The organism is Latilactobacillus fuchuensis (assembly GCF_900258455.1).
GTDB classification, from domain to species: domain Bacteria; phylum Bacillota; class Bacilli; order Lactobacillales; family Lactobacillaceae; genus Latilactobacillus; species Latilactobacillus fuchuensis.
Genome location: NZ_LT984417.1, coordinates 1,945,960 through 1,990,239, shown reverse-complemented (window position 1 = coordinate 1,990,239; position 44,280 = coordinate 1,945,960). Strand labels below are relative to the sequence as shown.

At 42.1% G+C, this 44,280-nt stretch carries 45 protein-coding genes, 1 tRNA gene and 1 riboswitch; of the genes, 25 read left to right on the top strand and 21 right to left on the bottom strand.

The genetic code is table 11. The annotated features are described in order from the left end of the window. The first annotated feature begins 390 nt into the window (after positions 1–390). Both LFUMFP_RS09510 and LFUMFP_RS09505 read left to right on the top strand, forming a co-directional pair. The gene (locus LFUMFP_RS09510; protein ID WP_106483554.1) at positions 391–1,116 is read left to right on the top strand and encodes a hypothetical protein; all 726 of its coding nucleotides are present in this window, start codon (positions 391–393) and stop codon (positions 1,114–1,116) included. A gap of 82 nt (positions 1,117–1,198) precedes the next feature. Next, the gene (locus LFUMFP_RS09505) at positions 1,199–1,414 is read left to right on the top strand and encodes a P8 family protein (RefSeq protein WP_025083715.1); all 216 of its coding nucleotides are present in this window, start codon (positions 1,199–1,201) and stop codon (positions 1,412–1,414) included. Positions 1,415–1,468: 54 nt separating this feature from the next. On the opposite strand, the gene LFUMFP_RS09500 is transcribed toward LFUMFP_RS09505, so the two are convergent. Next, positions 1,469–2,656 carry an SAM-dependent methyltransferase gene (locus LFUMFP_RS09500; protein ID WP_106483553.1) on the bottom strand — a complete coding sequence of 396 codons (1,188 nt, stop codon included), beginning with the start codon at positions 2,654–2,656 and terminating at the stop codon, positions 1,469–1,471. Between the two features lie 170 nt (positions 2,657–2,826). On the opposite strand from LFUMFP_RS09500, the gene LFUMFP_RS09495 reads away from it, so the two are divergent. Further along, the gene (locus tag LFUMFP_RS09495; RefSeq protein ID WP_025083717.1) at positions 2,827–3,867 is read left to right on the top strand and encodes an AI-2E family transporter; all 1,041 of its coding nucleotides are present in this window, start codon (positions 2,827–2,829) and stop codon (positions 3,865–3,867) included. A 40-nt stretch (positions 3,868–3,907) separates the two neighbouring features. Here LFUMFP_RS09495 and LFUMFP_RS09490 read toward each other — a convergent pair whose 3' ends face one another. After that, complete coding sequence (locus tag LFUMFP_RS09490; protein ID WP_025083718.1) at positions 3,908–4,156, bottom strand: helix-turn-helix domain-containing protein; 249 nt, start codon at positions 4,154–4,156, stop codon at positions 3,908–3,910. Positions 4,157–4,329: 173 nt separating this feature from the next. Between LFUMFP_RS09490 and LFUMFP_RS09485 the strand changes: the two genes are divergently transcribed. Beyond that, complete coding sequence (locus LFUMFP_RS09485) at positions 4,330–4,527, top strand: helix-turn-helix domain-containing protein (RefSeq protein WP_025083719.1); 198 nt, start codon at positions 4,330–4,332, stop codon at positions 4,525–4,527. An 83-nt stretch (positions 4,528–4,610) separates the two neighbouring features. After that, positions 4,611–5,030 carry an arsenate reductase (thioredoxin) gene (gene arsC / locus LFUMFP_RS09480; RefSeq protein WP_106483552.1) on the top strand — a complete coding sequence of 140 codons (420 nt, stop codon included), beginning with the start codon at positions 4,611–4,613 and terminating at the stop codon, positions 5,028–5,030. Positions 5,031–5,083: 53 nt separating this feature from the next. On the opposite strand, the gene LFUMFP_RS09475 is transcribed toward arsC, so the two are convergent. After that, positions 5,084–6,136, bottom strand: a complete 1,053-nt coding sequence (locus LFUMFP_RS09475) for a D-alanine--D-alanine ligase family protein (protein WP_106483551.1) — start codon at positions 6,134–6,136, stop codon at positions 5,084–5,086. 193 nt (positions 6,137–6,329) lie between these two features. On the opposite strand from LFUMFP_RS09475, the gene LFUMFP_RS09470 reads away from it, so the two are divergent. Further along, positions 6,330–6,770, top strand: a complete 441-nt coding sequence (locus tag LFUMFP_RS09470) for an Hsp20/alpha crystallin family protein (protein WP_106483550.1) — start codon at positions 6,330–6,332, stop codon at positions 6,768–6,770. 56 nt (positions 6,771–6,826) lie between these two features. On the opposite strand, the gene LFUMFP_RS09465 is transcribed toward LFUMFP_RS09470, so the two are convergent. Then, positions 6,827–7,093, bottom strand: a complete 267-nt coding sequence (locus tag LFUMFP_RS09465; protein ID WP_106483549.1) for a YiaA/YiaB family inner membrane protein — start codon at positions 7,091–7,093, stop codon at positions 6,827–6,829. Between the two features lie 180 nt (positions 7,094–7,273). Here LFUMFP_RS09465 and LFUMFP_RS09460 point away from each other — a divergent pair, with 180 nt between their 5' ends. From LFUMFP_RS09460 to LFUMFP_RS09445, 4 genes are all read left to right on the top strand, one after another. After that, entirely contained in the window at positions 7,274–8,170 is an 897-nt protein-coding gene (locus LFUMFP_RS09460; protein WP_106483548.1) for an ABC transporter ATP-binding protein, read from the top strand. Further along, complete coding sequence (locus LFUMFP_RS09455) at positions 8,163–9,404, top strand: ABC transporter permease (RefSeq protein WP_106483547.1); 1,242 nt, start codon at positions 8,163–8,165, stop codon at positions 9,402–9,404. Before LFUMFP_RS09460 ends, LFUMFP_RS09455 begins: the two co-directional genes overlap by 8 nt. 73 nt (positions 9,405–9,477) lie before the next feature. Beyond that, positions 9,478–11,373 carry a M13 family metallopeptidase gene (locus LFUMFP_RS09450; protein ID WP_106483546.1) on the top strand — a complete coding sequence of 632 codons (1,896 nt, stop codon included), beginning with the start codon at positions 9,478–9,480 and terminating at the stop codon, positions 11,371–11,373. A 68-nt stretch (positions 11,374–11,441) separates the two neighbouring features. Continuing rightward, the gene (locus LFUMFP_RS09445; RefSeq protein WP_106483545.1) at positions 11,442–12,077 is read left to right on the top strand and encodes a sugar O-acetyltransferase; all 636 of its coding nucleotides are present in this window, start codon (positions 11,442–11,444) and stop codon (positions 12,075–12,077) included. On the opposite strand, the gene LFUMFP_RS09440 is transcribed toward LFUMFP_RS09445, so the two are convergent. The 4 genes from LFUMFP_RS09440 to thiM are packed head-to-tail and all read right to left on the bottom strand — an operon-like array spanning position 12,043 to position 15,484. Beyond that, a complete protein-coding gene (locus LFUMFP_RS09440; protein WP_199190586.1) occupies positions 12,043–13,215 on the bottom strand; it encodes a cytosine permease in 1,173 nt (390 codons plus the stop codon). The two genes, LFUMFP_RS09445 and LFUMFP_RS09440, sit on opposite strands and share 35 nt — an antisense overlap. After that, on the bottom strand, positions 13,212–13,877 hold the full coding sequence (gene thiE, locus LFUMFP_RS09435) for a thiamine phosphate synthase (protein WP_056950069.1): 666 nt from the start codon (positions 13,875–13,877) through the stop codon (positions 13,212–13,214). The genes LFUMFP_RS09440 and thiE overlap by 4 nt, the downstream gene beginning before the upstream one ends. Beyond that, positions 13,870–14,682 (bottom strand): bifunctional hydroxymethylpyrimidine kinase/phosphomethylpyrimidine kinase, encoded by an 813-nt coding sequence (gene thiD / locus LFUMFP_RS09430; protein ID WP_025083725.1) that lies wholly within the window; start codon positions 14,680–14,682, stop codon positions 13,870–13,872. The genes thiE and thiD overlap by 8 nt, the downstream gene beginning before the upstream one ends. A gap of 1 nt (position 14,683) precedes the next feature. Then, the gene (gene thiM, locus LFUMFP_RS09425) at positions 14,684–15,484 is read right to left on the bottom strand and encodes a hydroxyethylthiazole kinase (protein WP_106483544.1); all 801 of its coding nucleotides are present in this window, start codon (positions 15,482–15,484) and stop codon (positions 14,684–14,686) included. A gap of 71 nt (positions 15,485–15,555) precedes the next feature. Then, positions 15,556–15,662, bottom strand: a riboswitch (TPP riboswitch). 234 nt (positions 15,663–15,896) lie between these two features. Between thiM and nagE the strand changes: the two genes are divergently transcribed. Next, the gene (gene nagE, locus LFUMFP_RS09420) at positions 15,897–17,909 is read left to right on the top strand and encodes an N-acetylglucosamine-specific PTS transporter subunit IIBC (RefSeq protein WP_025083726.1); all 2,013 of its coding nucleotides are present in this window, start codon (positions 15,897–15,899) and stop codon (positions 17,907–17,909) included. A gap of 343 nt (positions 17,910–18,252) precedes the next feature. Here nagE and LFUMFP_RS09415 read toward each other — a convergent pair whose 3' ends face one another. From LFUMFP_RS09415 to LFUMFP_RS09405, 3 genes are all read right to left on the bottom strand, one after another. Next, positions 18,253–19,158 (bottom strand): lactate/malate family dehydrogenase, encoded by a 906-nt coding sequence (locus tag LFUMFP_RS09415; RefSeq protein ID WP_106483543.1) that lies wholly within the window; start codon positions 19,156–19,158, stop codon positions 18,253–18,255. A gap of 169 nt (positions 19,159–19,327) precedes the next feature. After that, a complete protein-coding gene (locus tag LFUMFP_RS09410) occupies positions 19,328–20,275 on the bottom strand; it encodes a DUF1002 domain-containing protein (RefSeq protein ID WP_056950076.1) in 948 nt (315 codons plus the stop codon). Between the two features lie 100 nt (positions 20,276–20,375). Next, complete coding sequence (locus LFUMFP_RS09405; RefSeq protein WP_056950078.1) at positions 20,376–21,503, bottom strand: VanZ family protein; 1,128 nt, start codon at positions 21,501–21,503, stop codon at positions 20,376–20,378. Positions 21,504–21,765: 262 nt separating this feature from the next. Between LFUMFP_RS09405 and LFUMFP_RS09400 the strand changes: the two genes are divergently transcribed. After that, positions 21,766–23,046: an adenylosuccinate synthase gene (locus LFUMFP_RS09400; protein WP_025083728.1), complete on the top strand. Its 1,281-nt coding sequence runs from the start codon at positions 21,766–21,768 to the stop codon at positions 23,044–23,046. Positions 23,047–23,215: 169 nt separating this feature from the next. Continuing rightward, positions 23,216–24,526, top strand: coding sequence for an NCS2 family permease (locus LFUMFP_RS09395; RefSeq protein WP_025083729.1), 1,311 nt, complete (start codon positions 23,216–23,218; stop codon positions 24,524–24,526). A 117-nt stretch (positions 24,527–24,643) separates the two neighbouring features. Here the strand turns inward: LFUMFP_RS09395 and LFUMFP_RS09855 are convergent, their stop codons facing one another. Both LFUMFP_RS09855 and LFUMFP_RS09385 read right to left on the bottom strand, forming a co-directional pair. Beyond that, positions 24,644–24,808, bottom strand: a complete 165-nt coding sequence (locus tag LFUMFP_RS09855; protein ID WP_158697747.1) for a hypothetical protein — start codon at positions 24,806–24,808, stop codon at positions 24,644–24,646. A gap of 636 nt (positions 24,809–25,444) precedes the next feature. Further along, complete coding sequence (locus LFUMFP_RS09385) at positions 25,445–25,876, bottom strand: helix-turn-helix domain-containing protein (RefSeq protein WP_106483541.1); 432 nt, start codon at positions 25,874–25,876, stop codon at positions 25,445–25,447. A gap of 954 nt (positions 25,877–26,830) precedes the next feature. Here LFUMFP_RS09385 and LFUMFP_RS09380 point away from each other — a divergent pair. Both LFUMFP_RS09380 and LFUMFP_RS09375 read left to right on the top strand, forming a co-directional pair. Beyond that, entirely contained in the window at positions 26,831–27,280 is a 450-nt protein-coding gene (locus tag LFUMFP_RS09380; RefSeq protein ID WP_106483540.1) for a DUF2975 domain-containing protein, read from the top strand. Positions 27,281–27,376: 96 nt separating this feature from the next. Then, complete coding sequence (locus LFUMFP_RS09375) at positions 27,377–28,039, top strand: class A sortase (protein ID WP_106483539.1); 663 nt, start codon at positions 27,377–27,379, stop codon at positions 28,037–28,039. 29 nt (positions 28,040–28,068) lie between these two features. Here LFUMFP_RS09375 and LFUMFP_RS09370 read toward each other — a convergent pair whose 3' ends face one another. From LFUMFP_RS09370 to LFUMFP_RS09345, 6 genes are all read right to left on the bottom strand, one after another. Next, complete coding sequence (locus LFUMFP_RS09370; protein ID WP_106483538.1) at positions 28,069–28,479, bottom strand: hypothetical protein; 411 nt, start codon at positions 28,477–28,479, stop codon at positions 28,069–28,071. Between the two features lie 50 nt (positions 28,480–28,529). Next, positions 28,530–29,117: a Bax inhibitor-1 family protein gene (locus LFUMFP_RS09365; RefSeq protein ID WP_106483537.1), complete on the bottom strand. Its 588-nt coding sequence runs from the start codon at positions 29,115–29,117 to the stop codon at positions 28,530–28,532. Between the two features lie 466 nt (positions 29,118–29,583). Continuing rightward, positions 29,584–29,949 carry a Rid family detoxifying hydrolase gene (locus LFUMFP_RS09360; protein ID WP_025082848.1) on the bottom strand — a complete coding sequence of 122 codons (366 nt, stop codon included), beginning with the start codon at positions 29,947–29,949 and terminating at the stop codon, positions 29,584–29,586. Positions 29,950–30,062: 113 nt separating this feature from the next. Next, a complete protein-coding gene (locus LFUMFP_RS09355) occupies positions 30,063–31,361 on the bottom strand; it encodes a glycosyltransferase family 2 protein (protein WP_106483536.1) in 1,299 nt (432 codons plus the stop codon). Positions 31,362–31,364: 3 nt separating this feature from the next. Further along, positions 31,365–31,874 (bottom strand): hypothetical protein, encoded by a 510-nt coding sequence (locus LFUMFP_RS09350; RefSeq protein ID WP_233210647.1) that lies wholly within the window; start codon positions 31,872–31,874, stop codon positions 31,365–31,367. 192 nt (positions 31,875–32,066) lie between these two features. Further along, positions 32,067–32,636 carry a helix-turn-helix domain-containing protein gene (locus tag LFUMFP_RS09345; RefSeq protein ID WP_106483535.1) on the bottom strand — a complete coding sequence of 190 codons (570 nt, stop codon included), beginning with the start codon at positions 32,634–32,636 and terminating at the stop codon, positions 32,067–32,069. A gap of 179 nt (positions 32,637–32,815) precedes the next feature. On the opposite strand from LFUMFP_RS09345, the gene LFUMFP_RS09340 reads away from it, so the two are divergent. Then, positions 32,816–33,247: a GNAT family N-acetyltransferase gene (locus LFUMFP_RS09340; protein WP_199190609.1), complete on the top strand. Its 432-nt coding sequence runs from the start codon at positions 32,816–32,818 to the stop codon at positions 33,245–33,247. A gap of 52 nt (positions 33,248–33,299) precedes the next feature. On the opposite strand, the gene LFUMFP_RS09335 is transcribed toward LFUMFP_RS09340, so the two are convergent. Together LFUMFP_RS09335 and LFUMFP_RS09330 are read right to left on the bottom strand one after the other, a co-directional pair. Then, positions 33,300–34,322, bottom strand: a complete 1,023-nt coding sequence (locus tag LFUMFP_RS09335) for a virulence RhuM family protein (RefSeq protein ID WP_106483533.1) — start codon at positions 34,320–34,322, stop codon at positions 33,300–33,302. 182 nt (positions 34,323–34,504) lie between these two features. Continuing rightward, positions 34,505–34,577 (bottom strand) — tRNA-Lys (locus tag LFUMFP_RS09330). A gap of 245 nt (positions 34,578–34,822) precedes the next feature. Between LFUMFP_RS09330 and yycF the strand changes: the two genes are divergently transcribed. The 9 genes from yycF to LFUMFP_RS09285 all read left to right on the top strand — a co-directional run bounded on the left by yycF (position 34,823) and on the right by LFUMFP_RS09285 (position 44,222). Beyond that, a complete protein-coding gene (gene yycF, locus LFUMFP_RS09325) occupies positions 34,823–35,536 on the top strand; it encodes a response regulator YycF (RefSeq protein WP_056950573.1) in 714 nt (237 codons plus the stop codon). A 9-nt stretch (positions 35,537–35,545) separates the two neighbouring features. Then, positions 35,546–37,444 carry a cell wall metabolism sensor histidine kinase WalK gene (gene walK, locus LFUMFP_RS09320; RefSeq protein ID WP_025082839.1) on the top strand — a complete coding sequence of 633 codons (1,899 nt, stop codon included), beginning with the start codon at positions 35,546–35,548 and terminating at the stop codon, positions 37,442–37,444. Then, positions 37,434–38,777, top strand: a complete 1,344-nt coding sequence (locus tag LFUMFP_RS09315) for a YycH family regulatory protein (RefSeq protein ID WP_106483532.1) — start codon at positions 37,434–37,436, stop codon at positions 38,775–38,777. The genes walK and LFUMFP_RS09315 overlap by 11 nt, the downstream gene beginning before the upstream one ends. 4 nt (positions 38,778–38,781) lie before the next feature. Next, positions 38,782–39,600, top strand: a complete 819-nt coding sequence (locus tag LFUMFP_RS09310; protein ID WP_106483531.1) for a two-component system regulatory protein YycI — start codon at positions 38,782–38,784, stop codon at positions 39,598–39,600. A gap of 22 nt (positions 39,601–39,622) precedes the next feature. Continuing rightward, positions 39,623–40,429, top strand: a complete 807-nt coding sequence (locus LFUMFP_RS09305) for an MBL fold metallo-hydrolase (RefSeq protein ID WP_106483530.1) — start codon at positions 39,623–39,625, stop codon at positions 40,427–40,429. A 512-nt stretch (positions 40,430–40,941) separates the two neighbouring features. Continuing rightward, positions 40,942–42,204 carry a S1C family serine protease gene (locus tag LFUMFP_RS09300; protein ID WP_025082835.1) on the top strand — a complete coding sequence of 421 codons (1,263 nt, stop codon included), beginning with the start codon at positions 40,942–40,944 and terminating at the stop codon, positions 42,202–42,204. 632 nt (positions 42,205–42,836) lie between these two features. Beyond that, positions 42,837–43,316 (top strand): 23S rRNA (pseudouridine(1915)-N(3))-methyltransferase RlmH, encoded by a 480-nt coding sequence (rlmH, locus tag LFUMFP_RS09295; protein WP_025082834.1) that lies wholly within the window; start codon positions 42,837–42,839, stop codon positions 43,314–43,316. 198 nt (positions 43,317–43,514) lie between these two features. Then, the gene (locus LFUMFP_RS09290) at positions 43,515–43,781 is read left to right on the top strand and encodes a Mor transcription activator family protein (RefSeq protein WP_025082833.1); all 267 of its coding nucleotides are present in this window, start codon (positions 43,515–43,517) and stop codon (positions 43,779–43,781) included. 21 nt (positions 43,782–43,802) lie between these two features. After that, on the top strand, positions 43,803–44,222 hold the full coding sequence (locus LFUMFP_RS09285; protein WP_106483529.1) for a zinc-ribbon domain-containing protein: 420 nt from the start codon (positions 43,803–43,805) through the stop codon (positions 44,220–44,222). The last annotated feature ends 58 nt before the right edge of the window (positions 44,223–44,280 follow it).

Below are 44,280 nucleotides of genomic sequence, written 5' to 3'. Positions count from 1 at the left end.
TCCCATGTCGAACACAGAAGTTAAGCTTCTTAGCGCCGATAGTAGTTGGTGGGAAACTACCTGCGAGGATAGGACGTTGCCACGCAAAGCAAAAAGGTTGAACCGAAAGGTTTGACCTTTTTTTGTATTCATTTATTTAATAAGCACATCTGTATGATACCCAAAGGTACGGAAAGGCTGACATATAGAATAATCGGTGTTTTTGTGAGTATGACTTGTCATAGAATGTTATAAAATAGCCGTTTTTTAGGGGGATAGGTTCGATCAAGGGTTCAAATTTGATTTGTATCATACCCAAAAGTACGGACGGCCGAGCCGATTTGATCCTAGTAGTCGACAATCGAAACTGACTAGTTTAGAATATAAAACAGATTCCAAGGAGGTAGCGGGATGATTGAATGCACACAGTGCCATATTAAATATGGTTCTAAATTACGCCAGTGTCCTGGTTGTGGACATCAACGTGATTTAATCACAGACACGCCTAAAAATAAAATAACACGTTCAGCTTATTATCAATATATAAAAAGCAGTTGGCAACACCCCTTTAAAACGAATTGGCAGTGGGCTAGCGGGCGATTCGGGTGGATTACGATTGGAACCCTATTACTAATCAATATGGCGACTATCAGCCTATTAGTGGCAGATTGGGCACAACAGACTGAAGCAATTGCCGGTATTTCAACGTCGTACATTGTTTTACGGCAGCCAACCGCTTTATTACCACTCAACTTACGTTTTTGGCTTTACCAATTAGTCGTCGTTGCGGGCTTGTTAGGGATTGGCTATTTATTAAAACGATTTGGTGGCCGACAGAAGACGACCATTAACCGCTATGTCGCGGAAGTTGCAACCTATAGCGGCATTAGTTTGCCGGTAGCGTTGATCGCGTTAATCATCGCGTGGTTTGCCGGGTTAAACGCACTGATTTTAATCGGGGTCTTGTGGTTCATCAATTACCTGATTTTAAACATGGCAATCATCGCGAGCTTATTGCGCACCCGTACGCGGATTGATGCGTTTTATCTCGTGATTATTGATCAGTTGTGTGTGCATCTAGCCATCGTTTTGGTAATCGGTCAGTTTGTTTTAAAGCTCATTAATCAATTCCTTTAAAAATAATAAGGCGTTATTTAGGCCACTTTTGTGAAAGAGGACTAAAATAGAACTTGTAATATAAAAAAGGGAGGCCTTTAAAATGGCAGTAGACGTAGAAAAGACATTAGTTTTAGATATGAAAATGTCTGAGGTATTTGATTGGAGTGACGACAAGACAATCGTAAGAGATGCTTTGTGGGATCACTATATGGAATCAAATGGCCGCAATACTGACCAGACGGCAGCAATTATGAAACCATACTTAGATATGAGCGACGCTGACGTTCGTGCGAAAGCAGAAGCTGAATTAAAATAATAGAGATTAATCAAAAAGAGCCCGCTGATAATCAGCGAGCTCTTTTTATAAGCATTAAACGTTATAGATATAATCACGGGTCATTGGTAAATCACGGGCACTAGCGCCTTTTGAAACGAGGAATTGAATGACATCAATGTTCCCAGATTCAAAAGAAGCGGCACAAGCCTGTAAGTAGAGATCCCACATACGGACGAACTCAAGACTGGTCTGTGCTTGGATTTCAGTGCGGTGTGCATTAAAATTCGCATCCCAGATTTCAAGTGTCTTTTGGTAATGGCGTCGTAAAGGTTCCATATCAGCGATTTGGAGACCGGCGTTGATCATGTGTTGCGTATTCTCAACTAAACCGGGGACGTAACCACCGGGGAAGATGTACTTATTGATCCAGGCGTTTTTAGCGCCACCTTGTTGGCGGGTAATGCCGTGGATTAAAGCGACACCGTCGTCAGTTAGGTAATCAGCGACGTCTTGGAAATATTCGCCGAGATTTTCTTGGCCGACGTGTTCGAACATCCCAACACTGGTAATGTAATCGAATGGGGCGTGTTTTAATTCACGATAATCGATCAATTGGACTTCAGCGACATCGCTAAGGCCTTCATCAACAATGCGTTTAGCGATAAAATCGTATTGTTCTTGGCTCAACGTAATACCAACGACTCTTAGATGGTATTCCTTAGCCGCCGTTAACATCAGCGTGCCCCAACCGCAACCGATATCTAAAAATGTCCGACCGGGTTGTGGATTGAGTTTACGCAAAATATGGTGAACCTTATTCAGTTGCGCAGTTTCCAAACTATCATTCTTATTTTCAAAATAGGCACATGAATAAGTCATGCTTTGATCGAGCCATAGTTGGTAGAAATCATTGCCTAAATCATAATGACTTTGGATATCTTTCTTGCTGGCTTTTTCTGAATGGGATTGTTTAGGTAAGAAGTGAATATAGTTGCGATTACGCATAAAGCTGTCAGCGCTATTGTAAGCCGCTGTCATCAATTCTTGTAAAGGTGCAGCATTCTTCCCAGTAACCTCCAGTTCACCAGCCATATAGGCCTCACCGAGTGCGAGTGAAGCGTTGCTTGATAATTGTTTGATGGGAATTGCTTTTTTAAAAGTAATTGCTATTTCAGGCTCCCCAGAACCATATGTTTCAGTTGTACCGTCCCAATAGTTAACGATAATTGGGAAAGTAAAGGAGTGTTGTAGTAGTTTCTTATAAAAAGTTTTTTCTAACATGCCGAAAATCCTTTCTAGTTTAAAAATTTAAAATACCAAACAAGTATACGACTATTTAATAAATAATGTAAGTAAAAGTCGTTAGGTACCGTAGCTTTAAATACTCAAAACCACAAAAGTGTTGTAGAATAGATGGATTGAGTATGTAATTGGGCATAGGAGGAAAGTGTGTGACTTTATATCAAAAATTTATCGCGAATCAACAGTTGCGAAAAACCACCGTCTTATTAATTCTGATCGGGTTAATCTACGTGGCGCGACCAATGATGAATATTATTTTATTAACCTTTATCTTTACGTTTTTAGTGACGCAATTAGTGCGTAAAATTCAAACTTATATCAAAATACCATCGGCAGCGGTGGTCGTACCGCTCTACATCTTAATTATTTTTTTAGTTTACTTGGCCGTCACGATTTATGTGCCCCAAATTGCGAAACAAACGATTAAACTGGGTGAGAGTGTCTATAAGTTCTACCAAAGTCCGTCGTTTGATGCGAATAAGTTCATGCAAATCATCAGTGATTACATGAAACAATTCAATTTAACCGAACAGTTGAAAAATGGTGTGACGACGATTGTCAATTACATCACCGGCATTGGGACGATGGGTGTGACGATTGTCCTATCATTCATCTTAAGTTTCTTCTACACGATTGAATTGAACCAACTGAGTCAATTCGGTCAACTCTTTTTGAAGAGTACTTACGGTTGGTTCTTCCAAGATATTTATTATTTCGCTAAAAAATTCGTCAACACGTTTGGCGTTGTAATTGAAGCGCAACTCTTCATTGCGGTGGTCAATACGGTTCTGACAACAATCACGTTAACCATTATGAAAATGCCGAATGTGCCAAGTTTGGCGATTATGATCTTCTTATTGTCGATGATTCCGGTCGCCGGTGTGATTATTTCGTGTGTACCGCTGTGTATCATCGCCTTTTCAGTCGGTGGGATTCAATTTGTCGCGTATATCTTAATGATGATTGTCGCGATTCACACGTTGGAAACTTACGTCTTGAATCCACGGTTTATGTCGAGTAAGACTCAATTACCAATCTTCTTCACGTTTGTGATCTTGTTTGCGGCTGAACGGTTCTTAGGGACGTGGGGCTTAATCGTCGGAATTCCAATATTTACGTTCTTCTTAGATATTCTAGGGGTTAAAACGATTGGCAAGCAAAACCAACCGACTGACATTAAAGTTGAATAGTAACAATTAAAAATCGGTTAAACGCTGCTTATGCTTGCGTTTAACCGATTTTTTTGGGTGCTGATTGGCGATGGCTATCCGCGACGGTGGTTGCCAGTTGATTCAAGTCGATGTGTAGTTCGGTCGCCACGATAAAGAGTGTTTTTAATGCTGGAGCGGCGCCTTTTTCCCAGCGATAAATCATCGAGCTGCTGACTTTAATCTGATAGTTTGCGGTTAAATGGTCGGCGAGTTGTTGCATCGTTAAGTTTAGCGCAAGCCGTTTGTCGTGTAATAATTGGCCAAACATTAAATTCACCTTCTTCTAGAATTAAAAATAATTAGATAACATTAATTATATGACAAAATACGTCAAAAAGTTATCATTTTCCTATAAAAAGTCGAATTGACAAGTTTATGGAGATGACGTAACATTCCTAATGTGGAACAAAATGCATTAGTATTCTTCTGGGGGTGCCAACTTTGGCAGAGAAGTTATTTGTTTTATCAGGTTATTTGAAGAGTCATGATTTAAAACAACAAGTCGTCGCCGATGTGCTAGGGAAGACGTTAACGACAGCTAATCGGAAGATTCGTGGTAAGATTCCGTTTACGGTGAAAGAAATTCAGTCGTTACATGATGAACTTGATATTCCAATCTCAGTTTTTTTTGATAAATAAGCAAAAAGGTCAATTCGCAATTCGGATTGGCCTTTTGTGTTGTATAATGATTATCCAATCTAAATTGAAATGAGGTCGTTAAGATGCCCCAAATTTATTTTTTATGTACTGGTAATTCCTGTCGGAGCCAGATGGCGGAAGGGTTTGGTAAAACCTTACTAGGGCCTGATTGGCAAGTGGCGAGTGCCGGAATTGAAACGCACGGTTTAAACCCGATTGCTGTTCAAGTAATGGCCGAAAAAGACATCGATATTTCAACTCAGCAATCGCAGTTAATCGACAATGATTATTTACAAAGTTGTGATTTAGTCGTGACGTTATGCGGCGATGCGCGGGATAAGTGTCCGATGACGCCCCCTCATATTCAACGGATTCATTGGCCGTTGCCGGATCCAGCCGCTTTTGACGGGGATGATGAGGCTAAATTAAACCAATTTAGAAGTGTGCGCGATCAAATTGAAACAGCAATCAGTCATTTAAGCAAACAAAAAGACGGCCAATAAGGTCGCCTTTTTGTTTGCTAACGTGCTTTTGAGTGATAGCAACTCAAAAGCACTTATTTATTTTTCAATAATTCTAATTTACCGTTAACGATCATTTCGCAGAGGTCGGGGTAACTAATCCCAACAACTTCGGCTTCTTGCGGAATTAATGATAAGGGGGTCATACCAGGTAACGTGTTACCTTCGATGACGAACAACCCATTTTCAGGACTCCAGAAGAAATCAATCCGTGCGTAATTTGTGAGGCCAAGTGCTTGCATCGCATCTAGCGCCATTTGTTTCATCGCATCGTGGACATCATCCGGTAAATCGTTCGGTGGTGTGATGAATTGTGTTGTGTTACCTGTCACGAATTTATGTTCAAAGTCGTACCAACCGTCGTTAACGACGATTTCGATGGCGGGTAATGGTTGGCCATTAATGACGCCCAATGAGAATTCGCGACCTTTAATGAATTCTTCAATTAAAGCAGTCGTGTCAAAACGGAGTGCATCTTCAACGGCTGGTTTTAATTCGCCTTCATTGTGGACGATGTGGGTGCCGACACTTGACCCACCGTTACTAGGTTTAACGACAACGGGGTATTCAAATGGGACCGCTGGAATCGCTTGGTTCCGGTAAGCGGCTACGAAACGGGCCGTTGGAATTTGATTATAAAGTAAAATTTCTTTTGAAACTTTTTTGTCCATTGTGACACCAGCGGCTAATGTATCGCTACCGGTATAAGGAATACCAAAGAGATTGAGGACCGCTTGAACCTTACCATCTTCACCATCGCCACCATGCAATGCGAGAAAAACGATATCAGCAGTTTTACAAATTTCTAAGACATTGGGGCCGAACAATTGCGTCGTGCCATCCGTGCGTAACTTGTTGATGTCGTCGTCCGTTAAGACGGCATCGCTGATGTCATAGTCCTTTTCGATGGGATCTGATGAATACAAATCGTCGATTGAATCAACGGCTTGCAAATCGTCACCTAAGAAAAGATCGACAAAAGCAACATCGTGGCCTTTCGTTTGTAATGCGTGCGTAATTTTATGGCCTGACGTTAGTGAAACGTTGCGTTCAGTACTGCGACCGCCCGCTAAAACAACAATTTTCATATGAGTCTACCTCCGAATATTTTTGGAACCTTAAGTATAGCATACATGCGATTAGTGGGGTATCAAAATGAGTTGGATGGGCACAAAAAAACGCAAAATTAGCACTCTTACGCCAAGAGTGCTAATTTCTTGAATTTTCAGAAATACGCCTTATAATAGACTTGTAATCAAATAAAGAAAGGAAGTTTTAGAGATGGCAAACGAATTAATGGATCGTCGTCAAGATTGGCTAGATAGTTTAGTTGGGGATGACTTTTTCAAGAACTTTGGTAAACAATTCTTTGCAATGTCGCCTGAAACTGACAACATGATGCAGACCGACGTCAAAGAAACAGATCAAGCTTACCAATTGACTGTTGATTTACCGGGGTTAGAGAAGAAAGATATTCATATCGATTATCAAAATGAGACGTTGAAGATTAGTGCGAAACGGGATAGTTTTGATGATCATAGTGATGCGGATGGCAATGTCGTCCAAAGTGAACGGCATTACGGCCGTTTCAGTCGGCAGTTCTATTTACCAGCAGTTGATCGCACCAAGATTAGTGCGAAATACGACAATGGTGTTTTAAACTTAGAATTGCCAAAGCAAGCTGAACAAGCAACCGCGGCTAATCGAATTGAAATTCAATAGTTAATTAAATAAAAGACGAGTTTATGCCAGTAATTTGGCATAAACCCGTCTTTTTTTTAATGCTGATCGTCAGTATCTTGAGCGCGAAACATTTGGTTGTACCGTTCTTCATCTTCTTGATTATCACGGACGACTTTGGATAACGTAAATGATGACGAAATGAGTCCAACAGCGCCCATTAAATAATAACCTTTGACCATTAGCGGTTCTTTTAGGGTGTAAAGCCCGATTAAAATTAGACAAGCGAAAAATAAAAATGATCCCCAAGCTAATAAAACAAAAGCGGGTGTATTACGATAGGCCTTCTTCTTAATGTTATTCATAAAATCCTCCAAATTAAAGTTAATACCACTCAGTAAATTAGCAAAGCAACTCATTACTGTCAATCGACATTAAATGATGTATAAGGTCTTTGACAACAACGATTAACGGTTGATAAGGGTGTGATTTTCCCGGGAAATATTGTATAGTTAATGTGATTAAGATATTAGGGGGTAGGGACAGTGCTGACACTTTCACATTTATCAAAAAGTTTTGGGGCGATGAAGGCGGTCGATGACGTTTCATTTACGGTTCAACCGGGTGAAATTCTAGGGTTAATCGGTCAAAATGGGGCCGGTAAAACGACGACTTTCAGGATGATTTTGAATTTTATGACACCCGATCAAGGGACAATTTTGTGGAAAGGCCACGCGTTCACTAGTCGCGATTACGATCAATTGGGTTATTTACCTGAAGAACGTGGCTTGTACCCAAAGATGACGGTTGAAGAACAAATTTTATATTTTGCGCAATTGCGGGGCCGCAAGGCAGCCGACGTTAAACCGCGGATTGATGACTGGTTGGCGCGGTTTGCCGTTAAGGGCAAACGGACCGATAAAATTAAAGATCTATCAAAAGGCAATCAACAAAAAGTGCAGTTGATTGCGACTTTAATTCATGAACCAGCCCTAATCATTTTAGACGAACCGTTTAGTGGTCTCGATCCGGTCAACGCCGGTTTATTGGAAGACGGCATTGAATGGTTGAAAGCTAAAGGCGCTGCGATTATTTTTTCGAGTCATGATATGACTAACGTCGCTAAAATTAGTGATCGGATTGTGATGCTCCGTCAAGGCCAGATTGCGCTCGCCGGAACGGTCGATGAGATTCGGCAACAATTTGGCCGGACGAAGTTGTTTTTGGAATCGCCACTGACGCAGACGACGCTCGAAGCATTACCCGGCGTTTCACGTGTAACACCGCATGGCCAACAACTTGAAATCACACTAACCGATGAAGCGGTCGGTCCACAAATCTTTGAGCTAGCGACTAAGGCCGGTTATATTCCAGAATTTAGTCAACAGGCCCCTAGTTTAGATGAAATCTTCAGAATAAAGGTGGCGGAAACCAATGACTAAATTTAAGGTGATCTTCAAACAGGTTTTTATGAAGAATATTAAAAGTCCGGCCTATTTAACGATGATTTTAATGCCTGTTTTGTTGTTAGGCGTGGTGTTTGGGATTGGGAAAATCATTGATCAGTCACAAACTGCGGCTAAAATTGCGGTAGTCGGCCAAGCGCCTGAAAGTGCGGCGATTCGGCAACTTAAAGGGACCGACTATACAGTTAAACCAGCGATTACGACGGTTAAACAAGCTAAACAGGCGTTAGAAAAAGAACAAATCGATGGCTACTTAACGGTCAATCAACAGGCCCAAATAACTTATTATCAACAACAAGCGAGCCATGATTTTGATCCCAGTACGTTGCAGAATCAAATCAATCAATTACAGTTAGTCACATTGGCAGAAGCGGCCAATGTACCCACTGCCCAAATCAAGCAGTTGATGACGCCGACTACGGTGAAAACGGTCACTGTTTCGGTTGAGGACGGTCAACAAAAAATAGCTCAGAGTCAGAATCAAGATGTCACTCAAATGATTTCATTAGGGATTACAGTCTTAATGTTTGTCTTCATCGTCAATTATGCGGGGATAATTGCCCAGGAAATAGCGACCGAAAAAGGCTCGCGCATTATGGAAATCATTCTATCGAGTGTCTCCGCAACGACCCAATTTTTTGCGAAGGTTGGCGCGATTTTGGCGCTGGTTTTAACCCAAATCGGTGTCTATCTGGTAATTGGTCTGGTCGGTTATCAATTTTTAAAACAGCAAGTCGCGTTGAGGAGTATCTTAAAACAAGTGACGGCCGTCATTTGGACGCCACCGATTTGGTATGCGATTGCCTTTTTAGTGGTCGGGGTCCTACTCTATACCATTATTGCAGCCATGCTCGGTTCGGTGGTTTCACGGATGGATCAAGTTCAACAAGCAATTTCGCCGTTGATTATTATGGGCACCCTCAGCTACATGGGCGGCTTTGTGTTGATGTCACACGCGGATATTCCAATCCTAAAAATCCTAAGTTATGTGCCGTTATTCTCACAAATCATGTTACCGGTTCGTTTCGCGAATGGCGATATCAGCGCAATGGCCGCTGGTCTGGGTTTAGGGTTAGCGATTGTCGCCTTAGTCGGGCTGACCTACCTAGCGCTGATTATTTACCGGATGAATGTATTGGTTTATTCGGATAGCGGGGTGCTGAAGTCGTTTATGCGCTCGTTTACGTTATTGAAAGCGGAACAGAAATAAGGACCGTTCTGGTGGCTTAGAAGACAAACTTAATGGTAGACTAGGGATAGATTCTGTTTGAGGAGGTTCTTTTATGACGAAGATACGGATGCAAGATGATTTCTATGGTGCCGTGAATGCTGAGTGGCTGACGCAAGCTAAGATTCCGGCCGATAAACCAGCGACGGGTGGTTTTGTCGCGTTAGTCGATGAAATCGACGATCAGTTAATGCAAGATTTTGAAACATTGAAACCAGTTGATCAACCTTTATTACAAGCCTTTATGGATTATTACGCCTTAGCGGCCGATTTTAAAACCCGTGATCAACTAGGCGTCAACCCGATTTTACCGTTAGTCGCTCGCGTGCAATCGTTGAGCAATTTAGCCGATTATAATCAAGGTTTGGCGGACTGGGTCTTATCGGGGTTACCAACACCGTTTAATTTATCGGTTGATCCAGATATGAAACAAACCCAACAAAATGCGTTATACATTGAAGCCGCGGATTTAATTTTACCGGATAAAACGTATTATGAAGCAGGCAATGAGAGTGCTGACCAACTATTAGCCGTCTTTACGGATATGATGGTCCAACTCCTGCAGAAAATTGGTTTAGCGCCAATTGATGCGACTAAGACCGTTAAACAGGCTTTAGTCTTCGATCGCTCACTAGCGCCTTACGTCAAAAGTGCCGAAGAAGCAGCCGATTATACGAAACTTTACAATCCGCGTGATTTAGCACCGTTTTTGACGCAACAAACAACACTTGAGTTTAAAACACTATTCCAAAAAGTATTGCCTAAACAACCGACGCAAATTATCGTGACGGAACCCGCCTATTTTGACCAATTAACTCAATTGGTGACAACGGCGAACTTTGCCGATTTTAAAGCCTGGTTATTAGTGATGACGGTTCGCGGTTGGAGTGGCTATTTGAATGAAGAAATGCGTCAGATTAGTTCGATTTATAGCCGCGCTTTGTCTGGGAGTAAAGAAGCCCGTCCGCAAGCCAAGAGTGCGTATTATTTGGCACTAGGGATGTTTAACCAAGTGGTCGGCGACTATTATGGTCGGCGTTATTTTGGTGAATCGGCCAAAAAAGATGTCGAACAAATGGTTAAAAAGATGATTGGTGTGTATCAGAAACGTCTCGAAAATAACGATTGGTTAAGCGCAGAAACGCGCGAAAAAGCGATTGTTAAACTCAATCATTTAGGGATTCATGTGGGCTATCCTGAGAAAATCGCTCCAATTTTTGCAAAATTAAGAACGGTACCGGCTGTTGATGGTGGGACGCTATTTGAAAATACGGCCGACTTTATTCGGACCGTTGAAACTGAGAATTTTGCCCAATTGACGGAACCCGTCGATCGCGCTAAATGGGAAATGGGTGCGGCCACGGTCAACGCCTATTATTCACCTTCTAAAAATGTGATTGTTTTCCCCGCAGCAATTCTACAAGCGCCATTTTATAGTTTGGCACAAAGTAGTAGTGCGAATTACGGTGGGATTGGGGCCGTGATTGCCCATGAAATTTCACACGCGTTTGATAATAACGGTGCGCAATTTGATGAATATGGTAATTTAAATAATTGGTGGCAAACCAGTGATTTAGACCATTTTAAGGCGTTGGCGCAGACTATGATTGACCAATTTGACGGTCGCCAATTGGCTGGCAACGCGGTCAACGGCAAGTTAACGGTTTCGGAAAACATCGCCGATGCCGGTGGCTTGAGTTGTGCGCTAGAGGCGGCGAAATCCGCAGACGATGTCGATTTAGCAGCCTTCTTTACTAATTGGGCGACGATTTGGCGGATGAAAGCGACGGTTCAATATCAACAATTGTTGTTGAATGTTGACGTCCATGCGCCAAACGCTTTGCGTGCCAATGTCCAAGTCCAAAACTTGGCTGATTTTTATACGACCTTTGAAATTCAACCGACTGATGGGATGTATTTAGCACCAGAACAACGTGTTGCGATTTGGTAAGATAAAAAGGGTGCCACGTCAAATTAAATTGATGTGGCACCCTTTTTTAGGAGACTGGAGGAAATAAGATGACTGAAAAAGAACGTATGATTAATGGCCAACTGTATCGGGCCAATGATGACCAACTACGCGCCGATATGAAGCGCGCTCGGGTGTTGACCCGGTTGTTTAACCAAACGACTGAAGAACAGCAGACCTATCGCCGGGAATTGACGCAGGAATTATTCGCTAAAAGCGGCGCAGATTTATACATTGAACCGCCTTTTCGGACGGATTACGGCTGTCAAACAACGATTGGCGAACATGTTTATATGAACTATGATTGCATCATTATCGATGTGGCACCTGTCACAATCGGCAATCATGTTTTCTTCGGCCCGCGGGTTAGTTTGTATACGGCCGGTCATCCGATTACGGCGCAAGAACGACGCGATGATTTAGAATACGGACACGAAATTACGATTGGGGATGACGTCTGGATTGGTGGCAACACAGTGGTTAATCCGGGGGTCACGATCGGCAGTAACGTGGTCATTGGTTCCGGTTCAATCGTCACGAAAGACATTCCGGATAATGTGATTGCGGTTGGTAATCCGTGTCGGGTGCTCCGTCCGATTACATCAGACGATCACGCTTACTGGGCCCAAGAAAAAGCGGCGTATTTCGCTGCTACGGCTGAGCCGACTGATGAATCGTCCGAGTAACATAACTGCTTACAAAAAGCGCACCGATGATACAGAGCATCAATAGTGTCGTGGTGCCCAACGGAAAATCAAAGCGTTGTAACCCGTAGTAGCCAACGGTCCCCATTAGCCAACAGCTGAAATTAAGCCATTTTGGCAATCGACGATAAAGTAGATTGAAGAAAACGACTGTGTACAGTGGCGTGAAAGTGGCGCTGATTAAACTGAGGAATAGCTCATATTTAAATAACTGGGTACTACTTGCTAAGCCTAGTCCAAGTAATGTGACGCCAATCCCGAGTGTGTTGGGGGTGAGTCGCCAATTTGGGAATATATTTTTAAGATTGATACCGGCGGAATAAGCGTCCAAAAAGGTGGTTGTAATGGTGGAAAAAAGAATGATGAACAGCACGATTACACCGTAATGGGTGGCCGCTAGAAATTGATTGAAATCGGTATATCCGGTTAAAATTACAGTTAAAAAACCTAAGAAAAACATGCCTAGACTGCCGAAAAAGTAGCCGCTAGTACTCCATAAAGAGAGTGTTAGGGGCTTTTTTGAATGTTGCGTATAATCGGCAATCAACGGTAACCACGATAGTGCCATCGCAATACTGAGTTCAACGGCGGCGCCAAAGCTAATGTGTTGCGTAACAAGTTGTTGTGGGTTGTGGGGGAGGACACCTAGTTGCCAAAAAAGTCCGGCGCAAGCGACCACTAATAGAAGAACGATTAGGTTATTTAATCGGAAAAACACCTGGGTTTTGAGGGCTAACCAACCAATGATCAGGCCGGCAATAATTAAGAGGTCAAGCAAATAACTCGTTTTTAGTAGCTTTAATTGTTGCAATGATTGGACGGCGTTAGCAATCATTACACCGGTCCAGCCAATCAATTGAACGACATTTAGAATGGAAAATAATAAAACGCCAGTAGCGCCATAGACGGGCCGGGTTAGTTCAATCGCATTTTGTTGACGTTGGCCCCCGATGAAGCTTGCTGGCAGTAACAATAAAAAGGCACCAATTAAATGGCCGATAATAATCGCTAAACTACCTTTGAACAAGCCTAACGGTGCGATTAAGGTGCCGGTGATGATTTCGGCAATCGAAATCGCGGCACCAAACCATAGTAAAAATTGATTACGATTGATTTTCATAATGAAGCCTCGCCAGTGTGCCACGGTTGTTTTAACGCTTGAACGGTTTGAGCAATATCTGAACTCTGGGTAATCACCGAAATGACGGCGGCTCCAGCAACGCCGGTTTGGGCGACATTGGCAATATTTTGTAGTGAAATGCCACCGATTGCAACGACGGGTCGTTCGCTGAGGGAGACAAAATCGCCTAATTGTTGTAAGCCAAGTGGTGATTGCGCGTCAGATTTAGAATGGGTGGGGAAAATGGGGCCAATGCCTAAATAATCTAAAATCGGTTGTTGATGACAGACTATGATTTCGGCGGCGCTATGACAAGATAAACCGGTGATTAAACCGTGGCGTTTGGCGGTTTCGATTTTAGCCCACGGTTGATCGGATTGACCTACATGCAAGCCGTCAGCTTGGAGTGTTAAGGCCAGTTCTAATCGATCATCAATGAAAAAAGGGACTTGGTAAGTCCGACAAAGTTGCTGAGCTTGGCGGGCATAATGTTCAATCTCAGCTGCTGATTGCAGACTATTCGGACCTTTTTCGCGGAATTGAAAACAAGTAATGCCAGCGTTAAGTGCCGCTTCTAATGTCGGTAAGAATTGGGCGACGCCGGTATCCTGGGTGCCAGTCACTAAATAGGTTTGGAGTATTTCCGGGGAAATATTAGTCATGTTCAACCTCCCGATACGCCCAGTGATTGGTCGGACCATGGCCGTGACCGACGGCAATCGGATTGGCAATTGCCGCTTGAATATAGGCTTTACTAATCCGAATCGCTTGTTTTAAGGGCGTGCCTTTGGCAAGTTCCGCCGTGATGCAAGCTGAAATCGTATCACCGGTCCCGTGCGTTCGGACCGTTTCAATCCGGGGTGTCGACAGCCATTCATCACTGCCATCCGCGTATAAAATATAATCGTTGGCTTGTTGTTCCGCCGTTTGGTGGCCACCTTTGATGATGATGTTTTGCGCGCCCATTTTTTGTAAGATTTGAGCGGCTAACTTGAACTCAGCTGGCGTTTTAACGGATTGACCAATCAAGACTTCGGCTTCGGGTAAGTTGGGCGTCAGGACGGTTGCGAGGGGCAATAATTCGTTGCGTAAAGTCGTGATTGCATCCTCGGTTAAAAGTGCGGCCCCACCCTTAGCAATCATGACGGGGTCTAACGTCAGCGGGCCAAAGTCAAAGCGCCGTAAATTTTCGGCTACAGCCGCCACGTGTGCGGCATCGGCTAACATACCGGTTTTACAGGCTTTAATGTGGAAGTCGGCTGCCAACGATTCAAATTGTTTAGTAATCAATTCAAGGGGTAACGGGAAACTGTCTTGCACCCCGAGTGTATTTTGAGCGGTAATCGCGACGACCACGTTGGTGGCAAAAACGTGGCGTTCCTGCATCGTTTTAATGTCAGCTTGCATGCCAGCACCGCCACCACTATCGGAACCAGCAATCGTTAAGGCTTGTGGGAAGTCGTTCATCTTAATTGGACTCCTTTAATTGGGCTTTTTGACTGATTTCTTCGGTCGTCACCGTGAACAAACGGTCTAATAATTGCGGATAAAAGCTACCAGGTAACGGTTGTGGCATCGCTTCAGCGACTAATTGACCCGTGACGGCAAAAGTGGTGGCTGCGGCAACGGCTGCTTGATAAGGATCGTCAGGTAGCATGCCGACGAACGCACCGCAAACGCCGGTTAACATATCACCAGAGCCGACGTGGGTTTGGAAAAGCGGGGTCCCGTTGAAGATTTGGGTAACACGCGTGCCATCGGTGACCACGTCTGTTGGACCCGTTAATAGAATCGTAGTGTTCAGTTTACGAGCGGCTTGTTGTGCTAAATCAACGATGTCGGCTTGACCACTACCGGCATCAATCCCGTTAGCTTGCCAGTCAATTCCAGCAAAATAGGCAATCTCACCGGCATTTCCGCGAATAATATCGGGGGTGCCTAAAGTGAGTAGTTGATCGATCACCCCTTGACGATACGTTAAGGAACCGACGGCGACCGGGTCTAAGACAACCGGTTTGTGCATTTGATACGCGGCTTGCAGCAACGTGACCATCTGATCAATCTGGGGTTGGGCGAGCGTACCGATGTTAACGGTAATCGCTTGGGCAATTGCAACGATATCGGCCGCTTCTTCAGGTGCACTGGACATAATGGGCGACGCGCCAATCACATTTTGGACGTTGGCGACTTGGTCGACGGTCACGTGGTTCGAGATGTTGGCCACAATTGGATTCGTGTGCCGCAGTTGGTTCAATAAGGTCTGATTCATGGTAGAGCCTCCTTAGAATATCAAAAAAGCCACTTTTGGCTGCACGACGGCATAGAAAAGTGGCTTAACAAATAAGCAAGGGAGCACTTTCCTACGCAAGTCTGAACTTACAGGTTCGAAGGGATTAGATTGAATCAATCTATCTCAGTTCTTCTAAAGAACACCCCTAGTGCAAAGCGATTTAATTGTACCCTTAGTATACGGGATGCCGTCGTTTTTGCAACCGTTTTATAATTATTGAAAACAATTTATTTAAAGAACCATTCTTTCATTAGGTATAGACCGATATTTTTTTAAATTAAGAAACCGCTTTAAACGCCGTCTGTAAAGGTCCATACCAAAATATAAGCGCTTGCTTATGGCTAAATTTAATGGTTTAATGAAAACATTGAAAAATAAAGGAGTATTCGCAATGAAAAATTACTTACAACGAATGGGTCGCTCATTGATGTTACCAGTTGCCGTATTACCAGCAGCTGCCATCTTAATGGGGATTGCTAACTGGGTTGGCAATGGCGATTCAAATGCTAACATCTTCACGATTTTCTTAGCCGGTGGTAGTGGCGCGATTTTAAATAATTTACCATTACTATTTGCCGTCGGTTTAGCTTTAGGGATGTCGAAGGATCAAGATGGGGCCGCAGCCTTAGCTGGTTTGGTGGCTTTCTTAGTACCGAAGACCATCTTAGCACCTGCTTCAGTTCAAGCGATGCAAGGGTTATCAGACATCGCTAAAGTCAATCCTGCTTTTGGTAAGATTGAAGGGAACGTCTTAATTGGGATTTTGGCCGGTTTAATTGCTGCTGCCATGTACAATAAATTCCATAACGTGAAGTTACCGATGGCGCTGTCCTTCTTTAGTGGGAAACGGTTGGTACCGATTATGGCCGCCGCTGCCATGGTCGTTGTTTCAGCCATCCTATACTTCGTTTGGCCAGCAGTCTTCACCGTATTAGTGGCCTTTGGTAAAGCAATTTCTAATCTTGGTTGGGCCGGGGCTGGGATTTACGGGTTCTTCAACCGTTTATTGATTCCAACCGGGTTACACCATGCGTTGAATTCAGTGTTCTGGTTTGACGTTGCGAATATTAATGATATCGGGAATTTTTTAGGCGGTGCTAAATCGATCGCTAACGGGACGGCCATTGTTGGTAAGACCGGTATGTATCAAGCTGGTTTCTTCCCAGTTATGATGTTTGGGTTACCAGCTGGGGCGTATGCGATTTATAAAAATGCGCGTCCTGAACGTAAAAAAGCAACAGCTTCATTAATGTTAGCTGCTGGTTTTGCCTCATTCTTTACAGGGGTAACTGAACCCCTTGAATTCTCATTCATGTTTGTGGCATGGCCACTCTACGTTTTACACGCTGCCTTTACTGGTATTTCATTGGCAATCGCCGCATTCTTCCACTGGACAGCCGGCTTTGCCTTTAGTGCTGGTTTAGTCGATTATGTTTTAAGTTTAAAGAATCCAGTTGCAAACCAACCATTGATGTTATTGGTTGAAGGGCTCGCAATGGCCGCTATTTATTACTTCGGCTTTAACTTTGCCATTAAGAAATTTAACTTAATGACACCAGGGCGCGAAGTTGAAGAAGTTGTTGACGATGCACCATCCGTTGCAACTGATGAAAATGATGATAAATTCATGATTCAAGCTAAAAAGATTTACGCTGCCATCGGTGGTAAAGCCAATATCAAAGTGATTGATAATTGTACCACGCGTCTCCGCCTTCAATTAGAAGATACGGGTAAAGCGAACCAAGCGGCCATTAAAGCGGCTGGTGTTGCTGGGATTAACGTCTTAGATCAGACAAATATTCAAATTATTATCGGGACTGAAGTGCAATTCGTCGCGGATGCTTTGAAAGAACTTTTCAACAGTAATGCACCAATTGGCACTGTTACTGGTGACGCACCCGTTGCCGAAGCAGCAGTCGTTAATAGTGATATTAATGCTGGGATGACGGATGAATTCTACACAGTTGCTGATGGTCAATTAATTGATATTGAAGCGGTTGATGATGCAACTTTTGCTCAAAAAATGTTGGGTGACGGTTACGCCGTTATCCCAACTGACGGTAAAATCGTGTCACCTGTTTCTGGGACAATCATGACGGTCTTCCCAACGAAACACGCAATCGGCATCAAGACTGAAGACGGTTTAGAAGTCCTAGTACACATGGGGATTGATACTGTTGAATTAAAGGGCGCTCCTTTTGAAGTGGCCGTTGAAGAAGGTCAAACAGTGCAACACGGTGACTTATTAGCCAATGTTGACTTGGCACAAATTGTGCAAGCTGGCAAACAAACCGCAATGATGGTGATCATCACCAACATGGCAGATGTGGCTTATTTCAAATCAACCGCAACCGGCCGCACAGTCCAATCAAACGAAATCGCATTAAAAGCAACAACAAAATAAAGAGTGCTGACTGAGCCGGGTAACTTCTGAGTATAGCCTAGAATAGTGGATTATGACGGTTTTAGTCATGATTCACTATTCGTCGCTAGACGGAAGAAGTTGGCTCAGAAGCACGTTTAAAATCGGAGTGCTGACTCAAGTCGGTCAGGCTTTGAGGAATAACCTAAAAACAGGAATTATGAGTATTTTTCAACTCATGATTCCTGTTTTGTCGCTAAGCACAAGAAACTGTGAGTGGAAGCACGTTTCAAATCCAAAAAAAGTGGTTATCCTCAGTTCGGGATAACCACTTTTTTAAACTTGATACTCAATTGATAACCGAGTTCTTTCACAGCTTATTATTTTAAATTGTCGCGTACATGTCTTTAATCTTCTTGATGGAGGTGGTCATCAATTCAGTTTCACTAGCCGTTAATTGAAGTTGATAATCCTTGAGAATCCCATCTGAACCGACCATTGCGGGATGGCCTAAATAACAACCCGCTTGTTGATCGTAGTTGCTGACGGGTAGAATCTCATGTGTATTTTGTAAAATCGCATTGGCGCAGATGGCCGCTTGGTTGGCAATGCCGAAAGAAGTGTAACCTTTGCCACTAATCACGGCCCAGGCGCCTTGGCGCGCATCAGTTTCGAATTGCGCCAGTTGTTCAGGGGTGAATTGCTTAGTGAGTGCTTGGCTAGCGACTTGAACACTTGACCAGGCAACGAATTGCGAATTACCATGTTCGCCCAGCACGTAACCAGTGACGGCGTTTGGTGCAATTTGTAAGGCATCAGCGACGGCGTTTTGCATCCGGGCAGTGTCTAAGGTTGTCCCAGTGCCTAAAACGCGTGCTTGTGGTAAGCCGGTTAATTTTTGGAGATATTGGGTAATCACGTCGCAAGGGTTGGTAATGCTTAATAAAATTCCCTTAAAATTCGCGGCTTTAATCTTGGGCCCCCATTGTGCGGCGACCTGTTTGGTATAAGCTAATTCGGCGAAGCGATCCGAACTATGTTGGAGAATTGAGATATCACCAGCCGAGAAGATGATTAAATCACAATCACTCAGTTGGCTTTCATCGTTAGCTGTGATGGTGACATCACCACCATGCCCGACTTGTCCGGTTTTTAAATCGTGCATTTCAGCGATTGCCAAAGCTTCGTTTTCATCGAGTAAGACGAGTTCATCACAAACTCGGCGAGAAACTAAGGTATAAGCGACGGTGCTCCCGACATGTCCAATTCCGATAACGGCTACTTTTTTCATAAAAAACACTCCTTATTAACTAGTTGTTGACGCTTTCATTTTAGTGGATTTAAGCCGGTTAAACAACCTTTGATGAGAAATACGTGTGAATTCAATGGGTTGCTGGCCACCGATTGATCCAAAGCATTAAAAAAGTCATTAACCGACCGAGTTAATGACTTTTTGAAATTTAGTTAAAGAGACCTTTGAAGAAGCTAGCGATACTATCGAATAGTTTTTGAATAAAATTGCGATTACTTTCGGTGTTGAGCTTATTAAAGATATTTTTAGCACCACTTTGAATATTATTCATCAATTTACCGGCCTGATTTTTAAAATCATCCGACTTTAGAGCACCGGAATCCTGAACTTTAACGAGTAGATTGATAATTTGTGTTTTCTGATTATTATTGATGATCGTCGTTAGGTTATTTGTCTCTAACTGATTATTGACGATTGTGGTGATTTGGTTGACGGTTAAATTGTCCCCTTTTTCAGCCATATCCTGTTTAGCACCGGTGACGGCGTTGTTCAATTGCGCATCACTGTAACCCGATGTGTCTTTGTTGGCTTGGGTAATGTCACTCAACGTGCTCATTTCCTCTTGAGCGGCAGTCACCTGGGCTTGATTTAACGTTTCACCATTCTCAGCAAAAGCCGCGTAGACGCCAGCCAGTGCGCCGGAACCGTCAATTGGGACTGCGGAAGTCACGTAGATTGTGGCGTTGGTCACGCCGGCAGTCAATGCGGCATTTTTATATTGATCAGCGGTAATCGTGGTGATGTTGTTGCTGCCGTTAAAATCAACGATTTTGACGTTAATTCCGGTGGCCGTGTCATTTTTTTGAATCAGGGCGCTAGAATAGACACTCGAATTAGCGTTAAAGGTCTGTTGGTTTTGATCTAAATATTTAACGAGGGTCGAACCAGTGACGGTTAATTCATTGTAGTCGGTCACGTTAGCGGCGTTTTTTAGGACGGTTAATGTTGCGTCTTTTTGAGTGCTGGAAAGGCTAGTCCCGAGCGTGGCAACGGGTTTATCCCAGCTGGTCGTATCAGCGGCAAAAGCCGATTGTACCGAGAAGCCAATAATAGTTGCGAGAATCAGTGGAATGGCCACTTTAAGTTTAGTGAGCATAGTGAGTAATCCTTTCTGGATGCGTTTAATACCTTTAGTATAACTAATTGATGGCTTAAAGTATTGGCTGAGTGTTAATTTTAAGCAATTTATGATGGATTTAATTCTTTTTTAAAGAACTGATTTCACGGGTGTGGGTTAATTTTTCATAAAATAGTTGCGGCCGGCGTATCAGCCAACTCAATAGGAAGTTGCCAAGTGCCAATACCGGTAAAATCAACGTCAGCCCGAGTAAAACGAGGTTACGGTCTAGATGGGTGGGGCCGTTGGCAACGACGGCGTCTAAAGCGATGCGCCACAGTGAAAAACTGGGGAATATGATGAAAAATAAACTGAATTGGCGGGCAAAGAGCCCCCATTTTGATTGGTGGTCGCTGATTAATTGGAGGTTTAATAATTTCTTGGCAGGTGTTTGGCCCGACCAGAGTAAGGGCAATAAAACGAAATAGAGGCCGACTGATACACTATAGGCCACGGGACTAGGGATGGTGATGTTTTTGAGTGGTGAAATACGCCAACCAAAACTGATTAAACCGCTGATGAAGGCTAAGAGGCTGTAATCTAACCACAAGGCTAGTAACCGGCGCAGATAACCGACTTTTTGGCCGTGAGCATAGGCTGACTCGTCGAGACTCGTGCGGGTCGGTAATAAAAAGGTTAACAGTGGTTCAACGGCGAAACCAATCAAACCACCGGTTGTATTCAATAGGAGGTCGTCGACATCGAATAATCGGTATGGCCGCGGATAGATGCCGTAGAGGCCTGATAGCTGGGTTAATTCGAAGAATAGGGATAACCCGAAACTGAGTAAGATGGTTTTCTTGAAATCCATTTTGAAGAAATAACGCAGATAGACGCCAAACGGAATCGTTAAGACGATGTTAAAAAGCGGTTGAATCACTGCGGCCTGTTTCAAGGTGGCCAGATAAGTATGTGGATTAGTCAGGACCAAGGGTGTCGTGTTGATGAATTCACGGACAAAGGTTAAGGGCATCAGATTATATTTAGGCGTCGTGAGGTGCGCGACGACGGATTGTGGCGGTAACGGTAAAATAATCAAGCAATAAGCCGCTAATAGATAGAAGATAAAACTATAAATGACTAAACTGCGAAAGAGCGTCAGCGCGCCGTAGCGGTGATAATGATAAATCAGGACCGGCACGGTTAAGGCTAACGCGAGTATTGGAAAAATAATCAAGGCGGTGCGTAAATTATCGAGATATAACATATTAAGCTCCTCAGTGGTTAATGTGGTTTAATTGTAGGCGGTCAGCATAGCGCTGTCAAACCGGAATAAAGTTCGCTTTTTATCCGGTTACATAATCAATTTTAAATAAAGTGCGCTTTTAGGCCTTTTATTAACTGGTTTATGAAAATAAAGTTCGGCTTTTGAGTTGATTTTAAGCTGTCGAGTTGGTACAATGGCCTTTGTGAGTTAAGTACTTAAATATCAAGTTAGCGACTAACTTGAATAAAGGGGTTTTATTCATATGACATCTGCAGTAGTAGTTGGAACACAATGGGGCGACGAAGGTAAAGGCAAAATTACCGATTTCTTAGGTCAAAAAGCGGACGCTATCGCACGTTACCAAGGTGGCGATAATGCTGGTCATACCATTAAATTAGGTTCAGAAACTTATCATTTACAATTAATTCCATCCGGTATTTTTAATAGTGACAAAATCAGCGTTATCGGCAACGGTGTGGTGGTCAATCCTAAATCACTCGTGGGTGAATTACGCGGGTTAGCTGAAAAAAATATTGATACTAAACAATTAAAATTATCCGATCGCGCGCACGTCATCTTGCCCTACCATATTCAATTGGATAGTTTGCAAGAAGCAGCTAAAGGCGATCAAAAAATCGGCACGACTAATCGTGGGATTGGCCCCGCTTATATGGACAAAGCAGCTCGTAGCGGGATTCGCGTCGCTGACTTATTAGATAAAGATTTATTTGCCACAAAACTCAAACAAAACTTAGCTGAAAAAAATGCGTTGTTCACAAAGATTTATGGTAGTGACGCGTTAAAATTCGATGACATTTTTGAAGAATATTATCAATATGGTCAAGAATTGAAACAATACGTTTGCGATACATCCGTTATTTTGAACGACGTCTTGGATCAAAAGGGCAACGTCTTATTCGAAGGGGCCCAAGGAATTCTATTAGATATCGACCAAGGGACATACCCATTCGTGACGTCTTCTAATCCAGCCGGCGGGGTTTCAACCGGTTCTGGCGTTGGTGCTTCACGGATTGATGAAGTCGTTGGTGTGGCCAAGGCTTATACATCACGGGTTGGTGACGGCCCATTTCCAACTGAATTATTTGACGCAACTGGCGATTTTATTCGCCAAGCAGGCCATGAATATGGCACAGTCACTGGTCGTCCCCGTCGGATTGGTTGGTTTGATACCGTTGTTTTACGCCATTCAAAACGGGTTGCTGGTTTAACCCAATTATGTTTAAACTGTGTCGATGTCTTGACTGGTTTGAAAACCCTCAAAATCTGTGTGGCTTATGAATTAGACGGCCAACAGATTGATCGTTATCCTGCTAGTTTAAGTGAATTAGCGCGTTGTACACCGATTTATGAAGAAATGCCTGGTTGGGACGAAGATATTACGGGTGTCAAGACCTTAGAAGAACTCCCAGAAAATGCCCGCAACTATGTTGAACGGTTGCAAGAATTAGTTGATTTACCGTTGGCGACTTTTGCAGTCGGTCCTGATCGTGATCAAACCAACATTTTGAAAGCCATCTGGTAAATCAGAGCACAAAAAAAGAGAATGCAAAGTCCGTTTTCTAAATGCGTCGTTAAACGCACCAACAGTCTTTCATTCTCGTGGGTTTGGCACCAATCAGTATTATACACAGTTTGTTATTAAAAAGATAGTCATAAATTTAGTTATTTTTAGAGGAGTCAGTTAAGTTATTATGCAAAAAATGAATCGTTTCTTTGCCATTGATGAACACCATTCAACCGTCAAACGGGAAGTGCTCGCCGGTTTTACGACGTTTATCTCGATGGTCTATATATTATTTGTTAACCCAAGCGTTCTAGGTGCTTCTGGGATGGATACCGGTGCGGTCTTCACCGCGACGGCGTTGGCCAGTGCCATCGGTTGTTTCTTAATGGGGATGTACGCTAAATATCCGATTGCGACCGCACCAGCCCTTGGGATTAACGCCTTTTTCAGTTATTCCGTTGTTATCGGGATGGGCGTTTCATGGCAAACCGCTTTAGCCGGCGTGTTCGTTGCCTCATTAATTTTCATGTTAATCACGGTTTTCAAACTCCGTGAATTGATTATCGACGCGATTCCACGTGATCTTAAACTCGCGATTTCAGCCGGAATTGGGATGTTTGTCGCCTTCATCGGCTTGCACGGTGGTGGTTTGATCGTCGCCAATAAATCAACAGTCGTTGGTTTAGGGGACTTTACACAGGGCACGACTTGGTTAACCGTTTTTGGGTTAATTATCACGGTGATTTTAATGGTTAAAAAAGTTCCCGGTGGGATTTTTATCGGGATGGTGCTGACATCAATCTTAGGGGTTGTGACCGGCTTAATTCACTTACCAAGTCACTTAGTCGCTGCTGCGCCTAGTTTGAAACCCACTTTCTTAGCGGGGTTACACCACGTCGGTGATATCAATACCGTGCAAATGTGGGTCGTGGTCTTAACCTTCTTATTGGTGACGTTCTTCGATACGGCCGGTACGTTAGTTGGTTTAGCGGAACAAGCCGGTTTTATGAAGGACAATAAAATGCCGCGGGTGGGTAAGGCCTTGATGTCTGATTCATCAGCGATGCTAGCGGGTTCGTTATTAGGGACGTCGCCAGTCGGGGCCTTCGTTGAATCATCAGCGGGGATTGCCGTCGGTGGCCGGACTGGTTTAACCGCCGTTGTCACTGGGATTTTATTCATCTTTAGTTTATTTTTCTCACCATTATTGACAGTGGTGACGAGCCAAGTGACCGCGCCAGCCTTAGTGATTGTCGGCGTTCTAATGGCGCAATCATTGAAGAAAATTGATTGGGAAAAATTAGAAATTGCGATTCCAGCTTTCTTAATTGTCTTGGGGATGCCGTTAACTTACAGTATCTCAGACGGGATTGCATTGGGCTTTATTCTTTATCCAATTACAATGATCACTGCTGGTCGGCGTAAAGAAATTCATCCGATTATGTACGTCTTATTCGTGGTCTTCATCGTCTTTATGGCGATTCTCAACGTTAAATAAAATGTGAAAAAGCAATTGCGACTAGCGATTTTAATTTAGCCTTTTTTTACGCTGAACATCGTAGGACACAAAAAAATAGCCATTCCCCTCGTCGGGAATGGCTATTTGTATTAAACGCTACAACTTATTTAAAACCTGATCAACCACTGCACAAGTAACTATAAGTGAAATCACCATAATAATTTTATAATAAATACCAGTTACTCCAGAATTCATAACAAGCAACATCACTACGAATATACTTATGCCAAAAGCTAAGCCCCTTAGCATTCTATCTTTCATAATAATTACCCCTGACTTAAATATAAATCTATATTTCCATAACGCGCTTGCCCGGGACTAACAATTTTAGTAACACCTGCATCTCTTGTTAAAATACTACTTGGAAGTGCAATTCCTTGTTGTTAATACACTTTTAATCGACTAGAAACCTTAGCTAGTTAAATTTATGTTTTGAGTATAAAATCTTATTTGTCATAACCTCATCACACCATCTAAAAAGCATCTAGAAATAAATCTAGATGCTTAGTTTAATAATTTAATATATTAGATTGCTACCGATAGAAATATTATCTTTTTACTTTTACAATTGTTACTTGGTGTCCATATTGAGCTGCATGTGCATTTGCTTTGGTTATAGCCGTATCTGAAAATAAGTGCACCTTACTTACATAATGCTCTCCGTTCAAACATTTCCATCTATAACCCACTGGCTTATTTATTAAATAAATCAAAAATGTAAAAATAATAACTAGAAAAACTACAGAAATATAGAATTTTTTTTTTTTGCATGATAATTCCTCCAAAAATATTATTTATCTCCACACCAATTATTATGCAAAAAAAACGCTTGAAACATAAGAAAGGAGTCCTTGCTTCCCCGCAATTTCTGCTTTCTTTCTCTTGCGGCGACAATATTTACTTCTTAAAAATTGTAACTTTATGCCCATATTTCGCTGCATGTGCATTTGCCTTATCCACTGCAGTATCTGATAGTATATGAACATTACTTTGATAATGATCGCCATCTAAACATTTCCATTGATAACCAAAAGAATCCTTATTGCTAAAGCATAAAAATAAAAGCAATAATCCTGCCAAAATACTCAATATTATTTTTCGATTTAATAATGTTCTGAAATTAAATTGTTTTATTCTGATAGTAGAATCTAGTAAATTATCAACTAGATATATATCATTAAGTAATTTTATATTCTCAATATCAGGAGAACTTTTCCCGGTCTCCCACTGCGAGATTGCCTGTCTTGAAATATGCAACCGTTCAGCTACCTCGTCTTGTGTAAGCCCACTATTTCGACGTGCAACTTTTAAACGTTCAGCTAAGTCCATAAGACCCCTCCTTAAATACCCCAAATATAGTACCATAGTTGACAGAGACAGCGCAAAGCTCTCTCGAGATACTTTCACTATCAGTGAGTGATAGTACTCAGGCGATAACGTGCTTTTGAGTTGCAACAACTTCCGCTTAACCTAAAATTCTCCAATTATCTTAAAAGCGAGATAACTGGGGAATTTCTGTTAATGCTCAGTTGCTGACCGCAACTCAACGTACTCATTCGATGACGTGCTTCTCAAGTAGCCTTTTCCGGTTAACTACAAAATCAACGGTATGCTTCAGAATACAAATCATACCGTTGATTTTTAGGTTAATCCTCAAAGCCTGATCAACTTGAGTTAGCACTCAGGCGATAACGTGCAGTCCCTCACAGTTTCCTGTGCTTAGCTACGTTTCGCAAATAAAGTCCAAAGTCCGGACTTTATTCACGAAACTAGGCTAATGCTCAGAAACTACCCGTGAGTGACGGCACTTCGATCATAACGTGCTTCTGAGTTGCAACAACCTCCGCTTAATCTAAAATAACCGATAATCTTAAGACCAAGATTACTGGTTATTTATAATTAATGCTCAGTTGCTACCCGCAACTCAACGCACTCATTCGATAACGTGCAGTCCCTCACAGTTTCCTGTGCTTAGCTACGTTTCGCAAACAAAGTCCAAATTCCGAACTTTATTCACGAAACTAGGCTAATGCTCAGAAACTACCCGTGAGTGACGGCACTCAGACTATAACGTGCTTCTCAGCCAACTTCTTCCGTTTAGCTACGAATCGCAAATTATGACTAAAACCGGTCATAATTCACAATTCTAGGCTATACTCAGAAGTTAACCGGCTGAGTTTAGCACTCATCTTTTTTTAATTTTCTTTAAATTCCGCTTAATCTAATTGGCGTTTTGGGCTTTTACGTTTAAATTATAGTCAGAGACTGTTTGAGGTGATTGGTGTGAAAGTCCAAATTTGGTTTTTAAAAGCGACGCTATTGGTGATCAATATCCCGTTATTATTGATGAGTGTTTTCTGGTGGCCACGTTTAATGGTTAATATCGCCGCGGTTTTACCGCGGGTCGTTATTTTAGGTGGGGTGGTCGGATTGTTGTTGTACGGGATGACGGGCCTGCTTCTATGGAGCGGATTTCAATTAATTCGAATTTTGAATGAAGTCGCTAAGCAGGGTTCTTTTGGGCTGATGACCAGTCAGGCCTTGCGACAGATTAGACGGGCCGCGATTTGGAATACGGTCGGTTACATGGTGAGTTTACCCTTCTTCTATTTTGTCGCTGATCGGACTGATGCACCGGGGATTATGTTGATTGATTTTGCGATTATTTTAATCTCGGTGATGATTGCGACGGGGACTAATTTACTATTGCAACTGCAGACCCATCACGACTGATTAAATGCGTTAAATATTCTGTGAGTTGCCGAGCCGACAGGGGTCTTCAGAATATGGTACAATAGCCCTAAATAATCATGAAGGGCCTCAAATAACATGTCAAAAAAAGTTAAAAATCGGATTATTAATAGTATACTAGCAGTCGTTTTAATTATTGGCTTACTGCTAGTTTTTAGTGGGCCAATCAGAACCCAAGTCGTTCGTTGGATGGCCAATCGGCGAATGGACGTCACGGCAGCTCAAATTAAAAAAAATCAACATAAAAAAGCCAATTTCGATTTTAAAGCGGTTGATTCACTCGATACGAAACAGATCGTTCACGCGGCCGTTAAAGGCGATGTCATCGTGCTGGGTAAAGTGGCTGTGCCAAGTGTTGGCATGGCGCTACCGGTCATGAAGGGCGTCTCAGAGGATACGATGGCCCAAGGTGGTGGGACGATGAAACCTGATCAGAAGATGGGGGCGGACAATAACTACGCGCTCGCCGGGCATTCTTTCTCTAATATCTTCCTACCATTGGAGAATGTTAAAGTCGGTGATAAGGTCTATTTAACGGATATGCAATCGGTCTACACTTACAAGGTCGATTACAAACAATCAATTAGTCCATACGATGTCAAAGTGATTGACGATGTGCCAGGCAAGAAAATGGTGACGTTGATTACGTGTGATAACACGGTGCGCCGTTGGTGTATTCAAGGTCAGTTAGTGAAGACGCAAAAAGCAACGAAGAAAACGTTAGCAGTCTTTAATCCGTAGTGCACTAAATTAAATCAATTGAAAAAGGGCTACCGGTCATTCGGTAACCCTTTTTTGATGGTTCGATATTGTAAGATGAATAAGTTAATCGAGGATAGTAAAAAAATAAGGGTGGCAACGATGATTAAAGGCGCAATGATAGTTGGCGTAACACTGTATTCACCGGCTTCTGTGACTAAGCTTCGTAACGGTAACGAAGTAATCGTGATGATTAACGGTATCAGACTCGTTAGGCTGCAAATTAGGACGAAAATTAAGCCAGTGACGGTTTTAGCGGTCAGCAGTAGAACTGATAACCCGGGTAATATTAAGATGACAATTGGTAAGCCTAGTGTGAAGATGCTAATAAACAAGATTGCGCCCCAGTCCCAGATTAATAACCCCATAATCATTAACACGTAGCTCATAATCATTGTGATACCGATGTTTTTTTTCGACATAAAGTTGCTCCTCATGAGTGAATTAAGTTTTGATTTAGAAATTAGCAGACTTACCAAAAGCTGTCGAAGCCACCGGAATCATCATCTGAATCAGAATCACCAGATCCCAGAAGTTCAAAAAATAGAACGATGATGTCTTGTAGAATTGATAATGAATTGGCTAATAGGATACTGATTAAGAATAGACCGCCTAGCTTTTTAGCTTCGGTGTAACTATTCATCGCGATATTGGCATCAAAAATGAGATAACCTAGAAAAATAAGCATCGTCGCATAAGATAGTAGGCCCGTTATTAATGATAGGTGTAGAAATTGACGATTCAAAAACGTCGAGATGAGTAGCCCTAATAAACCAATCGATAGTATCGAACCCCAATTCGATAAATCTTTATGAGTGATAATCCCAATTGAGCAAAACAATAAGGTTAAAGCGAGTGTTTGGATTGCGACTGGGACGACAACGGTGGGCATCCGAACGACCGGGATACCGACTGGAAACCCGATTGTAATCAGTGATAGACCAAAAAAGAAGATTGATTTGAGCGGGTTAAACTTTGCGTATACTTGGCACAACCAAAGCGGAATGACACTCACTAATATGATTAAGCAGGTACGGACAAAACCGTGCAGCCCAGCCATATAGAGGGTCAATAATCTTAAATAGGTCGTGCTATGGCGACTTAAGACATAGTAAAATACCGGTGAAGCTAAGTGCCGCGACTAGGGTAGTTAAGTAGCCATATTTTAACTTTGCAATATAGTCGGTATCAGTTGCGGTTAAGTGGGTTCGGTTGGCTAAAATTTTAGTCGTTTTTTGCGCCATTTTTGCTAACTCCTTAAAGGTCGGATTCATATTATTTTTTGTAGTAAAATTCACGTTCGTTTTCGACATAAGCAATGGCCAATCCCATTTTTCGCTGGACTTTTTCTAATAAATAGAAAGTTCCGAATGAGCGTTTTTCAATCAGTTTAGGGTAATTAAAACCGCGGTGCCTAAATTGATTATAGCAAATATAGTTATGGATATTAAGCAGTTATTTAAATTTATCGTACCAAAAAAGGTCCATCGTTAGAATATTTCGTTCTAATGATGGACCTTTTCGAATTAAGCTTTAATGTAAGCAATTGCTTCAATTTCAACTTGAACGTCTTTAGGTAGTTTCGAAATTTCAATTGCGGAGCGTGCTGGGTAAGGTTCTTGTAAACGGCCAGCCATTACTTCGTTGATTTCAGCGAAATGTGATAAATCAGTCATGAAAACCGTGAATTTAACGACATCAGCTAGACTACCATTTTCTTGTTTCAAAATTGCTTCGATGTTCGTTAAACATTGTTGCGCCTGATCAGCAACAGTTGTTGCTTCAACTTCATTCGTTGCTGGATTCAATGGGATTTGTCCGGAAGTAATCACTAAATCACCGGCGCGGCGATATGCGGAATAAGGACCTAATGCTTGTGGAATATTATTCATGTTAAATCATCCTTTCATCACTTTAATTCACTATTAGTATAGCACTTTTGTAAGCGTTACCGGATAATTGTTTGATAATTCACATAACTTGCTTAGCGTGTTTTCACAATTCGCTAATGTTGGTTGCGAACGGGGCTTTTCCAAGTCCCACTGCCGTAACCCATAATCGTTTTAATCGCGGGGATTAAGGTCATGACGAGGGCAACTGAATTAACCTGCCAATAAACCATCATATAGATCGGCATGAAGAACAGGTAACGCAGTTTGTGAGCCCGATTGTCGACAATCACGGCGGCTAGCAGCTGCATAACGCCGGCGACCATTTCGAAGCTAACGAAGATAAAGGCCATGCAGAACATGTGATAAATGCGTTCGTAATTGCCGGTGAATAAGAAACCGACGAAAGCTAAGATAAAGAGGATTGTTGAGATGAAGAAGAATAACGACCATAAGATACTGAGCGTCTGATCTAAAATGAACGGAATCTTTTTCAATTGTTTGATGGGATGACCTAAAATCTTCGTGAAGTTCGTTAACAAGACTTCGGTGCCGCCTTTAGCCCACCGTTTACGTTGATGGTAGAGCGGTTTTAATTTTTCGGGGACATCCATGAAGAACACGATGTCGGGTGCAAAACTGGTTGTCCAACCATTGAGTTGGTGGTCCCAAGCGATACTGATATCTTCAGTGGCGCGATCTTGCCGGAATAAACCAACGCTGATTAACGCGTCACGGCGGTACATCGTGTTGGCGCCACTGTAAGCGTACATGTTACCCAAAGCGCTGACCTGACTGCGTTTGATGACGCCAACGATACTAGCAAATTCAACCGTTTGCGATTTAGCCAATAGGGTACTCCGGTTTTGGACATCCATATTCGCGGTAACCGCGGCGATGTTCATTTGGGTTTCACCCATGAAATAGTTCATGTATTTCCAAAGGGCATCAGGTTCGGGAATCGAATCGGCATCGTTACTTAGGATAAATTCACCACGCGCGAAACCAACGCCGATATTGAAAGCGTGGGCTTTACCCTGGTTCTTTTCGATGGTGATGACGCGTAAGTTGGGATAGAGGGTTTGCAGTCGTTGCAGAATTTCGGGGGTCGTATCGGTTGAACCATCATCGGTCACGAGGACTTCGTAGTTGTGATAATGCAAGTCGTTCATTAAATAGGTGATGGTCTGTTCAATTAAGACCTCTTCGTTGTGGGCCGGGATCATAATCGTGACGAACGGTTCGTCCTTAGTTTCAATGGGTTCAAATTCTTTGCGCTGGTAGCGATAGAGGACTTTGTAACAAATGACACCGATTAGCCAGCTGAACGCGCCTAAAACGGGATAGGAAACGAGTAATAGTAGAACGAAATTTAAAATATTTTCAAAGGGACTGAGTGTCGACATAATTTCCATGGGCTAATCCTCGTATAATTTCTGAATAGTGTGGGTTTCTAAATTTTGATCCGGGTTGACGGTGTAACGGCGAACGCTTTTTCGGAAACTAGCCTGACCAAAACGATCCGTGTAAAAGGTCTCTAGTTTTGCTTTACGAACCCGTAGTTGTTCAGGATCGTATTGGACCTCTTTGCGCACGTGTTGTTTCATTCGATGGTTGTTGTGGAGTGTTGCGCCAACAATAATAATCGCTAAAATGATAAACGCAATTAAGAAAAACAAATCATAAAAGTAGAATAAATCACGACCTTCAGCGTAGCGCCAAGCGTGATAAATATGCGGTTTTTGTGCCAGAATGGTTGATGATAAGGTCCAATAAAGGGGAATGACAACACACAACCATAATAATATAATCACAATCGTTTGCCGGATTTTGAGCCACCAATGGCCCTTTTCATAATAATGGTCGGTATAGTTGATTGGGTTTTCGACTTCTTCAGTTGATGGTTGTTTGGGTTTTTCTGTGGTCACAATAACGCCTCCTAAAGGGTTAGACGAGTTTCAGAAATGAAACTGTCTACTTATAGGAATACCACTTTTTGAGATAGTTGTAAATTCGGAATATTTATCATAAATAAAATTATCGCGGTTAAATAAAACGGTTGGTTACAATCTTTTGGACAAAAAAAGACCACTCTGCGGTCAGCAGAGTGGTCTGATTGATTAAAGGCTGCCCCAAACAATACTACCAATTAAAATTAGTAAAATTGTTAACCACAATAATTTACCGAGTGGGTGGTTCGGATTAATCGTGAGACCAACCCCGAAAGTTCGGGGAACGAAGAGTGGTGGTCGGGTACCTGGGATGCTCGGGAAGAAAATTTTAGAGCGGTAATAAGAAAGGATCACTAGCACGGTGGTGATGGCAATAATGATGATTGTGAGTAACCGATCACTGAAATCGGTTTTCAACCAGTTAGCGAGGAACGGCGTGGCAATCAATAGCAGTATGACGGCGACTAGCGCATAGTCGAGATGTCGTTGTTTTTTAGATTGATTGATTAATTGATAATCAGTCGTTACCTTTTGAACGTATTGTGAATCGGATTTGAGCATCGTGTCTAACGATAATGCATACAGATCACTGATGGCAATCAATAGCGGCACATCGGGTAAATTTTTGCCCGTTTCCCAATTCGAAATCGTTTGGCGGGTGGTGTGTAATTGGTCGGCAACCGCTTGTTGGGTCAGGTTTAATTCTAGCCGGCGTTGTTTCAAGATTGTGGCGAGCATCGGACGTCCTCCATGAATGTGTACCGTTAATTTAAATCATATGATAGCCTTAAAAATAAATTAAACAAGTCATTTTAGCGCAAGCGCTACTTGCAAGGTTGATAGACGGGCATTAGTGAAATCCAGTGTGTGTCATTGTATAATCAAACTAACGAATTAATGGAGGGCAATCAATGACAATTGAAGTCAGTGTTAAACAGACGGACGCATTAACGGCACCGGAGTTATTAGCCATCTTAAAAGCACGGGTCAAGGTTTTTGTGGTTGAACAACAGTGCCCGTATCAAGAGGTCGATGATCAAGACGACCAGGCGTACCATTTAGTGTTACGCGAAAATGGGCAACTGGTCGGTTACACGCGGATTATGGCGCAGACTGATGAAGTCCATTTTGGTCGTGTATTAGTGCCTAAAGAATACCGACAACGGCAACTAGGCCGGCAGTTAATCGCCAGCACGTTAGCCGAAATTAAGCAGTCATTTCCGGGCAAACCGGTTAAAATTGGCGCGCAAAACTATTTGAGAGCTTTTTACGAAAGCTTCGGTTTTGAAGCTGTTTCGGATGTGTATTTAGAAGACGAGATTCCGCATATTGAGATGGTATTAAAATAAAAAAGTGCCAGCCGTGATGATTAATCGTGGCTGACACTTTTTTGAACGGCTATTATTCAGGCTTTTCTTCTGAAATCATTTTTCTAATCTGTTGGTCAAAGTCTGAGTTGATATTTTGGGTTTTATTGAATGTATCGTATTCAATTTTGGCTTTATTTTTAGCGCTCTTCATCGAAATGCTGCCGTTGTTTGGCAATATTTGATATTCACGGAATTCTAAAAAACGATCAATACTATCGGCGAATTCTTGCATCGTAAAGGTATTCCGCCGTTCAATCAAGTCCTCGATATAATCGAAATAGCTGGAGACGGTTCGTTCAAGTTGTCTAATTTCTGGTTGCGCCAAATAGTTTTTAGCAACTTGCGCATCGGTTTTGATAATTCGACCGTCAGGCGCGTTTTTCCAAGTCGTTAGCCCCATATTGGGTTTAGCGTGATCGGCGTGACTATCGATAATTTCGGCCCCAGTTTGACTAGTAATGGCGTAGTGGAATTTATTTTGAACAGTTGCGTAGAAAAATTTGGTGACAGAACTATTTTGATCATAGTCAGAGCTGATTTCAGCGAAAATATCGGTCACCTTTTGCCATACACGGCGTTCACTGGCACGGATTGACCGAACGCGTTCTAGTAATTCGTTAAAATAATCTTGATCGAGCAAGTTACTGCCTTGTTTTAAACGGTCGTCGTCGAGAATAAAGCCCTTAATCATGTATTCTTTCAGTGTTTGAGTTGCCCATTGGCGGAAGCGGGTTGCTTGAATCGAATTAACGCGGTAACCAACGGAAATGATTGCGTCTAAATTGTAGAATTTAGTTTCTTTAGATTGTGTTTTGCCAGCGATGGCACCATGCTGAGTGGTTATTTCCATTTTGGAAATAACCACATCTGGATCTAATTCATTGCTCTCAAAAATATGGCTAAGATGTTTACTGATTGCGGGAATCCCAACACCAAATAATTCAGCCATTGATTTTTGGGTCGTCCATAAAGTTTCATCGCTAATAATGACATCAATACTAACGTTGTGATGTCCTGTTTTATACAGCAAAAATGTTGTTTTATTTTCGGTCATTTCCAGTATCCTTTCTGACAAGCTTAAATAGGGTTCGTCTCTTAATCATACGGTAGCAAAGTGCATTATTTTGTTAAAACAGTGTTTATCTTCATCTTAGCAGTCTCCTAAAATAAGACAATAAAAAAGTGATAAGGACAATTCCTAAGAATTGCACTTATCACTTTATCATGTATACTTGATGGGTGGTCAGGGGATCGAACCCTGGACCCACGGATTAAGAGTCCGTTGCTCTGCCAGCTGAGCTAACCACCCATTCGGTGTTGCGCCTTACGACTTAAATATCATAGCATGTTTATGCAGTCTTTGTAAATACTTTTCTGTGATTTTTTTAAATAAATAGGTTGTGGGAGTAAGATTAGTTGCCTATTGCGACAAATCGTATCGTGATTTAATCCGAAGCACCCAGGTTGGTTGCGGTTTAAAAACGGTGGCAGATTTTGAATTGCGCTAAAAAAATGAGTATAATAGAGAACAAAGCATCCAAGGAGGATACTAAAATGGCTAAAAAAATATTGGTAGTTGATGATGAGAAACCAATCTCCGACATCGTTAAGTTTAATTTAACGAAAGAAGGGTATGAGGTTTACACTGCGTATGACGGACAAGAAGCATTAGATCAAGTTGAAGAAGTCGTGCCAGACCTGATTTTGTTGGACTTAATGTTACCTAAAGTCGACGGTCTCGAAGTGGCTCGTCAGGTGCGTAAATCGCACGATATGCCGATTATTATGGTCACCGCTAAGGATTCTGAAATTGATAAAGTGATTGGGCTCGAATTAGGGGCTGATGATTATGTCACGAAACCTTTCTCCAATCGGGAATTAGTCGCGCGAGTTAAGGCTAATTTACGCCGGCAAGGGAATACCAGTCAATCTGATAAAGAAGCCAGCGAAGAAAATCATGAAATTAAAATTGGCGATTTAACGATTCATCCAGAGGCCTATATTGTGTCTAAACGGGGGACTAAGATTGAATTAACCCACCGTGAATTTGAATTGCTTCATTATTTAGCGAAACATATTGGTCAAGTCATGACCCGCGAACATTTGTTACAAACGGTTTGGGGTTACGATTATTTTGGTGATGTTCGGACGGTCGATGTGACGGTTCGTCGGTTACGTGAAAAAATTGAAGATAATCCTAGTCATCCTGAATGGCTCGTCACACGCCGGGGCGTTGGTTATTATTTGAGAAATCCGGAGCAGGAGTAGATTTAACGCATGAATAAGAAAATTCGCCTATTTCAATCGATTCATTTTAAAATCGCGATTGTTTTCGTGTTACTGCTACTGGTCACGCTAGAAGTGATTGGGGCTTCTTTTGTCAAACAATTAGAAGCGCAGAATGTGAAGGATTTTAAACAATCGTTACAAGTGACGCCCTATATTCAAAATCAATTGAGTAGCGAGTTAGTCAACGATAACGGTAGTACGAATAAGAATGTTAAAGAGATCATCGGGGATATGGGCAATTCTGCCGAGGTCCAAGTGATTGATAGTAACGGTACGATTCGCGGCGTCACCAATCTGAATAACCAAAGTACGATTGGTCAGAAAACTCGGAATTCGCGGGTTAAACAAGCGATTTATTCGGGTCATACCGAACAAGAAGTGGTTTATAGCGAAAGCCAAGGAAGTTACTACACCGCGATTCAACCGTTAACCAATTCAACGGGTGATAATAATACGGTTGTCGGCGCCGTTTATATTCGGGCTAGTATGGAAGACGTTTATAAGGGCATTTCGTCGATTACGGTGATTTTCTTGACGTCGTCTTTGATTGCCGGGTTGTTAGGAATCGTCTTATCAATTGTTATTTCCCGGGCAATTACCCGCCCGATTGATGAAATGAAGAAACAAGCGATTCAAATGGCGCGCGGGGACTATTCTGGTCAAGTGCAGATTTACGGGCAAGATGAGTTGGGCCAATTAGCAATTGCCGTCAACAACTTATCGGTCCGGGTTGAAGAAGCCCAAGAAGCATCTGAATCAGAACGACGCCGGTTGGATAGTGTCCTCAGTCACATGACCGATGGGGTGATTGCGACCGATCGCCGCGGCAATATTACGATTATTAATGAAACGGGTCAAGATTTCTTAAACGTGACGAGTGATGACATTATTGGACAGTCATTACTAAAAGTGTTGAATATCGGTGAGGAATTTACCTTGCGTGATTTATTAGAAACCCAACAAGAAATGGTCTTGGATTTTTCCAATCAACAGGAACATGATTTAATTCTACATGTTGATTTCTCGTTAATCCAAAAAGAAACCGGCTTTATTAGCGGGTTAGTTTGTGTGCTCCACGATGTCACGGAACAACAAAAAAATGAACGCGAACAACGTGAATTCGTTTCGAACGTTTCGCATGAATTACGGACGCCACTAACCAGTGTTCGGAGTTATATTGAAGCGCTGAACGACGGTGCGTGGCAAGATCCAGAAGTCGCACCGAACTTTTTGAAGGTGACCCAAGAAGAAACTGACCGGATGATCCGGATGATTAATGATTTATTGAGTTTGTCGCGGATGGACCAAGGAACGTCCAAGATGAATTTAGAGTTTGTTAATCTTAATGAATTCTTTGGTTACGCGTTAGACCGGTTTGACATGATGATTAAACGGGATCAAGAACATGAAAATGATTTGGAACCAGTCGTGACGGGTAAATTGCCAACTGACGATCCCAATAAAAAATATAGCATCAATCGTGATTTCACCAATCGTGATTTATGGGTCGAAATTGATACCGATAAATTTATGCAGGTTGTCGACAATATTATGAATAATGCGATTAAATATTCACCAGATGGTGGTGTGATTACATGTCGGTTGTTAGAAACCCATCGACACGTAATTCTAAGCATCTCTGATCAAGGCTTAGGGATTCCTCGGAAAGACTTAGGCAAGATTTTTGACCGCTTCTACCGTGTGGATAAGGCCCGTTCTCGACAACAAGGTGGCACGGGATTAGGCTTAGCGATTTCTAAAGAAGTGATTGAAGCCCATCATGGTCGAATTTGGGTTGATAGCCAAGAGGGTAAGGGATCGACGTTCTACATCTCGTTACCGTACGAACCGATTGAAACTGACGGGGGTGATTGGGATGAGATTTAATAACTTTTTGATGCGGCTTGGCTTGATTCTGGCCATCGGGATTAGTCTGTTATTATCGTGGAAAATTTGGACCAATAATTCGCATTATGAACGGCAAACCGATAGCCAAACAACGCAGAAGACGCCAACCCGCAATGCGGATCACCAATTGGCAGACACCTTTTTGCCAACACAGGTCTTGTGGCGGCAAACGGACCAAAGTGAGCTATTGTATAACTCGAAAGAAAATATTGTCACGCAATTGAAGAAAACGTTGAAAAAAACGCAGATTGCGGCCTTTAAAAAGGTTAAATTGAACGAAACGCGGTATGGCCAACAGCTAAAAACGGATAAAACGGTGACGTTGTTGTATCCGGATGATGTGACTTACGGTATTTTGAAAGAAGTTTTTAGTTACCAAGGAACTAACCGTGGTGGGATTAAAAATAACGCAACCTTCAACCGGATTCAAATTACGTTAGGGAGTAAGACGGCTGATTTATGGTTATTGAATGATCGCACCAAAGTGGGTTACCAAGCGGAATTGACTGGTTTTTCGAAACAGAAAATTAAGGAACTGGTCAATGCATCGGATGTTCATCTGAAGGTTGAAGAACAATTTTTAAACCACAAACCATTGATGTACGTAGCGGCCAATCAACAATTGGCGCCATACAGTTATTTGGTCAATCAGCAACCGGAAAACTATTACATTTCATCACTCTTAAATCAACAGAACACCGATAGTATCAACACGAAAGAACAAGGTGATAGTGCGATTTATACGGATGGGACCGATAGCGAACAGTATAAGCGCTTGACCATCGATCATAAAACGGGTGAGATTTCGTTTATCAAGTACGAGGATGTCGCTGTGCCTAAAACGACGACCAAACAGTTTGAAACCAGTTTCGATGCGTTGTTGAAGACGGGAAATTCGTTAGCCGGGATGCGCTATTACAGTCACGATGAAAAGACGGACACGACGACGTTTAGAACGTATGTCGAAGGGTTCCCAGTCTTTTATCAAACTAATTTTGGTAGCGTCAAGGTGCAGCTCTTACCAACGGGCCAACGCGTTGATTTTTCGAATTACAGTTTGCAAGTCCCAGTCCCCGCTGAAGATCATCAGGTGACATTGGACAGTACTGAATCGGTATTAAATCAACTGACGCAAAATGGTTTCTTGCTAGAAGACGTTGATAATATCCAGGTTGGGTATGAATGGACCAAAGAAAGTGATAACGATCAAGTGATTGATTTGAATCCGACTTATTTTATTCAATATCAAGGGACTTGGCGGAGTTTGTCAGCCTTATTGGCGCTAAAGACTGAATTAACCGAAGGGAGCTGAATTAATGGATTTCCGAAGAATTGAAATGATTTTTATTGCGATTTTTATTGCACTCGATATCTATTTATTTATCTCGCTCAAGGATAATCAGGCGGTCAGTTCGACGGCCATCACCAGTGGTTCGCAAACGAGCCAAATCTTAAAAGATTTGAAAGATGATCAAATTACGGTTAAACCACTCTCGAATGCTAAAGAAGACGGTTATTATTTAGCCAGTCGTCAAAAGGATCAAACTAAGTTGGCAACGAGTAGTCAACAACTCACTAATCAAGTCGTTAGCTTCGATAAGACGCAGAAAACTTTAATCAGTGAGTTAGATAAGCCGTTAACTTATCGGAAAAATCACGCATTATTAGCCGTTAAAGCATTTATGAAATCGAATAATAACGTTGTTTTAGCGGATCAATACCGTTATTCGCCGGAATTATCCAGTGATCAACAGGTCGTTTTCGTCCAAAAAGTACCAGGTGGGGTTATGATGGATGAACATGGCCAGCTAGTTTTCCTGATTGAAGAGGGTCAGATTAATCAATACACCCAAACATATGCGAACAAGATTCAAATTTTGCGGGAAAAAGAAATGACTAAGGTGAGCGCTAAAGAAGCGGTGATTGATTTATACACGGATAATGAAATCCCGAATAATTCTAAGGTCAGTTGGGTTAAATTAGGCTATAGTGCGTTGCTAGATGCAAACAGTAGCACCGTTTACGTGCCGGTTTGGCAAGTGGCGATTGAAAACAAGAATTCTAAAAGCGTCGTCGTCAAACGAATTAACGCCTTTACCGGAGCGTTGATGAAAAATCGAAGCGATGTGCAATAGTCAATTAGGGGATAACAATCAAATGAGCGAAAATGATCAAATGCAAGTTAGTATCTTAGCAAGTAGTAGTTCAGGCAACACAACGTATATCGAAACGCCGCAACATAAAATTCTGGTGGATGCTGGGATGAGTGGCAAACGGGTGCAAGATTTAATGCACAGCATTGGTCGTGATTTAAAAGACGTCGATAGTTTATTAGTAACACATGAACATCGCGACCATAGTAGCGGTGTGGGTGTCTTAGCGCGCCGGTACGGGATGGACGTTTATGCCAATCAACCGACTTGGGATGCGATGGCTTCGATTATCGGGAAGGTCCCCGCTGAACACCAACACCTATTTGAAATGGGCAAAACCAAGACATTAGGCGACATTGATGTAGAGAGTTTTGGCGTCTCACACGATGCAGCCGCAGCCCAATTTTATCAATTTCACCATAATGATCGGTCGTTTGCGATGTTGACTGATACGGGTTACGTGTCTGATCAATTACGGGGGACGCTAGCCAACGCCAATGCCTATTTGGTGGAATGTAACCATGATTTAGAAATGTTACGGATGGGTCAGTATCCGTGGTCGCTTAAGCAACGGATTTTGAGCGATACCGGCCATTTATCCAATGAAGATGGCGCGGCCGCTTTAATGGCGTGCATGGGCCAACAAACTAAAAAGATTTTCTTAGGCCATTTAAGCCAAGAAAATAATATGAAGGAATTAGCCCATTTAACGGTCGCGTCAATTATGAAGGAACATGATTATGGTGTCGGCACTGACTTTGAAATCTTAGACACCGACCCAGCAATCGCCGATCCGTTGTTCGCAGTTTGAAAATGAGTGCGTTGAGTTGCGGTCAGCAACTGAGCATTAACAAAAATCACCAGTTATCTTGAACTTAAGATAATTGGTGATTTTAGGTTAAGCGGAAGTTGTTGCAACTCAAAATCACGTTATAAAATGAGTGCCCACACCCACGGTTTGATTCTGAGCATTAGCCTAGTCTGGTGAATAAAGGCCGCATTATGGACTTTGTTTGCCAGACGTAGCTAAGCACAGAAACTTATCGGTAGAAGCACGTTAAAATAGAAGTGTCTAACTTCAGCCGGTTAACTTCTGAGTATAGCCTAGATTTTTTGATTTGAACGGAGATTGATACCTGCTATCACGGCCTATATTTCTCATTCTACAAGACATTTCAGTTGTTTTTGGCGGGTAAATCGTCTAGAATTCACAATATAAAAACAATCATTAATTCAAAACTTGTTCATAATTTTTTCAAATTTAGCGTTTATGATAGAGTCATCGAGTAAAAGAATAAAATTAGAAAGTTTGGGTGATTTAGTATGAATCAAAATTCAGGTTTAATGAAAACAGCAGTGGTTGCCGTTATTTCAGCGTTGATTGGTGGTGGGGTTGCCTATACGGGACTTTCAAAGTTTGGGCCAACTGCCAATGTGTCAACGACGGCGCAAACACCTACCAAATCTGGGACGACTAAAATCAGTAACGTCAAAGTTAATTCGTCATCACAAACCACAACGGCTTTCAGTAAAGTTAAAACGGCCGTTGTGTCAGTGGTCAACTTACAAAAGCAAGCAGAATCATCTGGTGATTTAAGCGCGCTATTCGGATCAAGCGATAGCGATAGTAGTAGCACCACTAGTGGCAGTAGTAGCAGTAGTGATCTGGAAGAATCTAGTGAAGGATCCGGCTTAATCTACGAAAAGAAAGATGGTAAAGCCTACATCGTGACTAATAATCACGTCGTGGCTGATTCCGATAAATTGGAAGTCATTCTAAGTGATGGGACTAAATTAGAAGCGAGCCTAGTCGGGACAGATGCTGTTTCCGATTTAGCCGTCTTAAAAATTGACGGGTCTAAAGTCACAAAAACAGCCACGTTCGGTGATTCCGATAGTATTAAGGCTGGTGAATCAGTCTTAGCGATTGGTTCACCACTCGGGTCAGAATATGCGACATCTGTGACGCAAGGGATCATTTCAGCCAAGAAGCGGACCATTGATGTGACCGACGAAACAACGGGTCAAGCAACCGGTCAGGCAACGGTTATTCAAACCGATACGGCGATTAATCCGGGGAACTCCGGTGGCCCACTCGTGAATATGGCGGGTCAAGTGGTCGGCATTAATTCGATGAAGCTAGCGTCAAATGGCGATACAACGGTTGAAGGGATGGGCTTTGCCATTCCAAGTAACGAAGTTGTTAAAATTATTAATCAATTAGTTGAAAACGGGAAAGTCGTTCGCCCAGCTTTAGGGATTAGCGTGATTGACTTGACCAACATTTCGTCAACGCAACAATCCTCCATTTTGAAATTGCCAACGTCCGTTAAGAGCGGGGTTGTCGTGGCCTCTGTGACGAATAGTTCAGTCGCTAAAAAGGCGGGCTTGAGTAAATACGACGTGATTGTCGGCTTAGGCGGTAAGACCGTGACGAGTGTCGCTGACCTACACACGATTTTGTACAGTTATAACATGAATAGCACCGTTGAAATTCAGTATTACCATAACGGTTCATTGAAGAAAACGACCGTTAAATTAACGCAATCAGCTTCGACTGATAGCAGCAGTACAACAACTAAATAAGTGCGTTGAGTTGCGCTTAGCAACTGAGCATTAACCAAAAATACCCCAGTTATCTTGAGTTTAAGATAATTGGGGTATTTTGTAGTTAACCAGAAAAGGTGATGATCCTTAAGGGAAACACCTTTGCTTTTTTGAGGGTCTTAAATGATAGCGTGTAAAAACTGGTTTATAACGGGCTTAACATTCCGGAACGTTAAGTTTTAAGAATGTCAATGTGGATACTAAGTTGGATTAATCAGCAACAAATTGTGGATAAGTCTGTGGATTGTGGGTATAACACGGTCGATTGAGCACCACTGTTATCCACAAGTTGACAAAACATCAGTGGATAACTATTTATTTAAAATTATAATCTAATTATAAATGCTGCTATAACAGTGTTTGCAATCTAAAAACGAGTAATTTAAAGATTTCTTAAATAGTGGATAACTTTTTTGATAAAAAAAGTAAAAAAATTTTCGAATCGATTATTTTGTATCAAGAAAATTTCAGGACACCATATTTGGGACGAACACCTGTGCATATGTGGATAATTTTTGTGGATAACTTGTCATTTTGGGTGATTTCCTGTGTATCCCTTTTTTTTCGACTCATTTTCGCATAAACTATAAAGAGATAGTAGGAGGATTTCGATGAATATTAAAGTGATTACCGTGGGTAAGTTAAAAGAGAAATATTTGAAGGCCGGGATTGCGGAATACGCCAAACGGCTCGGTAAGTTTTGTAAATTTGAAATGATTGAAGTCGCGGATGAAAAGGCGCCTGAATCACTGAGCGATTCAGAGATGGCAACCGTTAAAGATAAGGAAGGCGAACGGATCTTAAACAAGATTAAGGATAAGGAACACGTGATTGTGCTCGCGATTCAAGGCAAGCAGCGTGCTTCCGAAGAATTCGCCAAAGAAATTGCCGATTTAGGGACTTACGGTAAATCCGACATTACCTTTGTAATTGGGGGTTCACTCGGGACCAGCGACGCGGTCAACAAACGCGCTAACGATGCGCTTTCGTTTGGCAAACTAACCCTACCGCACCAATTGATGCGTTTGGTCCTAACCGAACAAATCTACCGCGCGTTCATGATCAATGTCGGGAGTCCGTATCACAAATAGGATGTATAAAAACGAGATCCGATTATCAATCCGATAATCGGGTCTTTTTTGATGCACTGAGCAATTTTAAATGGATTAACACGTGCAATTTGCAAGGAAAAACGCAGGTTGTGGCACGTTATCATTGGCTTTGTTCTTTTGATAACATAACTAATGACGAGATTAGTGGCAAGAAACTTGGAAAGAGGTGTCAGGTGTGTGAAAGTTGAGCGGGAAAATCTGCAAGATGTTTATAGTCAATTATTCGATTTAATTGGGGAAGAAGCGATGTTGAAAGTTTATTCAGCTTATCGGGGTCAACAATTAACATTACCAATGCGCATGTACGCGGGGGATAAGGTCGCTAAATCGGTTCAAAAACAATTTAATGGCCATAATTCAGCTGCGTTGATGCATAAATATGATTATTCACAACGGTGGATTAATAAAGCGATTAGTCAGATTGATGACGTGGAGAATCAATAAGAAATATCGGGGGAATGAGTCATGATGTATTGTCAAAATTGTGGGCAACAAATTAAACAAGGTATTAAATTTTGTCCTTATTGTGGGACGCAACAACAAGTAAATGAGCCAAATCAACAAATGAATGGTCAACAGGCCGCTCAAAATCAATATCATAATCAAGCGCCGCAAGGGAATAATCAACCGAATAATTTTGTGAATAAAACGCAACAATTCCAACAACAATTTCAGCAGTTTCAACAACAATACAATGGTGATGCTACCAATCAACAACAGTTAGGTTTTATCGGCAGTACTAAATACGCCATTGCGCACTGGAATGATTTTAAAACGCCAGAAAGTCGTAAATCGATCTTCTGGTGGTCAGAATTAGGGATTATGATTGCTTTTATTGTAATAATGTTGGTGAATTTTATAATGAAGTTAGCCACCGCTAACTAAAAAACGCCACGTGAATTTCATGTTATATTGAAGTTACCACTAACTTTCAATAGACAAG

Bases quoted from the DNA above. Each gene is read 5' to 3' on its own strand.
- LFUMFP_RS09510 (WP_106483554.1), top strand. From the start codon at position 391: ATGATTGAATGCACACAGTGCCATATTAAATATGGTTCTAAATTACGC.
- LFUMFP_RS09505 (WP_025083715.1), top strand. From the start codon at position 1,199: ATGGCAGTAGACGTAGAAAAGACATTAGTTTTAGATATGAAAATGTCT.
- LFUMFP_RS09500 (WP_106483553.1), bottom strand. From the start codon at position 2,656: ATGTTAGAAAAAACTTTTTATAAGAAACTACTACAACACTCCTTTACT.
- LFUMFP_RS09490 (WP_025083718.1), bottom strand. From the start codon at position 4,156: ATGTTTGGCCAATTATTACACGACAAACGGCTTGCGCTAAACTTAACG.
- arsC (WP_106483552.1), top strand. From the start codon at position 4,611: ATGCCCCAAATTTATTTTTTATGTACTGGTAATTCCTGTCGGAGCCAG.
- LFUMFP_RS09475 (WP_106483551.1), bottom strand. From the start codon at position 6,136: ATGAAAATTGTTGTTTTAGCGGGCGGTCGCAGTACTGAACGCAACGTT.
- LFUMFP_RS09470 (WP_106483550.1), top strand. From the start codon at position 6,330: ATGGCAAACGAATTAATGGATCGTCGTCAAGATTGGCTAGATAGTTTA.
- LFUMFP_RS09465 (WP_106483549.1), bottom strand. From the start codon at position 7,093: ATGAATAACATTAAGAAGAAGGCCTATCGTAATACACCCGCTTTTGTT.
- LFUMFP_RS09455 (WP_106483547.1), top strand. From the start codon at position 8,163: ATGACTAAATTTAAGGTGATCTTCAAACAGGTTTTTATGAAGAATATT.
- LFUMFP_RS09450 (WP_106483546.1), top strand. From the start codon at position 9,478: ATGACGAAGATACGGATGCAAGATGATTTCTATGGTGCCGTGAATGCT.
- LFUMFP_RS09445 (WP_106483545.1), top strand. From the start codon at position 11,442: ATGACTGAAAAAGAACGTATGATTAATGGCCAACTGTATCGGGCCAAT.
- LFUMFP_RS09440 (WP_199190586.1), bottom strand. From the start codon at position 13,215: ATGAAAATCAATCGTAATCAATTTTTACTATGGTTTGGTGCCGCGATT.
- thiE (WP_056950069.1), bottom strand. From the start codon at position 13,877: ATGACTAATATTTCCCCGGAAATACTCCAAACCTATTTAGTGACTGGC.
- thiD (WP_025083725.1), bottom strand. From the start codon at position 14,682: ATGAACGACTTCCCACAAGCCTTAACGATTGCTGGTTCCGATAGTGGT.
- thiM (WP_106483544.1), bottom strand. From the start codon at position 15,484: ATGAATCAGACCTTATTGAACCAACTGCGGCACACGAATCCAATTGTG.
- nagE (WP_025083726.1), top strand. From the start codon at position 15,897: ATGAAAAATTACTTACAACGAATGGGTCGCTCATTGATGTTACCAGTT.
- LFUMFP_RS09415 (WP_106483543.1), bottom strand. From the start codon at position 19,158: ATGAAAAAAGTAGCCGTTATCGGAATTGGACATGTCGGGAGCACCGTC.
- LFUMFP_RS09410 (WP_056950076.1), bottom strand. From the start codon at position 20,275: ATGCTCACTAAACTTAAAGTGGCCATTCCACTGATTCTCGCAACTATT.
- LFUMFP_RS09405 (WP_056950078.1), bottom strand. From the start codon at position 21,503: ATGTTATATCTCGATAATTTACGCACCGCCTTGATTATTTTTCCAATA.
- LFUMFP_RS09400 (WP_025083728.1), top strand. From the start codon at position 21,766: ATGACATCTGCAGTAGTAGTTGGAACACAATGGGGCGACGAAGGTAAA.
- LFUMFP_RS09395 (WP_025083729.1), top strand. From the start codon at position 23,216: ATGCAAAAAATGAATCGTTTCTTTGCCATTGATGAACACCATTCAACC.
- LFUMFP_RS09855 (WP_158697747.1), bottom strand. From the start codon at position 24,808: ATGAAAGATAGAATGCTAAGGGGCTTAGCTTTTGGCATAAGTATATTC.
- LFUMFP_RS09385 (WP_106483541.1), bottom strand. From the start codon at position 25,876: ATGGACTTAGCTGAACGTTTAAAAGTTGCACGTCGAAATAGTGGGCTT.
- LFUMFP_RS09375 (WP_106483539.1), top strand. From the start codon at position 27,377: ATGTCAAAAAAAGTTAAAAATCGGATTATTAATAGTATACTAGCAGTC.
- LFUMFP_RS09370 (WP_106483538.1), bottom strand. From the start codon at position 28,479: ATGTCGAAAAAAAACATCGGTATCACAATGATTATGAGCTACGTGTTA.
- LFUMFP_RS09365 (WP_106483537.1), bottom strand. From the start codon at position 29,117: ATGGCTGGGCTGCACGGTTTTGTCCGTACCTGCTTAATCATATTAGTG.
- LFUMFP_RS09360 (WP_025082848.1), bottom strand. From the start codon at position 29,949: ATGAATAATATTCCACAAGCATTAGGTCCTTATTCCGCATATCGCCGC.
- LFUMFP_RS09355 (WP_106483536.1), bottom strand. From the start codon at position 31,361: ATGGAAATTATGTCGACACTCAGTCCCTTTGAAAATATTTTAAATTTC.
- LFUMFP_RS09345 (WP_106483535.1), bottom strand. From the start codon at position 32,636: ATGCTCGCCACAATCTTGAAACAACGCCGGCTAGAATTAAACCTGACC.
- LFUMFP_RS09335 (WP_106483533.1), bottom strand. From the start codon at position 34,322: ATGACCGAAAATAAAACAACATTTTTGCTGTATAAAACAGGACATCAC.
- yycF (WP_056950573.1), top strand. From the start codon at position 34,823: ATGGCTAAAAAAATATTGGTAGTTGATGATGAGAAACCAATCTCCGAC.
- walK (WP_025082839.1), top strand. From the start codon at position 35,546: ATGAATAAGAAAATTCGCCTATTTCAATCGATTCATTTTAAAATCGCG.
- LFUMFP_RS09315 (WP_106483532.1), top strand. From the start codon at position 37,434: ATGAGATTTAATAACTTTTTGATGCGGCTTGGCTTGATTCTGGCCATC.
- LFUMFP_RS09310 (WP_106483531.1), top strand. From the start codon at position 38,782: ATGGATTTCCGAAGAATTGAAATGATTTTTATTGCGATTTTTATTGCA.
- LFUMFP_RS09305 (WP_106483530.1), top strand. From the start codon at position 39,623: ATGAGCGAAAATGATCAAATGCAAGTTAGTATCTTAGCAAGTAGTAGT.
- LFUMFP_RS09300 (WP_025082835.1), top strand. From the start codon at position 40,942: ATGAATCAAAATTCAGGTTTAATGAAAACAGCAGTGGTTGCCGTTATT.
- rlmH (WP_025082834.1), top strand. From the start codon at position 42,837: ATGAATATTAAAGTGATTACCGTGGGTAAGTTAAAAGAGAAATATTTG.
- LFUMFP_RS09285 (WP_106483529.1), top strand. From the start codon at position 43,803: ATGATGTATTGTCAAAATTGTGGGCAACAAATTAAACAAGGTATTAAA.